Source organism: Clostridium sp. ATCC BAA-442 (assembly GCF_964239415.1).
Lineage (GTDB): Bacteria > Bacillota > Clostridia > Oscillospirales > Oscillospiraceae > Flavonifractor > Flavonifractor plautii.
In genome coordinates this window covers 18,163-59,309 of sequence record NZ_CAXSQB010000011.1, presented here as the reverse complement: position 1 = coordinate 59,309, position 41,147 = coordinate 18,163, and the positions used below count along the sequence as shown (strand labels likewise).

Genomic DNA, 41,147 nt, shown 5'->3' with positions numbered 1-41,147 from the left:
CCGGGGGCCCGGTGCCCGTCAAAAAGGTCTGTTGAACGCTTTCCGGCCGGCCCAAATGGCTCTTTATCTGCGAAACAGCCAGAAGAGCGGTTCCCGGGCGACCGTCATGCCCACCTTTTTCTGGAGGGCCAGGGAGGGGGCGTTGTCGATAAGCACCTGGCCAAAGGCATACTGCCCCCGCTCCAGCGCCAGCCGCACCGCCCCCCGGAGCAGCGCTTCCCCCAGGCCCCGGCGGCGGTAGGCGGGCAGCACCTCCAGAAGGCCGATGGAGCCCTCGCCGTGGAAGCCCGCGAAGCCCGCCAGCGTCCCGTCCACGAAGGCCCCCAGCATACCGGCGCCGATGGCCTGCCGGATGTGCTCCAGGCCGCCGATATCGCTCTTGCTGTAGTGCTCACAGACGTAGGGGGCCCACTCCTCCCCCAAAAGGCGCAGCTCCCCGCCGAAAGCCGGCGCCTCCGGCGGCTCCGGAGCCATCCAGGCGGCCTGGACGCACAGCTCCTCCTTCCACAGGCCGAAGCGGCCGGCCAGCTCGTCCCGGTACCAGAGGTCGTGGCCCACCAGCAGGTCACAGTCCGCAGGCAGCAGGGGGAGCATCCCATCCAGGGTGGCCCGGTCCCGGGCGGTAAGCATGTAGGCCCCCGACCCCCGGTCATAGAGCAGCACCCCGCCCTCCCCGGCCCAAAGCAGCTCCGCCGAGCCCCGTCGCAGCACCTCCAGCATGTTTAAGTAGAGCAGCCTATTTCGGTTCAGACAGGCCAGCGCGGTTTCGTTTAAAGACATGGCGCACCTCCTTATAAAGTGGCAGAGAGATGACGAAGCTGGTAAGCCGCCCGTTGCTCTCGCAGCGGATGTTCCCTCCGTGGCTCTCCACGATCTCCTTGGCGATGGCCAGCCCCAGCCCGGCCCCGCCGGTGCGGGAGGAGCGGGCGGCGTCCAGCCGGTAGAACTTCTGGAAGATGTTGGCCAGCTCCCCCTCGGGGATCTCCAGCCCCTCGTTTCGGATGGTGATCTCCGCCTGACGCCCTACGGTTTTGGCCTGGATGTCCACCCGGCCGCCGGGGGTGGAGTAGCTGACGGCGTTGCGCAGCACGTTATCAAAGACCCGGGCAAGTTTGTCCGGGTCTCCCAGCACCACTAGGTGGTGCTGAATTTCCACCGTGCACCGGAGCTGCTTCTCCGCAAAGAGGGGGTAGAACTCGTCGGCGAGCTGCTCCAGCAGCATGGACAGCTGGATGGGCTGGCGCTCCCCCGGCCCGCTGTCCAGATCCATCCGGGTGATGTCGAAAAACTCCCCCAGCAGCTCCTCCAGCCTCCGGGCCTTGTCCAGGGCGATGCCGGTGAACTTGGCCCGCTGGGCGGCGTCCAGGCCGGGGTCGTCCCGCAGCAGGGTGAGGTAGCCCACCACCGAGGTCAGCGGGGTCTTGAGATCGTGGGCCAGGAAGGCCACCAGATCCCCCTTGCGCTGCTCGCTCTCCCTGGCCGCCGCCTCCCGCGCCCGGAGCTGCCGCTGGATGGCGTTCAGATCCTCCTGGATGGGGGCCAGCTCCCGGGGCAGCTCCACCGGCTCCGCCTGGGCCTCCACCAGCCGGCGGGTGGCCGAGCGGATGTCGTCCAGCCAGCGGGTAAACCGGCCCATGGCCAGGTAGAAGGCGATGAGCATCAGCAGCATGGTACCCAGGGTGAGGATCTCCTGCTTGTTGTTGCGGATATAGCGCTGGTAGAGCTCCGCCGCCCCCTCCGGGCTCTGGCCGAACAGGGTGGTGGCCGCCCAGAGGAAAAAGCGGGCGAAGGGGTCCTGGAGCACCCCATCCACCACCACCTCCAGCAGAAAGATGCCCACGCCCCCCGCGATCAGGGTGCCCAGCACCACAAGCAGCAGCATTTTCAGCTTGAGGCGGGTATATTTTCCATCCAAGACGTTCTCCTCCTATGTCCCGTGTCCGGCCGCCGAGCGCTGCGCAAAGCGGAGCACCGACCAGGCCCCGCCCAGCAGCAGAACCTCCAGAAAGGCGGCAAAGCGCCACAGCACCAGCCCCACCGCCAGATGCCGGCCGAACAGGGGGCCCATGAACAGGTAGAAGCTCCCCTCCGCGCCGCCGGCGTTGCCTGGGAGCATGATGATGCGGGAGAGCACCAGCACCAGGCACTGGACCAGCACCAGCTCCCAGAAAGAGCCCCCTGTCAGACCCAGCCCCCGGTAGAGGAAGAAGGGAATGGCAAACAGGGCCGTGAGCTCCACAAACATGCCCGCGAACAGGCCCGCCAGCATCCGGCGGTTGCCCTTGAGGGCGCGGAGCTGTGCGCAGAACTCGTCCACCTTTTCCATGCCCTTGTCCACCATGCCCTCCCTGGCCATCACCTTCCAGTGGCGGGCGAGGAAGGTGAGGATGCGGCGGATCAGACGCTGAATAGGCTCCGGCCGCACGGCGGTAAAGAGGGCCAGCCCGCACAGAAACACGTAGAGGGCGATCAGCGCCCCCGCCCCCGCCACGGCGGGGCCCAGCCCCTCCCGCCGCCAGAACAGCTCATAGGCCAGGGCGGCCACTGCATAGCCGGTGTAAACCATGGTGTTGGCCACTGCCTTCCAGGTGTAGATGGAGGCGGTGTAGGTGGCGCTCATGCCCGCATCGTACATCAGCTTGAGCTGCACCGGCGCGCCGGCGGGGCCCAGCTTGTAGTAAAACTCCCCAATATAGGCCGCATCAAAGCAGCCCGCCAACTTGACGGGACAGCCCGCCGAGCGGCCCATACCGTAAAAGATCAGCGCGTCCACGCTTTCGCTGAGGGGGACGCACAGGGCTGCCCCCAGCAGCCACAGGGGCTGGATGGAGGCCAGCAGGGCCCTCACATCCATAGTACGGGCCACATACACGATGAGCCCCGCCAGAATCGCGCCGCCGATGGACAGGCCGGCGATGGAGAAAATACGATTGAACAGGGCCTTCTTATTTTTCTTTTCCGTTGGGAACACCTTCTCCAGACAGGTTCAGTTGCTGCGGCGCAGCACGCCACCGCACCGGCAGCGGTACCGCTCCGGGTGATCCACCAGCGGGGAGCGGCGGCTCCGGCAAAACTCCTGCCCGCAGCGCTCGCACACCAGCCGGTAGCGCACCGGCCGCACATCCGCCACCCCCAGCGCCTCGCAGGTGCCGGTACGGGAGATGGCATAGCCGTAGGCCCCATTCATCCGCGCGGCGTACTCCTTCCAGAGGGCCCCATGGTTGCGGCAGCCGGGGCAGGTGTGGAGCACTTCGTGGGCCAGGGTCTGCATACACGCCCGCTCCTCCGCCTCCAGCAGCCGCTCGGACAGCTCAATCACATACTCCCCACCCCGCCGGATGCAACAGCCGAACCGGGTCACTGCCCGGCGGTTGACCGCCACGCGGGGGGAGATGCGGGCCGACACCGGGATACCGAGGGCTCTGGCCTGCTCCACCGCCCGGGCCAGCAGGGCGTCAAACTCATTCATAGGATGCCTCCATTTATACTAAAAATGATTGTACCACCCTTTTTCAGAAAAGTCACTAGCCGCCTTTGGCGCCGGGGTGGGTCACAGCATAGAATGGCCCGGGAGGTAATTGTCATGAAATACTGTTTTGACCCCTGCGGCTGTCCGCCGCCCTGCCCCCCATATCCGCCCTGTCCGCCCTCCCCGTCCGGGCCCACAGGCCCCCCCGGGCCAACCGGGCCGCAGGGGGAGCGGGGACCGACGGGCCCCCAGGGCGCCGCCGGAGCGCAGGGCCCCCCCGGGCCCTCTGGAACCACGGGGCCGCAGGGCCCTGCCGGAGGCCAAGGTCCCCAGGGTGTGCCTGGGCCTACCGGCCCTCAGGGTATCCGGGGCATGGACGGCCCCACCGGGCCGCAGGGGCTTCCTGGCCCAGCCGGAACAACCGGGCCCCAGGGCCCCCAGGGCGCCGCCGGACCAACAGGCCCGCGGGGGGCGGCAGGGGCCACCGGGCCCACCGGCCCTCAGGGCATCCGGGGCATGGACGGCCCCACCGGGCCGCAGGGACTTCCCGGCCCAGCCGGAGCCACCGGGCCCCAGGGTCCCCAGGGTGCCGCCGGACCGACAGGCCCGCAGGGGACGCCCGGCGCCACTGGCCCCACTGGTCCTGCGGGTGGACCGGGTGAGGATGTCTTTGCTTCCTACTACTCCGATGTACGATCCGTCCCCAACAACGGACAGATTCCGCTCTATGAGCTGCTGAATGACCCCACAGGCAATATCACACTGAGCGGCACCCAGCAGCTTCGGCTCCAGCCCGGCTATTACCAGGTCTTTTTCGACGTGTTTGTGATCCTGGCCTCACCTGGGTATCTTCAGATCACCCCGTCGTTCAACGGCCAGGCCCGCATCGACCTGGGCATCTATTTCCGTACCGCCGGAAGCGACTCCACTGCAGGCGGAGCCCGGGCACTCAGCTTTTACGCTCCGGCCCCCACCACCTTCTCCCTGACTTACAGCAGCAGTGTGGACGGCCGGAATGTGCAGACCGGGTTGGTGATTCAGAAAATGAACCGGGCGTCAGGCTAACCGCTCCGCGCGGCCAGGGTTCGCCTGGCCCCGCCCAGCAGTTCTGATGTTTTTCTTACAATTACGCCCCGCCCTTGACTTGCCGCCGCCGCTTTGGCTATAATGTCCTGGAAAAGGGGGCGGATGCCATGGACGCGCGGATTCTGGTTGTGGACGACGAGCCGGAGATTGCCGATCTGGTAGAGGTCTATTTGAAGAGCGAGGGGTGCACCGTGTTCAAGTGCGGCACCGGTACCGAGGCGCTGGCCGTGGTGCGGAACCAGGCTCTGGACCTGGCCATCCTGGACGTGATGCTCCCCGACATCAGCGGCTTTACCCTCTGCGGGGAAATCCGCAAGGAGCACCACTTCCCTGTACTCATGCTCACCGCCAAGGCGGAGGACATGGACAAGATCACCGGCCTCACCATCGGCGCGGACGACTACATTACCAAGCCCTTCAACCCGCTGGAGCTGATGGCCCGGGTCAAAGCCCAGCTGCGCCGCTACACCCGCTACAACGAGGCTGACAAGGCCGGCGACTGCCGGGACATCATTGACTTCAACGGCCTGGTCATCAACCGGGCCACCCACGAGTGTACCCTCTACGACCGGGAGCTGGGCCTCACCCCCATTGAGTTTGACATTCTCTGGATGCTCTGTGAGAACCGGGGCCAGGTCATCTCCGCCGAGCGGCTCTTTGAGAGCGTGTGGGGGGAGAAATACCTGGACCGCAATAATACGGTTATGGTTCATATCCGCCGCTTGCGGGAAAAAATGGGCGAGCCCTCCCGCAATCCCCGGTTCATCAAGACCGTCTGGGGCGTCGGCTACAAAATCGACTAATTTTTTTCAAAAAAACAATTGACAAAACGGGAATGATCGCGTATACTGAATCCTGCCCTGTCCGACAGGGGGTTTTCAATGGCGGCATAGCTCAGTTGGCTAGAGCATGCGGTTCATACCCGCAGTGTCCCCGGTTCAAATCCAGGTGCCGCTACCAGACCCCAAAAGACGGCACCGCGCCGTCTTTTGGGACTTCCCTTCAGGAGTATCCCGCCCCGCTTGGGCAACCTGGCCCGTTGGTCAAGTGGTTAAGACACCGCCCTTTCACGGCGGTAACACGGGTTCGAGTCCCGTACGGGTCACCAATATATGGAGGCGTAGCTCAGCCGGTAGAGCACTTGCTTCACACGCAAGGGGTCACAGATTCGAGTTCTGTCGTCTCCACCATAAAAGGACATCCGTAAGGATGTCCTTTTTGCTTTGATCTTTACCGCCCAGAGGACGGCTCCCCTTTCCGCATTTTCATGCTGGGGACGGCGCGGCCCGCAAAGGCCCGGACATGCTTCAAGTTGGTTCATCGAGACTTTGCAATATCTGATTGCATTGAATTTTGAGAACGCTGGCATCCAGATGAATGCCCGTTTCTGCTGCCCAAGACGGAGAACCACAACACGCGGGGAGGGCCGAAAAGGCCCGCCCCGCGTGTCTCACACTGCCGTCTCCCGCTCCAGCGCCCGCACCTGCGGAACCGCCAGGAGCTTTGCAAACAGGATGCCGATGATGCCGCCGCAGATCTGCCCCACAAACACGGGAACCAGCAGATTGGGCTGGAAATTGACGTTGAAGGCCAGGAAGTCCCCCAGGCTGTATCCGCCGCAGGCCAGGAAGGCCATACACACCACCTTGTCCCGGGGGCGCATCTCCTTTACAAAGGGGAACATCGCCAGGCCGTTGGGCAGGCAGGCCACCAGGCCCACGCTCCCGCTGGCCTCCAGCCCGGCCAGACGGCCCAGCTTTTCCAGGGGCTTGCCCAAATACCGGCGGATCAGCGTCACCATGGGGAAGGCGCCGGTGAGCATCATGGCGATGGTGCCCAGCAGCTCCACGGCCCGGAAGGTGTTCTCCTCGTCGGCCAGTATGGGATCAAAGCCCCAGCCGACGCCCAGAATGTCGGTAAACAGGCCGGTGTAGTGCTGGAGGATGCAGGCCACCACCACCAGGGTGAGGGCGCCGGTCATCAGCTTTCCAAACACCATGAAGCCCTTGACCATCCCGTTGGGAAAGAACTTCAGCCCCAGGGCCAGCAGCACGCAGATGACCACCAGGGGGATCATGTTGCGCAGGAGCATCCCCAGGGTCAGCATCACCACATGATCCGGCTCGCCCACACTGGAGAAGGTGGAACGGATGGCCGGGTGGGTAAACATCACGATGACGCTGGTGATGAACACGCCGAAGGGCACGGAGAGGAAGCCGCTCATGGTGCCCAGGGCCAGGTATTTGTGATCCCCCTTGTCCAGCATGGACAGGCCGATGGGGACGTTGAAGGCGATGGTAGAGGCGCACATGAAGCCGATGGCGATGATCACCGGGAACAGATCCGCGCTCTGGCCGATCTCGGTGGCCAGGGCGAAGGAACCGCAGTCCGGCGGCATGATGATCGCGGCGGCTACCACCGGATCTCCGCCAAAGAGGGCGAATACCGGCCCGAACACCTTGGAGATGAAGACTTTCAGGAAGGGAACCGAGGCCATCAGCCCGCAAATGGGGATGAACATGTTCGCCATGGCGTGCAGGCCGTCCTGAAAGGCCCGGCCCAGCTCCGACTGGTCATTGACAATGTAGGAGATTCCGCCGGCGACACAGCAGGCCATCATAAGATAAGTAATGAGCGTTCCGATGAATTCCATGGGCTGCCCCTCCTGCCCGTCAGCCGCCCAGCAGGGTCAGGCTGCGGGAAAAGCTGGGGTCGTCCAGGAAGGAGCAGGCCTGGACTGCACGGGTACGGCCGTACTCCCAGTAGAATTCCGCGTCCTTGCCGTAGCAGATCTGAACCAGCGACCAGGTAGACCAGTGGGAGGTCACCAGGAACTTGTTGATCAGCAGGCGGGCCTTGGCCTCCTCGCTGGGTTCGCCGCCGCAGTAGGCGCGGAAGAACACATCCTCACAGTGGGCGTCCAGGGGGTTCTCCACGCAGACGCAGGCGATGTCGTAGTAGCCGTCGTTCATGCCGCCGTACTCCCAGTCGATGACCCGCATCTGCTCGCCCTGGAGCATGAAGTTCTCCGCCAGCGCGTCGTTGTGGCAGGGCACCCGGCGGGGCGGCTGCTTGGCGTAGGCGGCGCGGATGCGCTCCAGCGCCTCCACCATGCGCTCCCAGCCCTCGTAGCACTTCCCGTAGCTGTGCTCGTCCAGGATGGCCTTGTACTCGTCAATCTTGGCGACGGGATCGAAGGAGGTCTTGAACTCCAGGCCGCTGTCGTGATAGCGGCGCATGACCGCTCCCGCCTTGACCAGTACCTCGTCCCGGGTCTGAAAGTCCACGGGGTGCATGGTGGGCGCATCAATGTACTCAACAATTTGTGAACCCGTCTTGGGATCGTAGTAATAGATCTCCGGCGCAATGCCCAGCCCGGCGATCTCACCGGCATTGTGCTTTTCACCAGGGCGGTTGATATAGTTGGCGGTACCCTGTCCGGCCAGGCGGATGGCAATCTGGGTGCCGTCTTCGGTCACGGCCCGGAAATTCTTATTGGTCAGGCCGCCCGGCATGATCTCCACCACCGTCAGCTCCTGCTTGAAGATTTCGCGCGCCAGATTCAGAAGGCGCATGAAATCGGCAATCTCTTCGTTGCGGATCACGGTGCCAAAAACGGACATATTATTTTCCTGCATAATAAAGCCCTCCGTTTGTTCTCTGTTTTAAGAAAGTGGAATTGGGGAATTGCCGCAGTGAGGCGCTGAGTCTGAGGAAAAAGTGCGGCCAGGGGGGGGCCGCTCTTTCCGTCTGTAACGAGCATATACCTTTGTGTTACACAAAAGTCAATGCATCTTTCTCTCTCGTGCAGCATTTTGTTTTATTCTCACAGTAATTATTTGCTATTTTTATTTAATTTCACTAATATAAGAGCCTTTTGACAGGTCCGGCCGCCTGTGATAGAATGTCTTATCCGCGCAGGAGGTGAGTCCCATCAAGGAAAATCTGTTGTCCATCACAGAGCTTGCGAAGCTGCGGCAAGTGACCAGCGAAACGCTTCGGTACTATGACCGTATTGGACTGATCACACCGGACTATGTAGATCCCCAAACCCGCTACCGCTACTATTCCATCCGCCAATACGAAAAACTTGGCACCATCAAGGAGCTGCGGCAGCTTGGCATGTCCATCCACGACATCACCGACTATTTTTCGGGCCGCAATTTGAGGAAATCCCACCAGCTTCTCCTCCATCAGTTGGAGCTGCTGGAGGAGGAGATCCGCAAACAGCAGCTTCTCAGCGAAATTCTGCGCCGCAAGCTCCACTTTCTGAGTGAGATCACCCCGCCCCCGCCGGTGGACAAGGTCTTCTGCCGCGCCTTTCCCCAGCGGTATATGATTACCTTCGGAGAGCCTGCCGGCGGCTCCCGGGAGCACGCCTTTGCCTTCACCCGGCTGGAGCGCTACCTGGACGAGGTGGCCCCCATCCTGGCCAGCGACCGTATCGGCGTCTACGCGGACTGGCACCTGCTGGAGCCCAGCGACGATTATATTCCCGCCGTCCCCATGATCTTTGTGGAGCGTGACGCCATTGAGTCCGAGCATAAGCGCACGATACCCCCGGGGGATTACCTGTGTATGAATTACCGCAGAGGCGAGCTGGAGCGGTACCACCCCTCCTTTGCCCGCCTGCATACATATATGGCGGAGCATGGCTGGGTCCTGAATGGAATGATTTTTCAGTTCTACAAAATTGACGTCACCCTCACCAGCGATCCCGACGAGACGCTGATGGAGATCCAGGTACCGGTGCGGCCGGCGGAGTCTTAGCGGCTCCGCCGGCGTCTTTCTGCTCTGCGCAAAATCCATCCGGCCGAAAAATCGGCCGGGCCCGGATGGTTTTTGCGCGAAAAGAGAATATAGAGAGTTGAGGTGGAGTGCAAAAAATTAGAAGACAATGCCGTTTTTCTTTTTATAGGCCACGTGGGAGATGAACTCCTGCATGAGGCCCGCCGCGGCAATGGAGGTAATGCCGGTGGGATCATACGGGGGAGAGACCTCCACCACGTCATAGCCCACGATATTCAGATCTGCCAGACCGCGCACCAGCTCCAGGGCCTGGGCGGTGGTGAAGCCGCCGGGTACGGGCGTACCGGTTCCCGGCGCATAGGCGGGATCCAGGAAGTCGATGTCGAAGGTCAGGAAGGCCTTGGCGCTGCCCACCCGCGCGCGGATGGCCTTCAGAACGGCCTCCATGCCCATCTTGTGGCACTCGTCGGCGCGCAGCACCTGGTAGCCCAGATCGGTGGAGTTGGTCAGATCCTCCGGGCCGTACAGCCCCTCGCGGATGCCCACCTGGATGGATTTGGAGGTGTCCACCAGCCCCTCCTTCGCCGCGTGATAGAAGGGGGTGCCGTGGTTGTACGGCTTGCCGAAGTACTCGTGAATGGTGTCGTAGTGGGCGTCAAAGTGGATCAGCGCCACAGGGCCGTTTACCTTGGCGCAGGCCCGCAGCTCGGGCAGGGTGACGCTGTGGTCGCCGCCCATGGCCACTGGCACAATCCCCTTCTCAAAGAAGGGCAGCATTCCCTCTGTGATGAGCTCAAAGGACTCCTCGATATAGCCGGGCACAGACCCCAGATCGCCGTAATCCACACCGGAGCACCAGTCAAAAATACCCACATTCAGCGGGCCGTTAAAGGGCTTGGCCGCCAGGGCGGAGGCGTCGCGGATCGCGGCAGGCCCCAGGCGCGTGCCCACCCGGAAGGAGGCGCAGGTGTCGTAGGGGATGCCGACCACGGCAAAGTCGATGTCGTCGGTGGTGACCACGTGCTCCATGCGCATGAAGGTCTTTACACCGGCAAACCGGGGAGACTTCAAGGAATTCTTTGCTTTGTACTTAATCATAGCCCTTTGCTCCTTCTTCAATTAAGATCGTGCGAGGCCCGCCGGGAGCGCCTCCGCGCGGAAACTGGACTGCGGCACCCGTTCCGCTCTGTGGGGCGCTCCTGCGGCCCTCTTCCCCCTGTATGCCCCATTCTATACCCTTGTGTTACACAAAAGTCAACCCCTGTTTTTCTTTCTTATAAAAAGCGTCTGAGACGGGAGTAGGGCGGCGGAAGTTCCCCCCCTACTGCCGTTTAATAGAGCTCAGTATAGATTTTCAGCACCCGCGCCACATCCAGAGGGACGAAGTTGTTGCCCATCAGCCGGCCCTGGGTCTCCATCACGCTCCTGGTGAACTCCTCCAGATCCGCCTCCGTCACCCCGTAGGCGTGCAGCGGCTTCTTGGGCAGAATCTGGTTCAGGAGATCCTCCAGCCGGTCATATACCTCCGGAACCCCGCAGCCCAGCAGCTCCGCCAGATAGCGGTTCATCACCGCAAGCTCGCCGTCCTGCTTAATCTCCATGTAGTTCTTCAACACACCGGTAAACATCGCGTAGTTGCTCTCCCCGTGGGGCACGTGGTATTTTCCCCCCAGCGGGTAGCTCATGGCGTGCACCGCCGCGCACCCAGCCGTACCGAATGCAAAGCCCGCATAGTTCGACGCAATCAGGAAGTCCTCCAGCAGGGGCAGGCGGGCCTCCCGCCCCTCCCGGGCGATCGTCTGATATCCCCGGATGAGCATCTCAATGGCCTTATACCCGAACAGCTTGGTATACGGCGTCGCCTTCGGCGACAGGCTGGACTCCACCGCGTGCACCAGCGCGTCGATCGAGCTCGTCGCAAATACCCCGAAGGGCAGCCCCTCCAGGAGCTGCGGGATGAGCACCGCCGCGTCCGCGTACATGGCCGGCCCCACCAGCCCCATCTTCGTCCCCAGGCGGGTCCGGTTCAGAATTGAGATGTTGGTCACCTCGCTGCCCGTGCCGCAGGTGGTGGGGATGAGGAGCAGCTCCCGCCGCTTGGGCAGCTCCGGCGCCATGCCGTACAGCTCGTCAATGCTCTCCCCGCCGCCCACCGCCAGCACCTTGGCGATGTCGATGACCGTGCCGCCGCCGATGGCCACAACCCGGCTGCAGCCCGTGGCGGCCGCATCCCGCAGGATGGCCTCCGCCATCACGTCGGTGGGCTCACCCATGCCGTACTGCTCCTGGTACAGCACGGTACACTCCAGGTTCATCGCCCCGAAGTAGGGCTGGTAGATGTACTCGTTGGTCAGGATCAGGTCGGACGCACCCAGCCGGAATTCCTCCACGAACTCCTTGCAGCTCCCAAAGCGGTGCAGCTCCGGCTTCCATATGATTTCTTTCATGCTCTGCCGTCCTTTCTGCTTAGCCTTGGGAACTCTTGCTCTTCTCCTCCCGATCCTTCTTGATCACGCGGGGGATGGCGATAAACATAGGGATGATGATGGCAAAGAAGGCGATATTGCCCAGGAAGGTATAGCCCTTTTTGACAATCGTGAGCAGGCCCACCGAGGAGAGCAGGCCGCACGCCAGCAGGAAAACCAGAGAGATGAGGAAAAATTTTGCTTTATGGGAGAGCTTATTGGTCTTCCACGCATTGGCCCACCGGTTGGAGATGTTGAAGGTAAAGCTGGGCGCGGTGGATACAACCGCCAGAATAACCACTACCCAGTAGATGGCGGTGAGGGCGGGAGCAAAGTACTCCTGGCAGATCATCAGAATGGGGGTGCTCGTCATTGCCTCCGGCATGAAGGGGAGAATAATCGCTCCGGTGACCGCGAACAGAGAGGTGACCAGCAGGCCGATCATGACGCCGGACCCGATGGCATCCCGCCGGTCGCGGATCTGGTCGGCATAGTTGCTCATGGTGGAGCCCCAGGCAGAGGTGTTGAAGCAATAGGAGAGGAACATCAGGAAATGGGCCTTTACCGTAGTATTGCCCCAGTCCAGGCCCTCGTTGAAGTTGCCGATCAGGCTGGCCATCTCGGCGCCCCGGATCTTGATCACGGAAAACAGGATCACCGCCAGGCTCACAATCAGCGCAATCGTCATCAGCGTATTGAACTTGCGCAGGAATGCGGCGCCATAGATGGTGAGTACGGCGAACAGCAGGATACCAATGATGCTGGCAATCAGCATGGGCACCCCCAGCAGGGAGTGCATCAGCTCCGCAAAAAGCGCAACCGTGGCCGCCACGTTGACCAGGCCCTTCATCACGGTGAAAATATCAAAGAAGATGGTCACGCCGCCTTTGATCCACCGGTTTGCGCCGGGCTTGTGCACGCCGTAAAGCGCCAAATAATACTCGTTGTAGTTTCTTACCTTGTACGCCCGGACAAAGTCCAGTCCGATGGCGCAGAAGAAGGTCATAAATACGAAGAACATCAGAAGCCAGGCCAGCGCCCAGCCTCCGCCCAGCGGGACGATATACGTGGTAGCGTAGACTCCGGATGCCATGCTGGCCCCGCAGTAGGTACCAAACATCAGGGCGCCCATACCAAACCAGATGGAAAAAGTCTTTGCAAACCCGGATTTCTCTTTTGGTTTCATACGTTTCTCCCTTCTCTGTCTCCTTATCTCACGGTGCGTTGCCTTTTAAGACGTTTCTATTGGGTCATGATCTGAAGAATCGTGCGGTCTGTGGAGCGCATCCCCTCTTTGGCCAGGACGCCCACATTGGCGACCGTTTCGCCCACATCCTGCCCCACGATGCCGTCTCCTCCCTGAAAATTCCGGCCGCTGAGATACATCTGATAGCCCAGGAGTCCGGCGTCTACGCTGGCCGCAATTTTGGCCGCGCAGGAGGGCTTGGCGCCGTCACAGATGGTACCGGACAGGATGGCCACGGCGTTAATGATGGTGTGGGCGATGGCATCATAGTCCGCCCCCTGGAGGTAGGCGATCCCCGCCCCGGCCCCCACACCGGCGCTGACGGCGCCGCAGTAGGCGGACAGGCGGCCGATCCCGGCCTTTTGGTAGATGGTCACCAGGTCACTGACCAGAAGCGCCCGGTAGAGCTGCTCCTGGGTGGCCCCCAGATGCTTGGCGTAGCGGACCACCGGCAGAGAGGATGTAATCCCCTGGTTGCCCGAACCGGAATTGATGACCACCGGCATCTCACAGCCGCTCATGCGGGCGTCGCTGCCCGCGGCGGCCCAGGCCTTGGCCTCCACCCGCACATCGTCGCCGTAGGTCTTCAGCAGAGTGGAGCCGATGTTGGCGCCCCAGTCGTGCCTGAGCCCCTCCTCGGCAATGGCGCTGTTATACTGGATCTGCCGCTCCAGCAGCCCAGAGACCCGGGACAGCTCCACGGTACCGGCGAAGTCCAGGATGTCCCTCAAATTGAGGATGCTCTTGTCAGTCAGACCGGACTCGGAGGAGTTTTCCAGGGGCTTCTCCAGCAGCCGCTCCCCGTCCTTTTCAATGCACACAATGTTGCTGTGGTTGTTGGCAATATGGACCACGGCGCTGTGTCCTCCGGCCCAGCCGGTGAGACGGATGTCCAGCATCCGCGGTGTATCCGGGCAGACCAGTTCAATCGGAGTGCGCTCCATATAGGCGGCGATCTCCTCGTGGCGCCCGGCCGGGACGGAGGAGATGACCTCCAGCTCCCGGTCGGCCTCGCCGGTCACAATGCCCACCGCGATGGCAGCTTTGATCCCCTTCAGGCCGCCGGTATTGGGCACCACCACGCTCTTGACGTTCTTGATGATGTTGCCGGAGATCTCCGCCCGCACCCGTTCCGGCTGGGCGCCCAACACCTGGCGCAGCTTGGCCGCAGCATAGGCCACGGCGATGGGCTCGGTACAGCCGGTGGCCGGTACCAGCTCCTCGTTCAAAATCGCAATGTACGCCGCTTGTATCTCGGGTTTCAGCATGGTATTGCGCTCCCTTTACCGCCCGGCATACCGAATGGCGGCCTGACGGACCCACTCCAGCCGGTTATCGTCGATATCCGCGGGGACAGTGCAGTCAGCGCCCAGTATGATGCCTACCTGGCCGGCCTCGTCAAGAATCTTCCAGGCGCAGGCCTCCACCTCTTCCCGGGTTCCCTTGTAGAGCACGCCGGACTGCTCGAAGCCGCCAAAGACCGCCTTCCCGCCGAAGAGCTTCTTGCCCTCGCTGAGAGAGACCTTCTCAGTGTGAACAGCCCAGTTATAGGCGGCGGCGTCAAAGCCGGTGAACAGGTTCAGATCATTGCCCTTCCCGATGAACCCGCAGATGTGAAGGATATTCACATCGCTGAGGGTGTTGGCGTCGTCCAGAACGGCCTTCTCGTGGGGAGAGATGAAGGTGCGGTAGACCTCCTCGGGGAAAAATCCCGACTGGTTGTTGACGCTCAGGTAGATGCCGTCCACACCGCACTCCTTGAGCAGCAGGCGGTTGAGCTCAATAATGCCCTCGCTCACCGCCTTGCAGGCCACGCCCAGCGCCTCCGGGTCCTCCTGAATGAACCGCTTGATCACGGTCTCGGGGCCGCCCAGGCCGGGTCTGCGGCCTTCCGGCAGGGCGCTGCGGAGCACCAGGGTGGGCGAAAAGCTCGTGGCGTACACCGGAGCTCCGGTTTCCGCATAGATCTCGCAGACCCGCTTGGTCAGCTCCAGAGTGCGCTGGGCAAACTTGGAGTTCATGGACAGGGGCTCGATCTTCCGAAGATCGGAGGCCGTCTTTACAAAAGACGCTTCCACCGGCATAAGCATCAGGGAGTCGTTCATAATCTTCGCCACATCGGGGTTAAAGATCTTACAGGCGGTGCGGTGGCCCTCAATGTTCTTCTCAAACACCGCGTCGTTCTCCACACCCAGGCCGAAGTCGTGCCAATCCTCCAGGAAGTGGTGGAAGAATGCGACAGGCACGCGGTCCACCGGCTTGTTCGCCAGGACGTTGAGGAATCTCTCACGCTTTGTCATGTTAAAACCTCTTTTCTTTTTATATTTTTATTGACATTCTTGTCATATTCAAGATATCATAAGATCGGTTTTTTAGATAATATATAAAAAGTTAGGGATCTATAAAAAAGAGATATATCCTTTTGAGAGGAGGTTGCCCATTGAAAATACAGACATTGGAGTACCTCATTACGCTGGCGGAATCCCACTCGATCAACGAGGCGGCCCAAAAGCTGTATATCTCCCAGCCCAGCCTCACCAAGGCCCTGCAGCTCTTTGAAAAGGAGATCGGCGTGCAGCTCTTTCTGCGCAATAAAGCAGGAATCCAACTCACTGCGGCAGGAAAGAGCATTCTGCCCGAGGTTAAGCAGGTGGTTTCCTACTACAATCACTGGCTGAGCCTGTCCAACCAGCGCTCCCCGCAGGTGGTTGATGTCTTTATTCAGGCTTCCTTTCCGAACTTTCTTCTTCCCGATGTGATCCTGGACTTTAAAAAGCGGCATCCCGATATACAGGTCAACTGCGAAATTACCGCGACGCCGGAGCTGCATATCTCCCAGAATGTCAAGCGGCCCGCACTGGCTCTTTTCGTCTGTACTAAGGGTAACCCCGCTGAAGCCTACAGCAGAGAGCAGGGTAACCCCCCTCTGATTCTGTTCCAGGGGGAATACTGCTGTCTCGTCAACAAGCACAGCCGGCTGGCCGGCAGGACATCCATCACCCCCGCCGATCTGCGGGAATACTATCTGGCCCTGCGTTCCCATCTGGACTCTCCCTCCCTCCCTCTTGCCCCGGCCCTGAATAACATCATTCCTATCGTGTCCCCTGCTCACATCATCCATATGGAGTCCGTGGACAGCATCATCAATCTGGTCCAATCCCACACAGACGTCTACGCCCTCTCTTACTACCCGATTCTAATGCGCTACGAGGGCGTGGCGGCCGGCGAGCTCACCTACATCCCTTTTGAGGCGGACTATACCAAGGGTGATTTTTGCCTGTTTTACTCCGAACAGGCCTGCCGCCAATACCCAGCGCTACAGGAACTGGTACAGGCCATTCAGGATGCCTCAGAACACTTCCTCTCCGAGACGGGGTAAAACAGGTCCCAACCCATTTCTCTATTGCCTAGCACAACAACTGGGCAGCGGATTTTATTTTTCCCCTTTCCTCTGTAGGTGTAAAGGCGCTTTCCTGGCAGATTCCGACAAAGATTCCACCTTACCCCGTCAGGTGCCAACATGCGTTTATCAACCGGAGCGCAACAGATTCCTCCGAACAACCTGGGGAACTCCTTATACCACGGTGACGCAAAAAGCCTGTAGTCGTTTGACTACAGGCTTTTTCCTTTTTATTCTTTCTGCTCCCCTTGGGTCAGTTTATCTCCGGCACTGTCCACGCCGGACTCCAGCGCTGCAATAGCCTTGGACAGCCATGCAGGCAAAGGGGCTCCCAGCCGCCCGGCATTTTCCACGATACTCCCCAGCTCGGTCAGGATATACCAGACCAGCACCAGCACCGTGAGAAATACCGTATAATCGAAGGGAAGGGTCAGGGCGGGGATATGATCCAGGATCAAGCCCAGCACCCCGTCCAGGATGGCGGCCACCAGGACGGCGGCCATGGCTCCCACCTTGTGCCAGAGGCCCTCCCGGGCCGCCTTGCAGGACCACTTCCCCGCCTTGAGGGCGGCGGCGGTGCCGGTGGCGTAGTCCAGCAGCATACAGGCCACCCACGCCACCACCAGCCAGCCGAACCATCCCCACAGGGCGGTCAGGCAGCCCAGGACAGCGGCCACGGCGGCCTTGAAGCCGTTGATGTGGTCCATCAGGCCCCGCCCCCGTCCAGCAGGCCCAGGTTGCGGAGCATCTGAAGGTTAACCAGGTTGTCGTCGGTCAGGCGGAGTCCGCCGCCCTGGTCTCCCCGCAGCACGCCCTCGTCAACGGCCCTCTGCACCGTCTCCCTGGCCCACGCGGGGCAGTTCTCCACACTGGTGTAGACCGGCGGCCGGGCGGCCGGGCGGCGGGGGGGCCGCCACGGCCGCATCGATCATGGCCTGAATTTCCTCTTTCGTCATGTCGGTGTCCTCCTCTCGATATGGGGGCATGGCGGGCGGGTAGTCCCCCGCCCGGATCATACTGCTGGTGTATTTTCCGCCGTCGCTCCACTGGAGATGGGGCCGGTCAGGGAAGCTCTTCCACCGGCCGCCCCACTCAAAGCCCACCTGCTCCCCCAGCTCTCCGGCCCGCTGAAAGAACGCGGAATCCGAATACTCCTGTCCCTTGATGTTCTGGCAGAAGTCGAAGGCCAGCCCCGCCTGCTCCCCGTGAAAGCTGGGTACAGGCGTGGCGGCCGTGCCGTTTTCAAAACAGTATTGCTGGTACTCCTCATCCCGCACGGTTCCGGTGACCAGCACCAGAAGCCCCGCCGCGCGGCACAGCTCCAGCCAGGCGCGGCAGTTGGCCGCCACATCGGGGCGCAGCCGGTCAATGTCCCGGCTATTCAGCATTGCTGTTCCCTCCGTTCGCTCGCTCCATGGCTCTCATCCTTTCTCCTGTGGTTCAAAAGGGGGCGGCAAATCCGCCCCCTTCATCTTATGCCTGCACTTCCTCCCACTGCCACATGCCGGGGGTGTCGGGGGGCCAGGTGCAGGGGAGCATATCCCCGCCCTCGGCCACCCGGTAGACCTTGCCGTTGTAGCGGTAGCACTTGCCCGCATGGCAATCCATGCCGTACACCCAGGGGATGGGGTCGTCCGCCGTACCGGCGTGCTCCCGGTCGATGGGCCGGTAGACGGCCAGCATCCCCTCGTCGTGGGGGGCCTGGTGGGCCTGGGGTGTCACCGCCTGCACCACCCGGTAGAGCTGGCCGCCGTCGTTGAGGACCCGCCCCTCAGGCAGTTCCTCGCCGTCTGCCAGTACCGCCGCCCAGGTGGGAAACAGATCGGACATGTCCAGGGCATAGCTGTCCGGGATGGCTGTGCTGGTGGCCGCATAGGACAGCATGGCTGTGCGGAACTGGGGCGTCAGGTCCGGCTCCGGCTTGGGCGGCTGCTCCCGGGGCGTCAGGCCCACCAGCTTGCCGTCCTGTATGTCCAGGTCGCAGTAGCCCGCACAGTCCCAGGCCGTCTGCTCCAGCTCCGGCGGTACGGCAAGCCACCCCTCCAGCCAGCACTCCGTCCGGTGGCTCTGGCTCTGCAGGCCGTGGCCGCCGTCCTCCCGGGCCTTAATCTCGATGATTGTCAGCATGCAATTCCCTCCTGATCCATTCAAACAGTTTGAGCAGCAGGCGGCCCAGCCTCTGCCGCCTTCCCTCCTTTTCCCTGCCCCGGCTGGGCAGGCGTTCCACCCATGCCTCCAGAGCGGCCAGCAGCCTGCCGCTCCCCCAGCGCCCGCCCTCCGTCCGGCGCAGGCCCTCTCCCAGCTCCGCCGTGCGGGCCTCCCCGCCCCGCACCAGCCGCACCACCAGCCCCCGCAGGGTGAGCTTCCGCGCCGGCTCCCGCCGGGGATTGGGCACTCTGGCCGGGGCCTTGTGCCGGGGGCGCAGCGCCTCCTCCGGGGGCTCTAGCTGGTTGAAGTGGGCCATCAGCCGCTCCTCCAGCTCCTCCAGCCCCCGCACCTCCGCCCGGGTTCCCACCGCCAGCGCCCCCAGACGCTCCAGCCCGCACCGGATAGAGCGCAGCACCGAGGCGTGATCCACCCGCAGCAGCCTCCCGATCTCCCGCAGGCTCAGCCACTCCCCATAGTACAGGTAGAGATAGAGCTGCTGCCGCGGCGTCAGCAGGGAGAGCACCGCCTCCAGCACCCGGCTGTCCGCCAGATCCACCACCAGCGGCCCCGGCTCCTGCTGGGCCTGGAGCACCTCATACAGCGCCTTTGCCTCCCTGGCAATCTTGGCCCGGCCCCGGCCCACGGTGCGGCTCACCGTCCCCCGGTGCCGCCCCACCTCCCGGGCCACCTGGGCGGCCTTTTTCCCGCCCTCCACCTGTGCCAGGTACTCCCCCTGCTTGTCCGTCACCGCCCGCTCCCGGGCCAGCCGGACGGCCAGGCGCATGTGGTCCAGCTCCGTGGGGCCGTCCGGTTCCTCAGAGCTCTCCAGCTCGACCCAGGTCTGGTACTGAAGGTCGTCCCACCTCCAGCCGTCCACCCCCGCCCAGGTGGTGCGGCAGCGCACCTTGTGGCTGGGCATCAGCTCCTTCAGCCGCCGGGTACAGTCTACCAGCTCCTCCTTTACCCGGGCCAGCTCCAGCCGCAGGGGGCGCGCACCCGGCCCCGCAGCCCCCGCCAGGGCCTTCTCCAGCTCCTCCCGGCGCTCCCGCAGCGCCTTGGCCCGGGCACGCACCTCCTGGGCCTCAGTCATCCTCCACACCCCCTCACTGCTTCGTGCTGTCCACCCGGGGCGCGTAGATCTGGGACATGGTGTAGGTCCCGTCCCGGGGCCTGGTATAATACCCCTCGGCCAGTTGGCGCAAATCCCGCATCTCCTTCAGCATCTGCCGGAGCAGCTTGGCCCTCCCCTCCAGCGCCCGCCGTCGACCGTCCTCGGCGGTCTCCAACTCCGCCCTGACCTCCTCCAACCCCATCCGCAGCCGCACCGCCGCGTCCATGTAGCCGTCTGCCAGCTCTGCCAGTCTGGCCACGCCTGTCCCCCCCTCTCTATGCGGCATCCTACATCCGCTTCGCCGGCTCTGCCACCGCCTCCCCGGATCGAACCCCCCGTCCCTGGGTGGGATCGGCGGTTTTGAGGGACACTCCCGTACACCGGGACAAAAAAATCAGCCTCCCGGCTGAATCGGAGGCTGATCAAAGCATATTTTACCGGGACAGGGCCGGCCCGATGGGCCGCCCCTGTTCCGGTGTGTGTGTAAACAGAGAGGTAAGAGAGATGAGAGGAGGTTGATGTCACTTCTTCCTGACGCTGTTGATCTTACGCCGATTTTTCCCTGGATTGGTGAACGGACTATGAACGATCCATAAAGGTATCCTTAAGAATATGATCTTCCACAGAAGAAAGCGCCAAAAAGAAGACACATGTCCTTTTTTTAGAGGCAGTGGCTTGTTATAATGGGGGCAGAATTGGAACGGGAGGTGCGGCCCTATGACCATACGGGAGCTGCTTGCGGAGGAGTCTCTCACGCTGCGCCGGCGTCTGGCATCCCTTTTTTCCGGCCTGCCGGATGAAACACCGGCCAGTCCGCTCTCCTGCGCCGCCGGAGAGGTGGTGGTGCGGCAGGACGCCCCCTGCCGCTGCGTCTATGTGCTGGTGGACGGCCGGGCCGCCCCTCCCACACCTACTCCGAGTTCGGCCCCCTCACCCTCTTCGGGGAGTACGAGGCCCTGTACGGGGCAAATTGCTTTCTGGCCGAGGTGCGTGCCAGAACCGCCTGCCGGTTTTGGGTACTCGCCCGGGAGGACTACTTCTCCTGGTTCTTCTCCGGCCGGGACACCACCCTCTCCCGGGTACGGGAGGTGGTGCGCAGCCTGTGGGAACAGGCCCGGCGGGAGCGGGGTTACCTATCTCTGGACAGCGACAGCCGCCTTCTCTCCTTCCTGGTCTCCTGGTATGAGGCCAACGCCGGAGGCGGGACGGCCTGCATCCCCATGACTCGCCCGGCCATCGGCGACGAGACCGGGGTCTGCTCCCGCACGGTCAACCGCGGGGTGCGCGCCCTCCGGGAGCGGGGATTTCTCGACATCCAGAGCGGAAAAATACAGCTCAGCCACCCCCAATACCTCCGGCTCCGCGCGGAGCTGGAGCGGCGCCTGGCCGACGGCCGGGCCATACACTGATGGAGGGATTTTCATGTTTCATTCCGACAGCGCCTTTGCCACCCTGACCTCGCAGACCCTTACCCACGAGCAGAAGCTGATGAACCTGGCCAAGGAGGCGGAAAATGCCTTCGACGTGCTGGACATCCCGCCCCGCACCCGCCATTTCTTTGAGACCGGCGCCATCAACGACCTCTTTGAGGGGCACGCCCCCTACCGCCCCCGGTACATCCTGCCCGACTACGGAGCGTTTGTCCGCCAGGGCAGCGCCTTCCTCCGCCTGCCGCCGCCTCAGGATCTGGACGAGCTGCTCTTTTCCCTGATGACGCTCTACCGCCATGTGCCGTCCATCACCAACTTCCCGGTGTACCTGGGCAATCTGGACACCCTCATCGACCCCTTCCTGGACGGCTGGAGCGACGAGGAGGCGCGCAGGAAGCTGCGCCTCTTCCTCAACTATCTGGACCGCACCATCACCGACTCCTTCTGCCATGCCAACCTGGGCCCGGCGGCCACCCGGGCGGGCCGCCTGCTGCTGGAGGTGCTCTCCGAGGTGCAGAACACCGTCCCCAACTTCACGCTGAAGTACGACCCCGAGGTCACCCCCGACGCCTTTGCAGAGGCGGCCATCCGCTGTTCCCTGGCCTGCTCCAACCCGGCCCTGTGCAGCCATCCCGCCAACCGGGACACCTTTGACGACTACGGCGTGTCGAGCTGTTACAACATCCTGCCCATCCGGGGCGGCGCCTACACCCTCACCCGGGTCACCCTCACCCGCCTGGTGGACGACGCCCGGGGTGTGGAGCACTTTGTGGAGGAGCTGCTCCCGGAGTGCCTGCGCCTGACGACCGACTACATGAACGAGCGCATCCGCTTCCTGGTGGAGCAGTCCGGCTTCTTCCCCTCCAGCTTCCTGGTCCAGGAGGGCCTTATCTCCGCCGACCGCTTTCTGCCCATGTTCGGCGTCACCGGTCTGGCCGAGGCGGTCAACCACCTGCTCCGGGACCGGGGGCTGGTGTATGGCCGTGACGGGGAGGCCGACGCGCTGGGCGTGCGCATCATGGAGAAGATCGACGCCGTGGTGAAAACCCTCCCCGCCGCCCACTCCCCCCTGACCGGGAACCACTTCCTGCTCCACGCCCAGGTGGGCCTGGACTCCGACGTGGGCATCACCTCCGGCGTGCGTATCCCCGTGGGGAGTGAGCCGGAGTCCTTTGCCGACCACCTGCGCCACTGCGCCCGGTTCCACCCCTATTTCCCCGCGGGGGTGGGGGACATCTTCCCCATCGCCTCCAATGTGGAGCAGAACCCCGCCGCCCTGCTGGACGTGGTGAAGGGGGCCTTCGCCCTTGGGGTACACTACATGAGCTTCTATTCCGCGGACACCGACCTGGTGCGCATCACCGGCTATCTGGTCAAGCGCAGCGAGATGGAGAAGTTCCGCGCCCACCAGGTGGTGCTCCAGAACACCACCCACCTGGGCACGGCCAACTACGACGTCAACCGCCTGGCCCAGCGAAAGGTGCGGATGGTATGAGCGCCGCCGCGCCAGTCAACCGGATTCTCCCCCTCTCCACCGTGGACGGCCCCGGCTGCCGCGCGGCCGTCTTTCTCCAGGGCTGCAACCTGGCCTGCGCCTACTGCCACAACCCGGAGACCCAGAACCTGTGCACCGGGTGCGGCGCCTGCGTGCCCGCCTGCCCGGCGGGGGCCCTGTCCCTGGAGAGCGACCGGGTGCGCTGGGCGGCGGAGCGCTGCGCCGGGTGCGATGCCTGCATCCGCCTGTGCCCCCGGTTCGCCTCCCCCAAGGTCACCGTCATGACCGCTTCGGAGGTGCTCTCCGCCCTTGCCCCCAGCCGGCCCTTTATCCGGGGCCTCACCGTCTCCGGCGGGGAGTGTACCCTCTACCCGGACTTTCTCACCGAGCTGTTCACCCTGGCCCGGGCCGGCGGCCTGGGCTGCCTGCTGGACAGCAACGGCATGGTTCCCCTGGCCCCCCTCACCGGGCTGATGGCGGTGTGCGACGGGGTGATGCTGGACGTGAAGGCATGGGAGCCCGTCGTCCACCGGGCCCTGACCGGGGCGGACAACGCCCCGGTGAAGGAGAATCTGGCCTTTCTGTCCGCCTGCGGCAAGCTGGCGGAGGTGCGGGTGGTGTGCGCTCCGGACGCGGTGGATGTGGAGGCCGTGCTGGACGGAGTGGCCGCCGCGCTGGGCCCCAGGGCCCCCTCCACCCCCGTCAAGCTGATCACCTTCCGCCCTAACGGGGTGCGCGGCGCTCTGGCCGGCCGCCCCTCCCCCACGCCGGAGCAGATGACTGCCTGGCGGGCGTACGCCCTGAGCGCCGGACTGGGCGCCGTCCTCCTGCGCTGACCGTGCCCCCCCCCTCCCGGGCGGGGGCTTTTCATTCTGCGGCCAACGTTGCGCGTCGGGGGGCAATGTGGTAGAATAGATCAGATATATCTCCCTTTTCGGGTGAACTGGATGGGAAATCAGTCTTTAGGGGGGGCGCGGGGATGCACCGACGCAAAAGCTTTCTGTTCCGCCTGTTTGCGCTGCTGTTTGCCCTGCTGCTGCTGATCACCGCCTCCGTGGAGCTGGCTCTTTACCACTACGCCCGCCAGGTGGTGGGGCAGGAGTACATCCGCCTCAACCAGGCGGGCCTGCGGCAGATCAGCTACACCCTTGGCCAGGGCATGACCGATACCCAGACCCTGGCCAAGCGCATCGCTGAGAGCACACAGCTCATTGAACTGCTCTCCGGCCCCGCCGGAGAGCGGGCGGACGAGGCCGCCCACGATCTGCTCTACAGCCTGAGCAGCGACTATGTGTGGCAGCGGGGCATCAAAATGCTGATGGACTCCTATGTGGTGGGCTTCAACGGCGTGACCGCTGCCACTTACAGCTCCAGGCAGTTCAACTATGACGCCGTCCTGGCCGACCCCCGGTATGGGCCCCTGTTCAGCGGAACCCAGGACGCCCTGCTGCTGCCCACCACCACCCATCCGGAGGCCACAGGCATCTTTGTCCACTCCTTCCAGTACGCCCAGCTTATCCGGGACCACCTGACTCAGGAGCCGCTTGGGGTGGTCATCCTCAACATCAGCGAGGTCAGCCTGTACTCCCAATATCTGCGGCACCAGAGCGCCGACAACCGATTTTTTCTGACCGACGGGTCGGGCACCATTGTCTCAGCCCGGGACAAGCAGCTCATTGGTTCCATCTATGCCTATACCCCGGAGGAATTGGACGCCCTGGCGGCGGAGACGTCCCTCTCCCGCCGCATTGACGGCGGGCAGATCCGCCTGTATGAACGCATACCGGGGACGGACTGGTATCTGGTGGAGGAGATGAGTGCCTCGGCGGCCTTCGGCACGCTGAATCTGGTACGCAATGGCGCTTTCCTGGCCACCGGCCTGTGCGCCGCCCTGATTCTGGCGGTGCTTCTCTACGCCTACCGGCAGATTCTCCGCCCCATCACCCAGCTCCAGGCCAGCCTGGGCCGGGTCATGGAGGGCCGCCTGGACGAGCGCATCGACGTACGCCGAAAGGACGAATTCGGCCGTATTCAGGAGGCCTTCAACGGTATGGTGGAGCAGATCTCCACCCTTCTGGAGTCGGTCAAACGGGAGGAGCGGGAGAAGCATCTGGCGGAGCTGGATTTTCTCCAGGCCCAGATCAACCCCCACTTCATCTACAATACCCTCAGCTCCATCCGCTTCCTGCTGGAGATGGACAAGGTACAGGAGGCGGGGGAGATGGTGTTCTACTTCTCCAAGCTGCTGCGCCAGACTCTCTCCCGCTCGGTGGAGTTCATCCCCCTGGGGGAGGAGCTGGACACGCTGAAGTGCTATGTGGAGCTCCAGCACCTGCGCTATCCCGATACCTTTGACTACTCCTGCGAGGTGGATGAGGCCCTGCGGGACAACACGCTGCCCAAGCTGCTGCTTCAGCCGGTAGTGGAGAATTCCATCTTCCACGGCGTAGGCCGGCACAAAATCCACATCCGCCTGCGGGGCTGGCTGGAGGGGGACACCCTGATCCTCCGGGTGGAGGACGATGGAGTGGGCATTTCCAAAGACAAGATCGACCAGGTGATGAACAAGGACTTGCAGATTAACCGGGTGGGGCTGAAGAATGTGCAGGAGCGCATCCGCCTCAACTACGGCCCCGGCTACGGGCTGACGGTCACCGGCGGCCCGGCGGGCGGCACGGTGGTCACCTTCCGCCTGCCCCGCACCCGATAGAGAAAGGAGGAGCTCCATGCTTCATATTATGGTAGTGGACGACGAGGCCCCCATCCGGGACTGGCTGGTGTACTGCATCCAGAAGTGTGAGGCGGCCAGCTCCGTCACCTCCGCGGTCAATGGAGAGGAGGCCTACCGCAGGATTTTGGAGCAGAAGCCCAACGTGGTCTTTACCGACATCCGCATGCCGGGAATGGACGGGCTGGAGCTGATGAGTAAAGTCCGGGACATCCTCCCCTTTACGGTGTTCATCATCCTGACCAACTACGCCGAGTTCTCCTACGCCAAGCAGGCCATCTCCCTGGGCGCCCGGGAGTACATCCTCAAGTCGGAGATGCGCTCCTCCGACATTCAGCGCATCGTAGCGGAGATTGCGGCCACCACGGCGAAGATCCGCTCGGAAAAGGTGCATGATGTCCTCCAGGACGGGGTGGTGGACCTCTACGAGATGTACCGCAATTTCGAACAGCCCGGCGCTGTGGCCGCCTTCTGGCAGCGGCAGGGGCTGCGGCCCGGCCAGCCCTATCTGGCCTTCTGTGTGGCCAACGACAGCAGCCTGGACCTGCGGCGGCAGATGGTGGCCCTAGCCTCCGCCTCCCGCGCCCCCTTCTCTGCGGCCGCCATGGTGCAGGAGCACCTCTACCTGCTCCTCCAGTGCCCGGAGGCGGAGGCCCTGCGGGGCTATGCCCTGGACACGGAGGCCGCCCTGGGGGAGTGCCGCCTGCCCGCCGGCGTGTCCGCCCTGTGCACCGACATCGGCCAGCTCATCCGTGTGCTGGGGGAGGCGGCGGCGGCTCAGGAGGCCTGCTTCTTCACCGGCGGAGGGGTGGTGCCCTACTCCGCCATTCACGGCCTGCCCCCCATTGACCGGGAGGCCGCCCACGCCAGAAAGCAGGAGGTGCTGCGCCTCCTGGCCCGCCGCCAGGTGGAAGAGGCCCGCGGGGCGCTCCGGGCCTGGTTCGCCCTGTTCGGCATGGTGGGAGCCGATGACGTGCGCTGGGCGGTGGACACGGTCAACCGCATGGTGATCTCCATGGAGGACTGGTACTATCAGTTCGTCACGCCCCCCGCCGACGGCTGGGAGCCGCCCCATTCCTTCACCGCCTGCCGCAGCCGCTGCTCGGCCATGCTGGAGCAGGTGCTCCGGGAACGGCGCAGCCGCCACTCCCGGCCCATTGAGACCGCCCTGAACTATATCCATGCCCACTACGCCCAGCCCATCTCCATGGCGGAGGTGGCCGCCCAGCTCTACCGCTCGCCGGAGCACTTTTCCCGCCAGTTCAAGGAGGAGGTGGGGGAGAACTTCAGCTCCTACCTCACCCGCTACCGGCTGGAGCGGGCCCAGGAGCTGCTCCAGACCACCGATCTGCCCGTCGCCAGCGTGGCGGTACAGACGGGCTATACCACCCCCGGATACTTTTCCCGGCTTTACAAAAAGTACAAAGGCGTGTCCCCGGAGGCGGAGCGCCGGGGGTCAAAATCGTGACAAAAAAATCAAAATTGTGACATTTCCCGCCCCGTGCGGAAAAAGATATCATATTCGTCCCAAAAACGGTCAAGCCTATGGCTCGACCGTTTTTGTTTTCTTTGTTAAACTCAACTTGTAAGCTTGGGCCGGGCACGCCCAAAGTGTCCCTGCTGTGCCGAATGAATTGAAGGAGGAACCCTGTCATGAACGCAAAGAAACTGCTCGCGCTCTCTCTGGCCTGTACCCTCACCCTCGGCCTGTCCGCCTGCGGCGGCGGCCAGGACGCCCCATCTTCCGGCTCCCCCAGCGGCGCCTCTGACGGCGACGCCCTGAAGGTGGGCATCATCCTGTCCACCGGCGGCCTGGGCGACAAGAACTTCAACGATATGACCTACGCCGGCGCCCAGCAGGCGGAAAAAGACTTCGGCATCGAGTTTGACTATGTGGAAACCCAGAGCGCCAGCGACTTCCTGCCCAACTACCGCATGTTCGCCGAGAGCGGCGAGTACGACCTGATCATCGGCCTGGCGGCCGACCAGACCGAGGCCATCAACGAGATCTCCATCGACTTCCCCGAGCAGAAGATCTCCCACATCGACTCCTCCACCGACCTTCCCAACGTCAGCGCCGTCTATACCAAGTGGCAGGAGCAGACCTTCCTGACCGGCGTGGTGGCCGGCCTGGGCACCCTGTCCGGCATGGACAAGGCCAACAGCGAAAACGTGGTGGGCGTCATCCTGGGCCAGGATCAGCCCACCCTGCGCATGGGCGTAGTGGGCTTTGAGGCCGGCGTGCGCTACGTCAACCCCGACTGCGAGGTGCTGGAGGCCGTCGTGGGCGACTTCAACGACCCCGCCAAGGCCAAGGAGATCGCCCTGTCCATGTACAACCGCGGCGCGGACTTCGTCCAGCACATCGCCGGCGCCTCCGGCATGGGCGTCTTCACCGCCGCCAAGGAGGCCGACCGCTATGCCTTCGGCGTGGGCGGCAACCAGAACTACATCGAGCCCGACTACATCGTGGCCACCGCCCTGCGCGACGTGAACACCATCGTCTACAACGAAATCAAGGCCCTGGTGGAGGGCACCTGGGAGCCCGGCGTACACATCAGCGGCATTGCCGAGGGCTCTGTGGGCTTTGACAACACCGACTCCAACGTGGTTCTGCCCGACGACATCGCCGCCGCCGTGGAGGACATCAAGGCCAAGATCACCGCCGGCGAGCTGGTGCCCTGCGAGACCGCCGAGGAGCTGGACGCCTGGGTGGCCGCCAACCAGTACCAGCCCGCGGAGTAAGCGGGACACCCCGGCCCCAGCGGCCGATAATCTGCCGGGAGGCGATGACGTTTGAACGCAGTTGAAATGCGCGGGATTGTCAAGCAGTATCCCCTCGTCCGCGCGATTGACGGCGCCGACTTCACCGTCGAGCAGGGAGAGATCCACTCCCTGCTCGGCGAGAACGGCGCCGGCAAGTCCACCCTCATGAAAATTCTGTACGGCATGACCCCCCCCACCGCCGGAGAGGTGCGCGTCTTCGGCAAGCCGGTCGCCATCACCCGCCCCGCCCAGGCCATCGCCCTGGGCATCGGCATGGTGCACCAGCACTTCATGCTCACCCCGGTCATGACCGTGGCGGAAAACGTGGTCATCGGCAGCGAGCCGGTGCGCGGCGTTTTCTTTGACCGGAAGAAGGCGGAGGCCCAGGTCGCCGCCATGATCGACGAGTATAACTTCCACATCTCCGCCACCGCCAAGGTGGAGACCCTCTCCGTGGGCGAGCAGCAGCGGGTGGAGATCCTGAAGGCCCTCTACCGGGGGGCCGACCTGCTGATCCTGGACGAGCCCACCGCGGTGCTCACCCCACAGGAGGTGGAGGATCTCTTCCGGGTCATGCGGCAGCTCAAGGCCGCGGGCAAGAGCATCATTATCATCACCCACAAGCTCAAGGAGACCATGGAGATCGCCGACCGGGTGTCGGTGCTGCGCCAGGGCAAAATGATCGAGAGCGGCGTCCCCGTGGCGGGAACCACCATGAACGAGCTGGCCCAGATGATGGTGGGGCGCGACGTGGAGCTCTCCGTCACCCGCCGGGCCGAGCAGGTGGGCGAGGAAAACTTTTCCGTGCGCGGCCTCTCCCTCACCGAGCGGGGCGTGCCCATCCTGCGCGACGTGTGCCTCTCCCTGCGCAAGGGGGAGATTCTGGGCATCGCCGGCATCGAGGGCAACGGCCAGACCGAGCTCATCGAGGTACTCACAGGCCTGCGCCGCCCCGACCATATGGAGCTGTTCAAGGACGGCAAGCCCCTCAGCGGCAACGCCGCCGCCTTCCTGGCCGCCGGCGTGGGCCATGTGCCCGAGGACCGCATGACCCGCGGCCTGGTGCTGGAGATGAGCATCGAGGACAACCTGATTCTGGGCTATCACCGCCGCCCCGCCTTCGCCCGCCGCGGCCTGCGGCTGGCCTCCGCCATCCGCAGATTTGCCGAGCAGGAGCGCACCGAGTTTGCCATCAAGGCCCCCAACGTGCAGGAGCGGTGCAGCGCCCTCTCCGGCGGCAACCAGCAGAAGGTGGTCATCGCCCGGGTGTTCAGCGAAAACCCCGACGTCATCATCGTGGCCCAGCCCACCCGCGGCGTGGACGTGGGCGCCATGGAGTACATTCACCACCGCCTGTTGGATCTGCGGGACGGCGGCAAGTCCATTCTGCTCATCTCCGCCGATCTGGACGAGGTGCGCAGCCTGTCCGACCGTCTGGCGGTCATCTACGGCGGCCGGATCGTGGCCGAGGGCAAGCCGGACACCTGGAGCGACATGGAGATCGGCCTGCTGATGACCGGCGGCAGCCTTGCGCCGGAAAAGGAGGGAACCGCATGAAAAAGCGTGCTCTGAGCGGTCTGCTCAAGCTGGATGGCCCGCTGCTGTCCATTCTCTCCCTGCTTATCGCCATTGTCATCAGCGGCGTCATCATGGCGGTGTGCGGCTACAACCCCATTGAGGCCTTCGGCGCCATCCTGGCCGGCTCCTTCGGCAGCCAGCGCGCCATTGTCCAGACCCTGACCCAGGCCACCCCTCTGATTTTCACCGGCCTGGCCTTCGCCTTCGCCAAGAAGGCCAGCCTCATCAACCTGGGTGCCGAGGGCCAGCTCTACATGGGCGCCCTGGCCTCCGCTGCGGTGGGCATGCTGGATCTGGGCCTGCCCATGGCGCTCCACCTACCCCTGGCGGTGGCGGGCGGCATGGCCGCCGGCGGCCTCTACGCCGGCCTGGTGGGCGTGCTCAAGGTCAAGTTCGGCTCCAACGAGGTCATCGCCACCGTCATGCTCAACTCCATCGCCACCTATCTGGTGGACTACCTGCTCAACGGGCCCTTGCTGGCGGAGAACAGCTCGGTGGCCCAGACGGAGCGGGTGCTGGAGACGGCGCAGCTCCCCCGCATCTTCCAGCAGTACCAGCTCACCATCGCCATTCTTCTGGCGGTGGCGGCCTGTATCCTGGTCAAGCTGTTCATGGACCGCACCGCCCTGGGCTACGAGATCCGCGCGGTGGGCCTCAACCCGGACGCGGCGGAGACCGCCGGCATCAGCAAGGCCAAGGTCACCATCGTGGCCCTGTGCATCAGCGGCTGCATCGCGGGCCTGGCCGGCGCCAGCCATGTGCTGGGCGTGGACCGCCGCCTGATCAACGGCTTCTCCAACGACTACGGCTTCTCCGGCATCTCCGTGGCCGCCCTGGCGGCGGACAGCCCCGTGGGCGTTATCTTCGCCGGCATCGTGTTCGGCGCGCTGCGGGCGGGCACCATGGAGCTCAACCGCACCACCAGCATTCCGGTGGAGTTCGTCAACGTCATCCAGGCCATGGTGGTCATTCTGGTGGCCGCCCCGCTGCTGGTGAAGGAGCTCAAGCGGCTCAACCCCGCGGGCTGGTCCCGCAAGACCAAGAAGGAGGTGGCCTGACATGGGCGTGATTCTCAACAACCTGATTCCCATCATCGGCTCCTCCATCGCCATGTCCATCCCCCTGGTGCTGGCCTCGGTGGGCGGCGCCTTCTCGGTGCGCAGCGGCATCATGGCCCTGGGCCTGGAGAGCATGATGATGATGGGCGCCTTCTTCGGCGTTCTCGGCTCCTACTTCACCGGGAGCGTGCTCTTCGGCTTCCTGCTGGGCATGGTGGGCGGCATGGTCATCGGCCTGTTCCACGGCATCCTGTCCGTGCGCTACAAGGTCAACCAGGTCATCAGCGGCATCGGACTGAACCTGCTGGCTCTGGCCGTCACCACCCTGCTGATGCAGCTCATCTGGAACAACAAGGGCTCCACCCCCCAGGTGGCCTCCATCTCCACCACCCTGGACTTCTTTGCCCCCATCCCCGTCATCGGCCCCATTCTGGCCCAGCAGTCCGTCAGCTTCCTTGTGATGGTCGCTGTGGTCATCGTGGGTTGGATTGTCCTCTTCAAAACCCGCTTCGGCCTGCGCCTGCGCATGGTGGGCGAGAACCCAAAGGCCGCGGCCACCATGGGCCTGCGGGTTCACGGCATCAAGTACTGCGGCGTGCTCATCTGCGGCGCGCTGGCCGGCGTGGGCGGCGCCTACCTGTCCCTGGATCAGTTGGATATGTTCGTGCGCAACATGACCGCCGGCCGCGGCTACATCGCGGTGGCCATCGCCATCCTGGGCCGCTACAATCCCGCCCAGATCGTGCCCTGCGCCCTGCTGTTCGGCTTCTGTGACGCGGTGCAGATCTACCTTCAGGGCGAGGCCTTCCCGCCCCAGATCGTGCAGATGCTCCCCTACATTGTGACCCTGCTGGTGCTGGCCTTCGGTGTCAAGCACATCAAGCCCCCGGCCGGTGTCGGTAAGTACGACGACGAATAGAAAGCTGAGGTTGAGGTATTATGGAACAGATTCAGAACAACCGAGTCATTACCGATCTCTATCGGGAGAACGCACAGTTCCCCGGCATCGCGCTGGATGGTTCCGACGTCTATCTGTGCTGGCAGCGCTTTGTGGACCGCCACGACAGCCTGATGGCCTCCTGCCGCCGGGGGGACGAGGTGGTGTGGGAGCGGGAGATCTCCGACGGCGGCGAGGTGCTCCACCCCGTCATTCTGGCCCACGGCGGCGCCATCTGGTACGCCTGGAACGAGTACGCCCGGGAGAACTGGCGCATCCTGGCCCGCTGCTATCGGGACGGCCAGTGGGGCGGGGTGCTCACCGTCGCCTCCGGCGAGGCCCTGTTCTTCCCCCGCCTGTTCACCTGGCAGGGCAAGCTGCACGTCATCTGGACGGAGCAGCACAAGGGCAGCGCGGCCGCCGTGCTGTGCCCCCTGACCGAGGCCGGCCCCGGCGCGGCCGAGACCGTGTCCGCGGTGGGCGAGGCCTACCGGGCCGGCGCGGCCGAGGGCGGCGACGGCAACCTCTATGTGGCCTACGACGGCTTTGACGGCAAGCAGTACAAGCTCTTTGCCCGGGCGCGCACCGCCGCGGGCTGGAGTGAGGAGATTGTGGTCAGCCAGGGCGAGGACTGGGCCTCCACCCCGTGGATCGCCGCCAAGCCCGACGGCGCCGTGGTGGGCTGGTACGACTACGGCTATATGGCCGTCTACTCCGTCCGCTCCGCCGACCTCACCGTCCGGGACGGCGCCCTGACCGCGGTCAATCCCCAGTGCCTCAAGGAGGGCGTGGACTGGTATCTGGATCTCCACGTGGCCTCCAACTCCTCCGGCCTTCAGGCCATGGCCTACACCCGCAGCAAGTACGACGTGCTGGTGTGCACCCGCCGGGGCAGCGAGCCCTGGAGCCGTCCGGTGCTGATGTCCTACGGCGACGGCCACTGCGGCGTCCATCCCAAGCTGCTGGTGGATGAGGACGACACCATCCATCTGATGTGGCAGTTCGGCTTCAAGAACGGCCACATGGAGCGCAACGCCCAGGTGATCTACAACCACCTCACCCCCGCCGAGCTGGCCCAGCAGCCCGACTATGTGGCGCCCCCCAGCGACTTCACCCAGCCCATCCCCGCCAACGCCGACAAGCGCCTGGACGAGCACCCCGCCGACGTGGTGCGCGCCTGGCTGGACAAGAACGGCTACGGGAACCTGTCCGTCTACTTTGGCGACATCCACGGCCAGAGCGGCCTGTCCGACGGCATGGGCGAGGTGGACCAGTACTATCACCGGGCCCGGGACAAGGCCCGTCTGGACTTCACCGCCCTCACCGACCACGACTGCTACCCCGACTGGACGACCCAGTCCGAGTGGGAGCTGCTGCGCACCAACTGCCGCCTGATGAACAAGGACGGCGAGCTGGCCTGCCTTCTGGCCTACGAGTGGACTCCCAACGAGTACAAGTACGACTACGGCCACAAGAACGTATACTACCGGGGCGACGAGGGCGAGATCTTCCGCTCCGGCGACAAGGGCGGCATGACCCCCACCGACCTCTACAACAGCATCCGCTCCTACAAGGCCCTCTGCATCCCCCACCACCCCGCCGCGGACTGGGTGATGGTGAGCGCCGCCACCGACTGGAACTTCCACGATCCCGAGGTGCAGCGCGCCGTGGAGATCTACTCCCGCCACGCCCCCTTCGAGACCTTTGAGGCCCGCTCCAAGTTCACCAAGAACATCAAGAAGATGGAGCGGTGCAGCGTGCAGGACGCCCTGGCCCGGGGCTACCGGATGGGCTTCACCGCCGGCAGCGACTCCCACCAGACCGAGCACGGCGTGGAGGGCGGCATTGTGGCCGCCTTCGTCCCCGCCCTCAAGCGGGAGTACGTGTGGGACGCCATCTATGACCGCCTGACCTACGGCACCACCGGCGCCCGCATCCTGGTCTCCCTGAAGATCAACTCTGCCCCCATGGGCAGCGAGGTCAAGGCCATCGGCGACGCCCCCGTCACCATCGAGGGCAGCGTCTTGGGCACCGACACCGTCACCGTGGAGCTGCTGCGGGACAATCAGGTCATCCAGACCTGGGCCTGCGCGGGCAATGCCTGCGACTTCACCCTGGAGGACACCGCCGGGAGCGGCGCCTGCTACTACCTGCGCGTCACCCAGAAGGACGAGCACATGGCCTGGTCCAGCCCCATCTGGGTGGACCGCGCCTGACCCCCTTTCCAGCAAACGAAAAGCGGGACGGCTATGCCGTTCCGCTTTTTCAATTTGCCGAAGCAGCGTTTCGACAGGGCTCCGGACATTATGCCATTCCGGTTCTGCGCCGCCTGGTCCGGCGGCGGGGCGGCCTGGCGCGCCGTTTGGGGAGGGCCGGGGGCCGCAGGGCCACGCTCCCGCCGTCCTTGGCAGCTGAGACCAGGTAGCCGTAGACCCGCAGCTTCTGCTCGTCATAGAGATCCAGCGCCTGATAGAGCTGCTTGTAGGCGGCGAACATGGTGCGCTTCATCTCCACCGTCCGGGCCAGGGTGGCCTGGGTGGCCACCAGGCTGCCCGGCCGCTTCACATAGCAGTAGACCGGCTGGGCGGTGGCGGCGATCAGCCGGGCCCGGCGGATGTACTCCAGGTTAAAGAGGAAATCCTCGCACCAGCTCACCTCCGGATCGCACCGCAGGCCGCCCTCCTCCACAATGGAGCGGCGGTAGAGCTTGTTCCACAGCACGCCGTAGTAGAAGTTGGCCGGGGCCTTGAGCATCTCCTCCGCGAATTCCCGGCGAGTGAACACCCCCTCCCGGCGAATGTGGCCCTGGAGGGCCTTGCGGGTGCCGGCCACCCGCCAGAAGCGGCCGATCACCAGATCAGCCCCGGTGGCCCCGGCGGTGCGGACCAGCCGCTCGGTAGCGGTGGAGGGCAGGTAGTCGTCCCCGTCCACAAACTGGAGGTACTGCCCCGTAGCCCGCTCCAGAGCGGCATTGCGGGCGGCGGATACCCCGGCGTTGGCCTGGTGGAGCACGTGAAAGCGGGAGTCGGCGGCGGCCCGGGCGTCACAGAGGGCGGGGCTGGCGTCGGTGGAGCCGTCATCCACCAGCCACACCTCCAGGTTCTCCCACGTCTGGGCGGCAATGGAGTCCAGGCAGTTGTCCAGATAGGGCTCCGCGTTGTAGACCGGCACGATAATGCTGATGAGGGGCTGCTCCACAGTTCACGCTCCTTCCGGCCGGGGCGTCAGCAGCCAGCCTGTCATGGGCGGGAGCGTCTGCTCCCCCTGCTCCAGGGCCGCCCCGGTCATCCAGTCCCGGGCGGGCCAGGGCAGATCAATGGGCTCCGGCCTGTCGCCGGCGTTGACGGCGGCCAGTACACTCCCCTCGGCCCCGGTGCGGAGGAAAGAGAGTACCCGTCCCCGGGTGAGCGTCCAGGCCAGCTCCCCCCGGCGCAGGGCGGGCAGCGCCCGGCGGGCCTTCCCCAGGGCGGTGTACCATTCCAGCAGCTCGCCGTCCTCCCTTCCCCAGGGGTAGGTGCGGCGGTTGAAGGGGTCTTCAAAGCCCTCCAGCCCCGCCTCATCCCCGTAGTAGACCATGGGGGAGCCGGGGAAGCCGAAGAGCACCAGCGCCCCCAGCTTCAGCCGGGCTTTCCCCAGGGCGTACTGGCCGGGGGACATGCGGAAGGCCGCCCGCCAGTCCTTGTCGTGCTCCCGCCCGTCGCCCCCCGTGCCCAGCAGGGTGAGGATGCGGGGGGTGTCGTGGGTGCCCAGGAAGTTCATGGCCGAGCGCCAGGCGAAGGGCGGGTAGTTCTCCCGCAGGGTCTCCATGGCCTGCCGGAAGCGGAAGGCGTCCTCGCCCAGCAGGAAGGACACCAGTGCGTTTCGGAAGGGGTAGTTCATCAGCCCGTCACAGTGGCCCCCCAGGATGTGCCGGCGGCGCACGCCGTAGGCAATCTTGTTGGAGCCGTCCTCCCACACCTCGCCGATGATTACCGCCTCCGGCTTGGCCTGCCGGGCGGCGGCGTGGATGCCGTGGATAAAGTCGTCGGGCAGCTCGTCGGCCACGTCCAGCCGCCAGCCGTCCGCCCCGGCGGCCAGCCAGCGGCGGATGATGCTGTCCGCGCCGCCGAAGATATACCGGCGGTAGGAGGGGTCGGCCTCATTGACGGCGGGGAGGGAGTAGATGCCCCACCAGGAGTCGTATTTGTCCGGCCAGTGTGAGAAGTGGTACCAGGGGTAATAGGGGCTATCCTGGGACTGAACGGCCCCTATGCTCTCATAGGAGCCGTCGCCGTTGAAGTAGCGGCTGACGTAGCCCTGGTGGTTGAACACGCCGTCCAGCACCACCCGCATGCCCAGGGCGTGGGCGTCGGTGCACAGGGCGCGGAAGTCGGCCTCGGTGCCCAGCATGGGGTCGATCTTCTCATAGTCCCCGGTGCCGTAGCGGTGGTTCTCCGGGGCCTCGAAGATGGGGCAGAAGTAGAGGGTATCCACCCCCAGGCCCCGCAGGTAGCCCAGCTTCTCCCGCACGCCGGCCAGATCGCCGCCGAAGAAGTCCCGGTTGCGCACCTCGCCGTTCGAGTCGGGGCGGTAGACCGGCTCCTCCTCCCAGCCGGTGTGGACGCTCCGCCCTCCCACCATGCCGGTGGGATCGGGAACCCGGGTGCGGCGGAAGCGGTCAGGGAAGATCTGATAGGTGACGCCCTCTCCGAACCAGGCAGGCACCTCCTCCGCCCCGTCGTATACCGTGAGCTGGAAGGGCCCCAGCTCCTCCCTGCGGCCGTCCAGGCCCTCCAGGCGGAAGGAGTACCACACCAGGCCCACATAGTCCCCGGTCTCCAAGGTTACGGCAAACACATCCCGGTCCCCCTCCAGGCCCCGCCAGGGCATGGGCAGCTCCCGGCGCTCCTCGTCCCGGTGCTCAAAGTAGGCGATGAGTGTGGCGGCAGAAAATCCCCCGGCCCGGGGCGGGCGGAGGGCCAGCTCTACCCGGGTGCCGGAGGGTACGGCGCCATAGGGGCGCTTATACCGGCTGTCCCGGCTGTCAAAGGTCTGGGGATCACACACAAGGAACGGCTCCCTTCAGCGGAGCAGGGTGTTCTCGGCGTCCACCGATTCCACCGTATGCTCCGCGCTGAAATAGTAGTTGACAATCTCGCCGGCGGCCTGGGCCAGATTTCCGCCCGAGGCACCGCCCTCCACCACGATGGAGATGACGATTTCCGGGTCGTCATAAGGGGCGAACAGGGTGAAGACGGCGTCGGCCTCCTTGTCCGCCGAGCCCACCTGGGCGGAGCCGGTCTTGGCGCCCACCTCCACCGCCAGGTTGCTCAGGTACTGGTCTACGGTGCTCTTGGGGTCGTTGGCCACCTCCCACATGCCCCGCTTCACCGCCTCCACGTTGGCGGGGTCGAGAGCAATGTGGTTTTTCACCTCGGGCTGCTGCTCATACACCGTCTCCGAGTAGTCGCTGGACTTGACGGACTTGAGCAGGTGAGGCACGAAGTGATCGCCGCCGTTGAGCAGGGTAACGATATAGTTGGCCAGCTGAAGGGGGGTAACCTGGGTGTTGTCCTGACCGATGGCGGCGTTGAGCAGGTTGCCGCCGTACCACTCCACCCCCAGGGCCTCGCTGGTGGCCGGTCCGGCCACATAGCCCTTCACCTCGGGCAGTTCGATACCAGTGTACTCTCCCAGGCCGAACAGGGAAGCGTACTCGTCGATCTTGTCAATGCCCAGCCGGTGGCCCATGGTGTAAAAGTAGATGTTGCAGGAGTCCCGCAGGGCGTCGGCCAGATCCTCCCACCCGTGGTTGCCTCCGTACTGGCGGTAGATCCAGCACTGGGGATGGAAATCGCCGTAGGGGTAGTGCTCCTCCTCGGGGAGCTGGAGGCGGCCGGTGTCCTGAATTTTCTCCGTGGGCGTGGTCAGTCCCTCCTCCAGCGCGGCGATGGCCACCAGCGGCTTGAAGGTGGAACCGGGATAGTAAAACTCCTGGGTGGCTCGGTTGGTAAAGGGCCTCAGCGGGTTATCCCTGGCCTCGTTAAAGAGGGCGGTGTTGCTGTAGATCTGGGACAGATCGTAGGTGGGATAGGAGGCCATCGCCAGGATCTCCCCTGTCTTGACGCTCTCCACCACAACCGCGCCGCCCCCGGTATCCTCCGACTCCAGAGTCTCGATGGTGTTGGCCAGAATCTCCTCCACCTTCTCCTGGAGGCGGAGGTCCAGAGTGAGCAGAACGTTGTCCCCCGGCTTGGGGATCTGCTCCTCTCCGGTCTCGGGGTCGATGCGCCAGTACTCGCTTACCACCTTTCCGCTGGTGGACAGCTCCTGGATCTGAACCCCTGACTCCCCACGCAGATACTCCTCAAAGGCGTTCTCCGCCCCGTCGATGCCCACCTTGTCGTTCATGCTGTAGCCCTGCTCCCGGTAGTAGTCCCAGTTGCTGGACTGGATGTCTCCCACATGGCCCAGCAGGTGGGCTGCGGCTACAGTGTTGTACTGACGGACGGTGGTGGTTTCGATGGTAACGCCGGTAAGCCGGCGCTCTTTCACCGCAGAGATGACATCAATATTCACATCCTGGGCAAAGATGTACGCCTGCTGGTTGATGCTGTAGGTGCGCAGATTGGTCTCGTAGAGCACACCGATCAGGGCCCGGGCGTCGGCGTCCGACCAGGACGGGTCAATCTCAAAGTAGGTGCGCAGGGCGGCGATCAGCTCCTCCGCCGTGGGCCCGGCGGGGATATCGTCCAGGGTCTTGGCGGCCTCTACCTGCTCGGTGGTGGGCAGGTTCAGGCTGCTTTTCAGCTCCTTTTTCATAGGGAGGGCGTTGAGCAGCCGTCCCAGCCGGGTCAGGGCCACGCCGCCCCCCTCCTTCTCGTAGGCCAGAGGGGTGTCGCTGGTGTAGGTGAAGGGGGCTGCCGTTGAGACGGCCAGGGTGTCGGTCCAGGTCAGGCCGTTGTCCCGGCAGATGTTGAGCAGCTCCAGCAGGTTGGCGTTGCGCACCGCCTCCTCCCCCATCACACCGGTATTCAGCGTGAGCTGGTAGGTGGCACGGTTGGTCACCATGCTCCGGCCGTAGCGGTCCAGCAGCTCCCCACGGGCGGCCTCCACCGTCTTCCGGTTGGCAATCTTGACCACGCTCTGGGCCCGGTAGTCGTCCACATGGAGCACCTGCAGGTTGTAGAGCACCCCAAAAAACAGCAGCAGCAGTGCCGTAAGCACCACCAGGATGGCGAGGGTGCGGCGGTTGAATTGTCTGCCCTCCATGGCGGGCCCCCTTTTTCAGTCTATGAGGCCACCCCGCGTTCGATGGCGGGGCGGCCTGTCTTTACAGCACGGTTTTTTTCGGCACCCGGCGGAACACCCACAGGAACAGGGCGTACACCGGGAACACAAAGACCAGGGACCAGAGAATCTCCCGTCCGGCCAGGCCGAGCATGGCGGCCAGCTCACCCCGCCCGGCCAGCAGGCGGGCGGCGATGCGCACCCCGTCGATGAACGCCAGCGCCGCGAAGGAGCACAGCAGGCAGCCCACCAGGTTCTGGCGCAGCACATACTGGGCCAGGGCGCCGGCCCCCACGCCGATGAGGCACAGCCCCACCGTCATGGCTCCGTCGGTGTTGAAGTAGGCCGCGTCGCACAGGATGCCCACGAACAGGCCGAAGCCCGCCCCCGCCGTGGTGCCCTCCAGCACCGCCACGCACACGGCAGCCAGGGGCAGGAGCATAGGGGCCACCCCAAAGAGGGGAAAGCGGTTGAGCACAAACAGCTCCAGGAACCATACGGGCACCAGAGCCAGGGCGTATACGCCCCATTTAATGAGAAAATCCTGTCTGGTCACCGGCGCTTCCCCCCTTTCCGGCCACGTCCCATTTATTCGTTAACGGTAAAGTCGGTGATCACAAAGACCTGCTGGAGGCCGTCCAGATCGGTCTCCGGCGCAATAACGGCGTAGCGGGTCATGCCGGAGGCGTCGGTGCGCACCTCCTCCACGTGTCCGGCCACCAGCCCGGCGGGGTATACCCCGCCCCGGCCGGAGGTGGTCACCAGATCCCCGGCGATGAGCTCGCTGTTCTCCGGCAGATAAGTCAGCTTGAGCCTGCCCTCCCCCATGAGGGCAAAGTCTCCCTCCAGGATGGCCGCGCCGCCGGTACGGGCGAGCTGGCCGCCCATCTCGGTGTCCGAGTCAACGAGGGTACGCACGGTGGCCCAGTTCTCCCCCACCTCCGCCACCACGCCCACCAGGTTCCAGTACTCGTCCACCACGCAGTCATCCACGGCAATCCCCGCGGCGCTGCCCTTGCCAATGGTGAGGGTGGACTCCCAGTTGGAGGTGGAGCGGGCGGTGACCATGGCGGCGGCCTTGTCGCAGGACCACTCCTTGGGCTGGAGCTCCAGCAGGTTGCGCAGGCGCTCGTTCTCCTGGAGGGCGGCCTCCGCCTCCCGAGCCTGGGCCTCCAGCTCGGCGTTGCGCTGTTTCAGCCCGGCCAGCTCCTCCTTCATCTGCTCCAGCTCGAAAGCATCGTTGTACTTCTCCTCCGCCCAGTTGGTCACTGCGGTAATGCCGTTGCGCACCGGCGTGGTGACGATTCCCACCAGGTTGGACAGGGGGTCGGCCACACCGCCGAACAGCATCGACACCACCGCCGTCACCAGGGCCAGCAGAATGGCTGCGATTAAAATCAGGATTCCGTTGTGCCGGAAAAAATCCTTCACGTCTGTCCGTTCCCTCTCTCTCAGTCGCTGTCCCGCTCGCCCGCCGCCAAGCGCAGGCAGTCCACGCCGAGCTGGCGCAGGATGCCGCCCAGGCGGCACACGGGCAGGCCCATGACATTGTAGTAATCCCCCTGGATGCCTTCAATGAGCAGAGCCCCAAAGCCCTGGATACCGTAGGCCCCCGCCTTGTCCATGGGCTCTCCGGTCTGGATGTAGCAGGAGATCTCCTCCTCGCTCAGCTCCCGGAAGGCGACGGTGGTCTCCTCGCTGACGGTGTGCCGCTCCTCCCCCCGCAGGACGGTAAGGCCGGTATAGACCTGGTGGCGGCAGCCGGAGAGGGTGGAGAGCATCTTGAAAGCCTCTAGCTCATCCGCGGGCTTGCCCAGCACCGCCCCGTCCAGGGCCACCACCGTATCGGCGGCGATCACCACCGCATCCATGCCTGCCTGCTCCCGCACGGCCCGGGCCTTCTCCGCCGAGATGCGGCGCACCAGCTCCTCCGGGGGCAGCTCCCGCTCCATGTGCTCGTCAATATCGGGGGTGACGATGCGAAAGTTCTTTACCCCCATGCGCTCCAAAAGCTCCCGCCGCCGGGGCGACTGGGAGGCCAGGATGATCTCCATACTTCTGTTCCTTTCCTAATTGGCCGGAGGGGCGCGGCAGCCGCGGCGCTCCGCCCGGTTCCATGATCTTTCGCGGGCGGGTGTGGGCGCCCGCCCCTACACATCCCGGCGGCCTGCATCGGTTCGCTGTGTCTGCCCTGTAGGGGCGGCCCTTGTGG

At 64.3% G+C, this 41,147-nt stretch carries 37 protein-coding genes and 3 tRNA genes; 17 read left to right on the top strand and 23 right to left on the bottom strand.

From position 1 onward, the window contains the following. Window positions 1-63: 63 nt before the first annotated feature. From ACESY8_RS06980 to ACESY8_RS06965, 4 genes are read right to left on the bottom strand one after another with little or no spacing between them, the layout of a single operon-like run. Complete coding sequence (locus ACESY8_RS06980; protein WP_054339568.1) at window positions 64-780, bottom strand: GNAT family N-acetyltransferase; 717 nt, start codon at window positions 778-780, stop codon at window positions 64-66. Continuing rightward, on the bottom strand, window positions 737-1,915 hold the full coding sequence (locus tag ACESY8_RS06975; RefSeq protein WP_024723813.1) for a sensor histidine kinase: 1,179 nt from the start codon (window positions 1,913-1,915) through the stop codon (window positions 737-739). The genes ACESY8_RS06980 and ACESY8_RS06975 overlap by 44 nt, the downstream gene beginning before the upstream one ends. Window positions 1,916-1,927: 12 nt before the next feature. After that, the gene (locus ACESY8_RS06970; RefSeq protein WP_007491055.1) at window positions 1,928-2,971 is read right to left on the bottom strand and encodes a lysylphosphatidylglycerol synthase transmembrane domain-containing protein; all 1,044 of its coding nucleotides are present in this window, start codon (window positions 2,969-2,971) and stop codon (window positions 1,928-1,930) included. A 15-nt stretch (window positions 2,972-2,986) separates the two neighbouring features. Further along, window positions 2,987-3,469: a SprT-like domain-containing protein gene (locus ACESY8_RS06965; protein ID WP_009257425.1), complete on the bottom strand. Its 483-nt coding sequence runs from the start codon at window positions 3,467-3,469 to the stop codon at window positions 2,987-2,989. Window positions 3,470-3,985: 516 nt separating this feature from the next. Between ACESY8_RS06965 and ACESY8_RS06960 the strand changes: the two genes are divergently transcribed. The 5 genes from ACESY8_RS06960 to ACESY8_RS06940 all read left to right on the top strand — a co-directional run bounded on the left by ACESY8_RS06960 (window position 3,986) and on the right by ACESY8_RS06940 (window position 5,745). Next, complete coding sequence (locus ACESY8_RS06960) at window positions 3,986-4,534, top strand: collagen-like protein (RefSeq protein ID WP_050001646.1); 549 nt, start codon at window positions 3,986-3,988, stop codon at window positions 4,532-4,534. A gap of 128 nt (window positions 4,535-4,662) precedes the next feature. Continuing rightward, a complete protein-coding gene (gene vanR / locus ACESY8_RS06955) occupies window positions 4,663-5,358 on the top strand; it encodes a VanR-ABDEGLN family response regulator transcription factor (protein ID WP_009257423.1) in 696 nt (231 codons plus the stop codon). Window positions 5,359-5,438: 80 nt separating this feature from the next. Then, window positions 5,439-5,515 (top strand) — tRNA-Met (locus ACESY8_RS06950). Between the two features lie 73 nt (window positions 5,516-5,588). Then, a tRNA-Glu gene (locus ACESY8_RS06945) sits at window positions 5,589-5,663 on the top strand. A 6-nt stretch (window positions 5,664-5,669) separates the two neighbouring features. After that, window positions 5,670-5,745, top strand: a tRNA-Val gene (locus tag ACESY8_RS06940). A 260-nt stretch (window positions 5,746-6,005) separates the two neighbouring features. On the opposite strand, the gene ACESY8_RS06935 is transcribed toward ACESY8_RS06940, so the two are convergent. Together ACESY8_RS06935 and ACESY8_RS06930 are read right to left on the bottom strand one after the other, a co-directional pair. Then, a complete protein-coding gene (locus tag ACESY8_RS06935) occupies window positions 6,006-7,208 on the bottom strand; it encodes an ethanolamine utilization protein EutH (protein WP_337649532.1) in 1,203 nt (400 codons plus the stop codon). A 19-nt stretch (window positions 7,209-7,227) separates the two neighbouring features. Then, window positions 7,228-8,193: a phosphotransferase gene (locus tag ACESY8_RS06930; RefSeq protein ID WP_054339227.1), complete on the bottom strand. Its 966-nt coding sequence runs from the start codon at window positions 8,191-8,193 to the stop codon at window positions 7,228-7,230. 310 nt (window positions 8,194-8,503) lie between these two features. Here ACESY8_RS06930 and ACESY8_RS06925 point away from each other — a divergent pair, with 310 nt between their 5' ends. Continuing rightward, a complete protein-coding gene (locus ACESY8_RS06925) occupies window positions 8,504-9,325 on the top strand; it encodes a MerR family transcriptional regulator (protein WP_009257372.1) in 822 nt (273 codons plus the stop codon). 117 nt (window positions 9,326-9,442) lie between these two features. On the opposite strand, the gene speB is transcribed toward ACESY8_RS06925, so the two are convergent. From speB to ACESY8_RS06900, 5 genes are all read right to left on the bottom strand, one after another. Beyond that, window positions 9,443-10,402, bottom strand: coding sequence for an agmatinase (gene speB / locus ACESY8_RS06920; protein WP_009257371.1), 960 nt, complete (start codon window positions 10,400-10,402; stop codon window positions 9,443-9,445). Between the two features lie 233 nt (window positions 10,403-10,635). Continuing rightward, complete coding sequence (locus ACESY8_RS06915) at window positions 10,636-11,751, bottom strand: 4-hydroxybutyrate dehydrogenase (RefSeq protein WP_054339225.1); 1,116 nt, start codon at window positions 11,749-11,751, stop codon at window positions 10,636-10,638. Window positions 11,752-11,770: 19 nt separating this feature from the next. Then, the gene (locus tag ACESY8_RS06910) at window positions 11,771-12,955 is read right to left on the bottom strand and encodes a YkvI family membrane protein (protein WP_055179396.1); all 1,185 of its coding nucleotides are present in this window, start codon (window positions 12,953-12,955) and stop codon (window positions 11,771-11,773) included. A 56-nt stretch (window positions 12,956-13,011) separates the two neighbouring features. After that, window positions 13,012-14,283, bottom strand: a complete 1,272-nt coding sequence (locus tag ACESY8_RS06905; RefSeq protein ID WP_054339224.1) for an L-cysteine desulfidase family protein — start codon at window positions 14,281-14,283, stop codon at window positions 13,012-13,014. Between the two features lie 15 nt (window positions 14,284-14,298). Beyond that, window positions 14,299-15,315, bottom strand: coding sequence for a uroporphyrinogen decarboxylase family protein (locus ACESY8_RS06900; protein WP_054339223.1), 1,017 nt, complete (start codon window positions 15,313-15,315; stop codon window positions 14,299-14,301). 140 nt (window positions 15,316-15,455) lie between these two features. On the opposite strand from ACESY8_RS06900, the gene ACESY8_RS06895 reads away from it, so the two are divergent. After that, on the top strand, window positions 15,456-16,394 hold the full coding sequence (locus ACESY8_RS06895) for a LysR family transcriptional regulator (RefSeq protein WP_242864880.1): 939 nt from the start codon (window positions 15,456-15,458) through the stop codon (window positions 16,392-16,394). 251 nt (window positions 16,395-16,645) lie between these two features. Here ACESY8_RS06895 and ACESY8_RS06890 read toward each other — a convergent pair whose 3' ends face one another. The 6 genes from ACESY8_RS06890 to ACESY8_RS06865 all read right to left on the bottom strand — a co-directional run bounded on the left by ACESY8_RS06890 (window position 16,646) and on the right by ACESY8_RS06865 (window position 19,933). Further along, window positions 16,646-17,122 (bottom strand): phage holin family protein, encoded by a 477-nt coding sequence (locus ACESY8_RS06890; RefSeq protein ID WP_044938509.1) that lies wholly within the window; start codon window positions 17,120-17,122, stop codon window positions 16,646-16,648. After that, window positions 17,122-17,250, bottom strand: coding sequence for a hypothetical protein (locus ACESY8_RS06885; RefSeq protein ID WP_498794677.1), 129 nt, complete (start codon window positions 17,248-17,250; stop codon window positions 17,122-17,124). The genes ACESY8_RS06890 and ACESY8_RS06885 overlap by 1 nt, the downstream gene beginning before the upstream one ends. Beyond that, window positions 17,234-17,803, bottom strand: a complete 570-nt coding sequence (locus tag ACESY8_RS06880) for a M15 family metallopeptidase (RefSeq protein ID WP_498794676.1) — start codon at window positions 17,801-17,803, stop codon at window positions 17,234-17,236. Before ACESY8_RS06880 ends, ACESY8_RS06885 begins: the two co-directional genes overlap by 17 nt. A gap of 85 nt (window positions 17,804-17,888) precedes the next feature. Continuing rightward, complete coding sequence (locus ACESY8_RS06875; RefSeq protein ID WP_054339220.1) at window positions 17,889-18,542, bottom strand: hypothetical protein; 654 nt, start codon at window positions 18,540-18,542, stop codon at window positions 17,889-17,891. Next, window positions 18,520-19,653 (bottom strand): helix-turn-helix domain-containing protein, encoded by a 1,134-nt coding sequence (locus ACESY8_RS06870; RefSeq protein WP_054339219.1) that lies wholly within the window; start codon window positions 19,651-19,653, stop codon window positions 18,520-18,522. Before ACESY8_RS06870 ends, ACESY8_RS06875 begins: the two co-directional genes overlap by 23 nt. Window positions 19,654-19,666: 13 nt before the next feature. Then, window positions 19,667-19,933, bottom strand: coding sequence for a hypothetical protein (locus tag ACESY8_RS06865; RefSeq protein WP_021630782.1), 267 nt, complete (start codon window positions 19,931-19,933; stop codon window positions 19,667-19,669). Between the two features lie 727 nt (window positions 19,934-20,660). Between ACESY8_RS06865 and ACESY8_RS06860 the strand changes: the two genes are divergently transcribed. From ACESY8_RS06860 to ACESY8_RS06815, 10 genes are all read left to right on the top strand, one after another. After that, window positions 20,661-21,083 (top strand): Crp/Fnr family transcriptional regulator, encoded by a 423-nt coding sequence (locus tag ACESY8_RS06860; protein ID WP_498794675.1) that lies wholly within the window; start codon window positions 20,661-20,663, stop codon window positions 21,081-21,083. A gap of 13 nt (window positions 21,084-21,096) precedes the next feature. Beyond that, window positions 21,097-22,599 (top strand): YjjI family glycine radical enzyme, encoded by a 1,503-nt coding sequence (locus ACESY8_RS06855; protein ID WP_024723823.1) that lies wholly within the window; start codon window positions 21,097-21,099, stop codon window positions 22,597-22,599. Further along, the gene (locus ACESY8_RS06850) at window positions 22,596-23,435 is read left to right on the top strand and encodes a YjjW family glycine radical enzyme activase (protein WP_054339216.1); all 840 of its coding nucleotides are present in this window, start codon (window positions 22,596-22,598) and stop codon (window positions 23,433-23,435) included. The genes ACESY8_RS06855 and ACESY8_RS06850 overlap by 4 nt, the downstream gene beginning before the upstream one ends. 143 nt (window positions 23,436-23,578) lie before the next feature. Further along, window positions 23,579-25,309 (top strand): cache domain-containing sensor histidine kinase, encoded by a 1,731-nt coding sequence (locus tag ACESY8_RS06845; RefSeq protein WP_024723826.1) that lies wholly within the window; start codon window positions 23,579-23,581, stop codon window positions 25,307-25,309. Between the two features lie 16 nt (window positions 25,310-25,325). Further along, window positions 25,326-26,795: a response regulator transcription factor gene (locus tag ACESY8_RS06840; protein ID WP_009257353.1), complete on the top strand. Its 1,470-nt coding sequence runs from the start codon at window positions 25,326-25,328 to the stop codon at window positions 26,793-26,795. 185 nt (window positions 26,796-26,980) lie between these two features. After that, window positions 26,981-28,072: a BMP family lipoprotein gene (locus tag ACESY8_RS06835; RefSeq protein WP_007490167.1), complete on the top strand. Its 1,092-nt coding sequence runs from the start codon at window positions 26,981-26,983 to the stop codon at window positions 28,070-28,072. Window positions 28,073-28,138: 66 nt separating this feature from the next. Then, window positions 28,139-29,650 (top strand): ABC transporter ATP-binding protein, encoded by a 1,512-nt coding sequence (locus ACESY8_RS06830; RefSeq protein WP_007490164.1) that lies wholly within the window; start codon window positions 28,139-28,141, stop codon window positions 29,648-29,650. Beyond that, window positions 29,647-30,729 carry an ABC transporter permease gene (locus ACESY8_RS06825; protein WP_498794674.1) on the top strand — a complete coding sequence of 361 codons (1,083 nt, stop codon included), beginning with the start codon at window positions 29,647-29,649 and terminating at the stop codon, window positions 30,727-30,729. The genes ACESY8_RS06830 and ACESY8_RS06825 overlap by 4 nt, the downstream gene beginning before the upstream one ends. Window position 30,730: 1 nt before the next feature. Next, on the top strand, window positions 30,731-31,648 hold the full coding sequence (locus ACESY8_RS06820; protein WP_044938481.1) for an ABC transporter permease: 918 nt from the start codon (window positions 30,731-30,733) through the stop codon (window positions 31,646-31,648). Window positions 31,649-31,668: 20 nt separating this feature from the next. Next, window positions 31,669-33,882: a CehA/McbA family metallohydrolase gene (locus tag ACESY8_RS06815; RefSeq protein ID WP_434307852.1), complete on the top strand. Its 2,214-nt coding sequence runs from the start codon at window positions 31,669-31,671 to the stop codon at window positions 33,880-33,882. Between the two features lie 88 nt (window positions 33,883-33,970). Here ACESY8_RS06815 and ACESY8_RS06810 read toward each other — a convergent pair whose 3' ends face one another. The 6 genes from ACESY8_RS06810 to ACESY8_RS06785 all read right to left on the bottom strand — a co-directional run bounded on the left by ACESY8_RS06810 (window position 33,971) and on the right by ACESY8_RS06785 (window position 40,989). Then, on the bottom strand, window positions 33,971-34,864 hold the full coding sequence (locus ACESY8_RS06810) for a glycosyltransferase family 2 protein (RefSeq protein WP_054339214.1): 894 nt from the start codon (window positions 34,862-34,864) through the stop codon (window positions 33,971-33,973). Window positions 34,865-34,867: 3 nt separating this feature from the next. Continuing rightward, window positions 34,868-36,712, bottom strand: a complete 1,845-nt coding sequence (locus tag ACESY8_RS06805) for an alpha-amylase family glycosyl hydrolase (protein ID WP_054339213.1) — start codon at window positions 36,710-36,712, stop codon at window positions 34,868-34,870. A gap of 15 nt (window positions 36,713-36,727) precedes the next feature. Next, the gene (locus tag ACESY8_RS06800; RefSeq protein ID WP_087359340.1) at window positions 36,728-38,917 is read right to left on the bottom strand and encodes a penicillin-binding transpeptidase domain-containing protein; all 2,190 of its coding nucleotides are present in this window, start codon (window positions 38,915-38,917) and stop codon (window positions 36,728-36,730) included. A 61-nt stretch (window positions 38,918-38,978) separates the two neighbouring features. Continuing rightward, complete coding sequence (gene mreD, locus ACESY8_RS06795; protein WP_270512963.1) at window positions 38,979-39,491, bottom strand: rod shape-determining protein MreD; 513 nt, start codon at window positions 39,489-39,491, stop codon at window positions 38,979-38,981. Between the two features lie 32 nt (window positions 39,492-39,523). Then, complete coding sequence (gene mreC, locus ACESY8_RS06790; RefSeq protein ID WP_007490152.1) at window positions 39,524-40,366, bottom strand: rod shape-determining protein MreC; 843 nt, start codon at window positions 40,364-40,366, stop codon at window positions 39,524-39,526. A gap of 20 nt (window positions 40,367-40,386) precedes the next feature. Then, a complete protein-coding gene (locus ACESY8_RS06785; protein ID WP_007490150.1) occupies window positions 40,387-40,989 on the bottom strand; it encodes a Maf family protein in 603 nt (200 codons plus the stop codon). Window positions 40,990-41,147: the final 158 nt, after the last annotated feature.

What these genes read in the sequence shown, in the direction of transcription:
- ACESY8_RS06890 (WP_044938509.1), bottom strand. Translation starts at nt 17,122, where the DNA reads ATGGACCACATCAACGGCTTCAAGGCCGCCGTGGCCGCTGTCCTGGGC.
- ACESY8_RS06875 (WP_054339220.1), bottom strand. Translation starts at nt 18,542, where the DNA reads ATGCTGACAATCATCGAGATTAAGGCCCGGGAGGACGGCGGCCACGGC.
- ACESY8_RS06965 (WP_009257425.1), bottom strand. Translation starts at nt 3,469, where the DNA reads ATGAATGAGTTTGACGCCCTGCTGGCCCGGGCGGTGGAGCAGGCCAGA.
- ACESY8_RS06900 (WP_054339223.1), bottom strand. Translation starts at nt 15,315, where the DNA reads ATGACAAAGCGTGAGAGATTCCTCAACGTCCTGGCGAACAAGCCGGTG.
- ACESY8_RS06880 (WP_498794676.1), bottom strand. Translation starts at nt 17,803, where the DNA reads ATGCTGAATAGCCGGGACATTGACCGGCTGCGCCCCGATGTGGCGGCC.
- ACESY8_RS06870 (WP_054339219.1), bottom strand. Translation starts at nt 19,653, where the DNA reads ATGACTGAGGCCCAGGAGGTGCGTGCCCGGGCCAAGGCGCTGCGGGAG.
- ACESY8_RS06845 (WP_024723826.1), top strand. Translation starts at nt 23,579, where the DNA reads ATGCACCGACGCAAAAGCTTTCTGTTCCGCCTGTTTGCGCTGCTGTTT.
- ACESY8_RS06935 (WP_337649532.1), bottom strand. Translation starts at nt 7,208, where the DNA reads ATGGAATTCATCGGAACGCTCATTACTTATCTTATGATGGCCTGCTGT.
- ACESY8_RS06905 (WP_054339224.1), bottom strand. Translation starts at nt 14,283, where the DNA reads ATGCTGAAACCCGAGATACAAGCGGCGTACATTGCGATTTTGAACGAG.
- ACESY8_RS06820 (WP_044938481.1), top strand. Translation starts at nt 30,731, where the DNA reads ATGGGCGTGATTCTCAACAACCTGATTCCCATCATCGGCTCCTCCATC.
- vanR (WP_009257423.1), top strand. Translation starts at nt 4,663, where the DNA reads ATGGACGCGCGGATTCTGGTTGTGGACGACGAGCCGGAGATTGCCGAT.
- ACESY8_RS06855 (WP_024723823.1), top strand. Translation starts at nt 21,097, where the DNA reads ATGTTTCATTCCGACAGCGCCTTTGCCACCCTGACCTCGCAGACCCTT.
- ACESY8_RS06830 (WP_007490164.1), top strand. Translation starts at nt 28,139, where the DNA reads ATGCGCGGGATTGTCAAGCAGTATCCCCTCGTCCGCGCGATTGACGGC.
- ACESY8_RS06835 (WP_007490167.1), top strand. Translation starts at nt 26,981, where the DNA reads ATGAACGCAAAGAAACTGCTCGCGCTCTCTCTGGCCTGTACCCTCACC.
- ACESY8_RS06800 (WP_087359340.1), bottom strand. Translation starts at nt 38,917, where the DNA reads ATGGAGGGCAGACAATTCAACCGCCGCACCCTCGCCATCCTGGTGGTG.
- ACESY8_RS06850 (WP_054339216.1), top strand. Translation starts at nt 22,596, where the DNA reads ATGAGCGCCGCCGCGCCAGTCAACCGGATTCTCCCCCTCTCCACCGTG.
- ACESY8_RS06910 (WP_055179396.1), bottom strand. Translation starts at nt 12,955, where the DNA reads ATGAAACCAAAAGAGAAATCCGGGTTTGCAAAGACTTTTTCCATCTGG.
- ACESY8_RS06815 (WP_434307852.1), top strand. Translation starts at nt 31,669, where the DNA reads ATGGAACAGATTCAGAACAACCGAGTCATTACCGATCTCTATCGGGAG.
- ACESY8_RS06915 (WP_054339225.1), bottom strand. Translation starts at nt 11,751, where the DNA reads ATGAAAGAAATCATATGGAAGCCGGAGCTGCACCGCTTTGGGAGCTGC.
- ACESY8_RS06980 (WP_054339568.1), bottom strand. Translation starts at nt 780, where the DNA reads ATGTCTTTAAACGAAACCGCGCTGGCCTGTCTGAACCGAAATAGGCTG.
- ACESY8_RS06930 (WP_054339227.1), bottom strand. Translation starts at nt 8,193, where the DNA reads ATGCAGGAAAATAATATGTCCGTTTTTGGCACCGTGATCCGCAACGAA.
- ACESY8_RS06825 (WP_498794674.1), top strand. Translation starts at nt 29,647, where the DNA reads ATGAAAAAGCGTGCTCTGAGCGGTCTGCTCAAGCTGGATGGCCCGCTG.
- ACESY8_RS06785 (WP_007490150.1), bottom strand. Translation starts at nt 40,989, where the DNA reads ATGGAGATCATCCTGGCCTCCCAGTCGCCCCGGCGGCGGGAGCTTTTG.
- ACESY8_RS06840 (WP_009257353.1), top strand. Translation starts at nt 25,326, where the DNA reads ATGCTTCATATTATGGTAGTGGACGACGAGGCCCCCATCCGGGACTGG.
- speB (WP_009257371.1), bottom strand. Translation starts at nt 10,402, where the DNA reads ATGATTAAGTACAAAGCAAAGAATTCCTTGAAGTCTCCCCGGTTTGCC.
- ACESY8_RS06960 (WP_050001646.1), top strand. Translation starts at nt 3,986, where the DNA reads ATGGACGGCCCCACCGGGCCGCAGGGACTTCCCGGCCCAGCCGGAGCC.